This window comes from Vibrio sp. 1069, from assembly GCF_033340555.1.
The window spans coordinates 57,672-114,857 of the sequence record NZ_JAWOWP010000016.1 but is presented as its reverse complement, the minus strand read 5'-3'; the positions used below and the strand labels follow the sequence as shown (position 1 = coordinate 114,857).

The following is a 57,186-nucleotide window of genomic DNA, read 5'->3' as shown; positions in this document are numbered from 1 at the left end:
TAATCAAATGAGGCCTCATACGGCTTTAAAATACAAAACGCCCGATGAAGTACATCGAGCGTTTTAGTTAAAAAGTGCCAACCCATATCAGGACGGGTCATATTACTCAGCTCCTGAAGTGGGGACTGGTGAGGCAGAGATTGCTTGAGAAGGTGGTTGGTAATTGACGTCACTGAAATCAATCTTCGGGAACAAAAACTGCGCTTCAGCTCTAATTTGCTCCGCTTTACTTGAGTCATCTAAGCCTTGGTAGGCCAAAATCAAATTATTATAAAATGCAGGACGAGGCTTATCTTTGATGATTTTTAGCGACCAATCGATATAAGGCTGAATCAAGGTTGCGTCTTGTTGGTACAGCCCAAGGTTTAAAAACGTGCTATAGACATCCCAATCAAACCTGTCTTTCCAAACCACAGGGTTACTGACTTGATTCAGAATATCAGGGTTAGTTGGTCTAGTGGTCTCAAACTTCGTCAATACATAGTTCGTATGTAATGCGCTTACCATGTAAAACGTAAACGCAACGGGAAGTACCAAACTAAAAACACGCAGCAAGCTTTTGGTCACATTACTAAAGCCGACTTGTCGATAACGAGAGACGCGCTGATCGACCCAGTACAGTAGGATAACGAAGATCAACCAATGCACGAGAGAGTGGTAGAAAGGGTATTCCAGTTGTGAGTGCAATACGATAGGTATAAACAAGGCCAGCAACGCAAGACGAGTTCCGCGTTTGGCTTGATAGATTCGATACAGTACCAGTGCCATCGCTAAGAAGATGCCGAGTATTGGCAGTAAGCCACCTTCTACTCCCCAGTAAAGTAGCTCGTTATGCGGATGATCCATGGCTGGCAAACCAGCTGGGTAATTCTCATTTAGGGCATGTTGACGAGCCGTATACAGCATGTACTCAGATTCAAACTTGCCATATCCATAACCAGTAAAAGGCTTTTCAATCACCATGTCTAATGTTTGCGGAAAAGTATACGCTCGAGGAGACTCCATATTTACTTTTTCTGCGGCTAACCCACCTCCATCAGGAAAGGCAAGATGCATGACAACGACTGAGAGTAAGAGCCCACTTACAAGTGACACAACCCAGCGGATAAAGCGCCCTTTGGTTGCAAAGCGGTACATGTATGGAATGACCAACAACACGGCGATGACCGAGGCTAACCAACCAGTGCGTGAAGCCAACGCCACAATTAGTGGTAAAGTTAAAACTGGTACGGCATAGAGAAGGTAAACATCGCTTAACTTACGATCGTATTTGTAGGGCTGACGTGCAAGTAAATAGCTGGCAATCACCAACCCTGTCGCAAGAAAGCTGGCCATTACATTGGGCTGTTGGAAAATACCATAAGGACGATTGGCCACCGTGTCGTAACCAAACGGATTGCCTGGTTTGAGATACAGATATTGTGTCAAACCAAAAATGGCTTCGATAACAACCGCAAGGACAATGAACCATAATAGGCGTTGGCGATGTTTATTACTGAAATGAAATTGTTGTAAGACAATAAAGAACAGGACACCACACCACAGGCCAATGAGCTTATTGGCAGCCAAACTGCTATTCGCATTTGGGTACAGAATGGGCACCGTCATGATAAGAGCACTAATGAACAAGCCGATGGTTAGTTTTGAGTAACGTAGTACTCGATTATTCGCAAGTTGGTAACACCCAATGCCTAATGCAAAGCTAAAAGCAATCCAAGTTGTCGCATTGAACGAAAGCGAAAGCCCCGAACCGCCGGGGTTGGGCATGAAAAAGTGCATTGCCAACACAAATAGTGTTGCCAAGGCAATGAGAAACTTGCGATTGAGGGGAACCTGTACTTTTTCGGGAGAAAGCTTTGTTCCACTTACATGTATAGTAGCCATAGTTATTGCGTTGTTTTGAATGAAAAAAGACCAGCACTTGCTGGTCTCGATACTTTACCTGTTTTTTCTACTTCAACATAGGCTTGAGGAAGTGAGCTGTGTGCGAACCCTCGATTTGCGACACATCTTCCGGAGTGCCTTGAGCGATTATCTCGCCGCCACCCTGACCCCCTTCAGGACCAAGATCGATAATCCAGTCCGCAGTCTTAATGACGTCCAGGTTATGCTCGATCACCACGACAGTATTTCCGTGGTCGCGAAGTCTGTGCAGTACAGTGAGCAACTGCTGGATATCATGGAAGTGAAGGCCGGTTGTTGGTTCATCCAAAATGTACAAGGTTTTTCCTGTATCACGTTTGGATAGCTCTCGCGCCAGTTTCACACGCTGTGCTTCACCACCGGAGAGTGTTGTTGCCGCTTGACCCAATCGTATGTACGACAAACCGACATCCATCAGTGTTTGTAGTTTGCGAGCGATGGCAGGAACTGGATCGAAGAAGGTGCGTGCATCTTCGACCGTCATTTCTAGCACTTCATCAATAGTTTTACCTTTGTAACGTACTTCGAGCGTTTCACGGTTGTAGCGTTTACCTTTACACACATCACATGGCACATAAACATCTGGTAGGAAATGCATTTCTACTTTGATAACACCGTCACCCTGACAGGCCTCACAACGACCACCGCGTACGTTAAAACTAAAACGGCCCGGTTTGTAACCGCGAGAACGCGACTCCTGTGTGCCTGCAAACAGTTCACGGATTGGTGTAAAGATCCCCGTATAGGTTGCAGGGTTAGAGCGAGGTGTACGGCCAATTGGGCTTTGATCGATATCGATGACTTTATCGAAGTGCTCTAGACCTTTAATCGATTTATAAGGTGAAGGCTGAGCCGTTGTCGCTCCGTTAAGTTGGGTATGCGCAATTTTAAAGAAAGTATCATTAATCAGCGTTGATTTACCTGAGCCAGATACTCCTGTAATACAGCTGAATAACCCAACAGGAATTGAAAGATTAACGTTTTTAAGGTTATTACCTGTAGCGCCTAATAGCTCAACCGTTTTTTTCGGATTTCGCGGCGTGCGATCTTTCGGTACTGCGATTTCTTTAACACCACTTAAGTACTGACCTGTCAGAGAATTCGGATTCGCGACTATCTCTTCCATGGTGCCTTCCGCAACAACATTACCACCATGTACGCCAGCACCAGGACCAATATCTATGACATGATCTGCACAGCGAATCGCATCTTCATCGTGTTCTACCACAAGTACGGTATTACCTAAATCGCGCAAATGAGTCAGTGTTTTTAGGAGTCGTTCGTTATCACGCTGGTGGAGGCCAATCGACGGTTCATCTAAGACGTACATGACACCAACAAGACCTGCACCAATTTGGCTTGCTAAACGAATACGTTGAGCTTCACCGCCTGATAAGGTTTCTGCACTGCGTGATAAGTTTAGGTAGTTCAAACCGACGTTAACTAAGAATTGCAGGCGGTCGTTGATTTCCTTCATCACTTTTTCAGCGATTTGGGCGCGTTGACCTTCCAGTTTCAAGGAATGGAAGAATTCCAATGCATCAGCAATGCTGAGTTCAACAATCTCAGGTAGTGTCGTATCAGCAATAAACACGTTACGTGCTTCAAGGCGTAGACGAGTACCGCCACAGCTTGAACAAGATTTAGTGGAGATGTATTTTGCAAGCTCTTCACGGACAGAGTTGGATTCTGTATCACGATAGCGACGTTCTAGGGTATTCAGAATACCTTCGAATGGATGGCGTTTAACGCGAATATCGCCACGATCGTTGATGTATTTAAACTCAATCTCAGTACGACCTGAGCCCTTTAGAATGACATCTTGCGTTTTCTTTGGCAGAGAATTAAAAGGGGCATGGAGGTCAAAACCATAATGATCGGCCAATGAGGTGAGCATTTGGAAGTAGTAGTAGTTCTTTTGATCCCAACCGCGAATCGCACCTTGTGCCAAGCTTAATGAATCATCTTGAATGACTCGGCTTGGATCGAAGTATTGCTGCACACCCAAACCATCACAAGTGCCACATGCACCAGCAGGGTTGTTGAATGAGAAAAGTCGCGGCTCTAACTCTTGCATGCTGTAACCACATTGTGGACAAGCGAAGTTGGCGGAGAAAATAATCTCTTCACCGTCGCCATCCATTGGCGCGACAACTGCAATTCCGCCTGATAATTCGAGTGTTGTCTCGAAAGATTCGGCCAAGCGCTGTTGTAAGTCTGGACGAACTTTAAAGCGGTCTACCACAACTTCAATGGTGTGCTTTTTATGTAGTTCAAGGGTTGGAGGATCGGAAAGATCGCAAGTTTCTCCATCAATACGCGCACGAATAAAGCCTTGAGCCGCTAAGTTCTCAAGCGTTTTAACATGCTCACCTTTACGTTCTTTGACAATAGGCGCCAATAGCATCATTTTGCTGCCTTCCGGCATCTCTAGGACTTTGTCCACCATTTGGCTGATGGTTTGCGCAGCAAGAGGGGCATGGTGCGTTGGACAGCGGGGTTCGCCCACACGAGCATACAATAGACGTAAGTAGTCGTAGACTTCGGTAATTGTACCGACGGTTGAACGCGGGTTATGAGAAGTAGATTTCTGTTCAATAGAAATCGCAGGTGATAACCCTTCAATGTGGTCGACATCGGGTTTTTCCATCAGAGACAAAAACTGACGAGCGTAGGCAGAGAGAGACTCTACGTAGCGTCGTTGGCCTTCTGCATACAATGTATCGAAAGCGAGAGAGGATTTACCGGAGCCACTTAGTCCAGTAATGACAATCAGTTTATCGCGAGGGATTGTAAGATTAATGTCTTTAAGGTTATGGGTTCGGGCACCGCGAACTTCTATTTTATCCATCGTTTTTGCTCTATGTATAACCAAGTGGGGCAAGTATTACATAGTGTGAGAAATGTGCAAAGAAAATTACTGGATAAAAAAACAGTAAAGTAAAAAGCCCAGCGTTGTGCTGGGCTTTCGATACAGTAATTTCGTACTAAGACGATGCTTTATACTGCTTTTTGTGTTGCGTGCTTACCTAGCTCAGAGGTTTTTTCATCTTTTAGATACAGGTTTTCAAAACAATAGTTAGTTGCTTCGATGTAACCTTCAACGCTACCACAGTCAAAGCGTTTGCCCTTGAATTTGTAAGCCAATACACAGCCCGCTTTTGCTTGCTTCAGCAGCGCGTCAGTGATTTGAATTTCACCACCTTTACCTGGTTCGGTGTTTTCGATCAGTTCAAAAATATCGGGAGTCAGGATGTAGCGACCAATGATCGCAAGGTTGCTAGGTGCCGTGCCTTTCTCTGGTTTTTCTACCATGTCGTCTACGCGGTAGATGTCGTCTTTGATCATTTCACCAGAGATAACGCCGTATTTGTGCGTTTCTTCGGCTGGTACTTCTTGCACTGCAACGATAGAACAGCGGAACTGCTTAAATAGTGCCACCATCTGAGCCAGTACGCCCTCTTGCTCGTTCACACAAAGGTCATCAGCAAGAACAACAGCAAATGGCTCATCGCCTACCAATTCTCGTCCAGTTAGAATCGCGTGGCCCAAGCCTTTCATTTCGCGTTGACGTATATAAGTGAAGTTTGCAGATTCAATGATTTCACGGATATCTACCAACAGCTCTTCTTTGTTGGTACCGCTAATCTGATGTTCCAGTTCGTAGTTCTTATCAAAGTGGTCCATGATCGAGTGCTTGCCACGACCTGTCACAATACACATGCCGTTCATACCAGCTTGGATTGCTTCTTCGACACCGTATTCAATAAGCGGTTTGTTCACGACTGGCATCATCTCCTTTGGCATAGATTTCGTTGCCGGTAGGAAGCGTGTGCCATAGCCTGCAGCAGGGAACAGACATTTTTTTATCATTGGGGGAATATCCTATCTCGTTTTTATCAAGAATCTGCGCATAACTTTAACACGAGAGGTATCAATGAATCATGAATAAAGTAGGAAAAAATGTGAGACTCGGTGCGGAAAAAAGATGAGCGACTCGTCATTTCAGTTATCAGAGCCGCTCACATTGCATCATGACATTAAGTTTTGGTCTGCCCAGGCGATTGCCTGTACTCGGTTCTTTACGGATAGCTTTTTGAATATCTGATACAAGTGCGATTTGATGGTGAATTCACTGACGAATAACTCCTCGGCCATCTGACTGTTCGAGGCGCCAGCTTGTAGGCAACGCAGTACTTGTAGCTCACGAATGGTTAGGTCTACCGTAGCTGGTGCGGTATGAGTATTAATGACATTGCGGTAATAGTGTAAAAGTTGACTGGTTACATTACGCGGCAGCCAGTTTTGACCGTTAACAATGCCTTTTAACCCTTCTCCAATTTGCTCTAGCGTATCTTCAGAATAAAACACACCTTTTAATTGACCAAATGAAAGAAGTTCATCTGTGGTTAGTCTTTTAGGCACGTTGAAGACAACGGTTTCAAAGTTTTTCCATACAAGAGGCAAGTTTTTGATCGATTGAACAAGTGATTTATGTTCACTGAAGTCGATCAGTAGAATTTTATTACGGTGTTGTGGCTTGGCTTCCATGAGTGCTGCGGTTGAAATCACCGGGATGCTCATATCAACGTACTTTTCGAGTGCCGCCACTTTTTTTTGCGCATTATCTTCCATACTGATCAGAAATAGCTTTCTTGCGTAAGCCGACTTTCTCACGTGTTCCAATCTCCCTGGGTTCAATAGAAGCCATAAACTGGCATTAAAGAGAGGCCATAACCATCGCTTTACTGAATAAATGCGTTCGAATTCAAAGCTTCACGAAACGATGTCTGCAACGCGAATCAAAAATGCTACACACGTAAGTTGAAATACGATTTGGGTTCTAGAGGATGACTCAATAGATCACAATGGTATTAGACTTTAATCAAAACATTAAAGCGTGCTATTCTAATGCGCTAAAATTTTATATATCCAGAGTGAAACGGAGCACATCATGGCCAGCCGTGGAATTAACAAAGTTATTTTGGTGGGGAATCTAGGTAACGACCCTGAAATTCGTTACATGCCGAATGGCGGTGCAGTAGCAAACATTACTATTGCGACTTCTGATTCATGGCGTGATAAAGCGACTGGCGAACAGCGCGAAAAAACGGAATGGCACCGTGTTGTGTTGTTCGGCAAACTTGCGGAAGTAGCAGGTGAGTATTTGCGTAAAGGCTCTCAAGTTTACATTGAAGGGCAACTGCAAACTCGCAAATGGCAAGATCAAAGTGGTCAAGATCGCTACTCAACTGAAGTCGTTGTTCAAGGCTTCAATGGTGTGATGCAAATGCTTGGCGGTCGTGCTCAAGGTGGCGGCGCACCTATGGGCGGTCAACAGCAGCAGCAAGGTGGATGGGGTCAGCCTCAACAGCCAGCTCAGCAGCAGTACAATGCGCCTCAGCAACAGCAACCACAACAACAGGCTCCGCAGCAATCACAGCAGCAGTACAATGAGCCACCAATGGATTTTGACGACGATATCCCGTTCTAAATTCTGCTTATGCTTGAATCGAAAAGGCCGCGAATATCGCGGCCTTTTTTATTGTCGCAATCTAATGATCTCACAGGCTTATCTTGGCAAGGTTAGGCGTAACAATAAAACTTATCAATGAGTGTGATTTTCTTTATGCTCCAGCCTCTCACTATCAGACTAATCCGATTGTTTGATGAACTCTTATCAAGTATAAATATTTCAATAAGGTATATGATGAATAAAAAAGGAATTTGGTATTCATGAGGTATACCCCAACTCTTAAGTTAAGCACACGGCTGGTGGCCTTTGTCACCATGATCGTTATCTGCGCCATGTTTATCTTGTTTGTCGGTGGCACCCTCTCTTTTAAACGTCTTGGGCAGGAATATCTCACCCATTATTTAGAAGGGATCGTAGAGGTGGTCGACAAGGAGATGGAAGATCCTGACGCTGCTTATTCTATGCAGCGCTGGATGCCGAAGATGCTGCAGGCTTCCAATATTGTCGAAATGACGTTGTCGACCAACAACGCCGTTGTTTATCGCTTCAAAGATACTTCTCATCAAATGGAAGCGTCAGTCTTGTTTGAGGCTGAGTACCAGTTGACTCACAATCAAGATTACACGATTCACTTTAAAGCAATTCCCCCTTACTTAGGTTACAGCTACTCAATGCAGGCGCTTTGGTCGATCACGCTTGCCGTTGTATTGATCATCTTCTGCTTAATGCGCGGCGTGGCATGGCTTAAAGAGCAATTAGAAGGCTCCGAAATGCTCGAAGAGCGAGGCAGAATGATCCTGGCTGGTAGGGTGGAGCAGTATGCCAAAGGTGACAAAAAAGAATGGCCTTACACCGCCAGTGAAGCGCTCGATGTATTAATCGAAGAGTTACAAGATGCGCGTCAAGAGCGAAGCCGATTTGATACCTTTATTCGAACTCAAACCTTCCTTGATAAGCTAACCGGTACCGCTAACCGAGTGTTATTTGATAGCAAGTTGGAATCGGCGTTACTAGAAAGTGGGGCTCGCGGCGCCGTGTTGCTAGTGCGTATTCAAGACTGGAAACTGGTTGAAGAAGAGCAAGATAAGCAAATTACGGATGAGTTTATTGTTGAAGTTGGGAGTTTATTGTCCAATTTAGTTCAACGATACCCAGATGTTGTATTTTCCCGTTATTACGATGCTGATTTTGCGCTTTTTCTACCGCACCAAAGTGCGAAAGATGTGGCTAACCTTGCCTCGCAATGCATTCGCCAGTTAGAAAAGTTAATGCCGCCAGAGCCACTTGATCCAGACAACTGGTGCCATATTGGCATCACCACTTATAAAGAAGGTGAGCGACACAGCCAAATCATTGATGAAGCCGAGACTGCTTTGCGTAGTGCGCAACTACAAAATAACAATAATTGGAGTCGCTTCAAAAAATGGAACCACGATGAAGAAGCTCGCGGAAGTGTGAGGTGGAGAACGTTATTTGACACAGCACTTACACCTGAAAGTGTGATACTCTACGCACAATCTGCACACCCAATAAGTGACGCGACGCATAAAAAATCATTATATGAAGAGTTAACATGTCGGATTCGCGATCCTGAGAATGGGATTGTTAAAGCGTCTCGGTTCATTTCTGCGATCAGACAGGTTGGTTATGAAGCGCAAATGGATAAGTCGGTTATTAATAAATTCTTAAGAGAGTTTAAGGATAATTTTGATAACTCAAGATCGTATGTGCTCAATTTGAATGTAACGCCATTTTCTAACCGAGAGTACTTTAAATGGTTTCGTGATGAACTCTTACAGTTGTCACGTGAGCAGAGAAAGTGTCTCAGTTTTGAGTTTGTTGAAGCACAATTTGTAAGACACTTAGACTTTATGCGACCAGTCGCTAAAATGCTGGCCGGTTTAGGGTGCCACTTAATGGTTGGGCAGGCTGGGCGTACCATTGTCAGCACTCACTATTTAAAAGAAGTGGACATTCGTTACCTTAAACTTCATCGCAGTTTAGTAGCAAAAATCGACCAACGTCATGAAAACCAGCTATTTGTTCGCAGTATGCTAGGTGCGGCGGCAAACAGTAAAACTAAAATTATAGCAGTGGGAATTGAGAATCAGAACGAGCTCAACACATTAATTGAGCTCGGGGTTTATGGTGGGCAAGGGCGTTACTTTTCTGCGGAGCAGCAGTTTCTTCCTCGTCCCCAAGCGTTGCCGAATTCTCAATCAGAATCCCAAGTTAAATTGGGAAGACGAAATCGCTGGCGGAAAAAATAAAGATAATAATCATGGATTTCAAAGCACTATTCGACAAGCTTAAGCGATCATCTAGTGGTGGTCGCTCCTGCTTTTTGGTTATTTAGCCAGACGCCGTTTATTTATCATCTTCAATCAAAAGTAGTCGTCCATACCAATTTGATATTTCTGAGTCCAATTGGGAAAAAGCCGTTGAGCAAGCATTGAGCGTTGCAGCGAGTGCGTATGATTCATTAACGGTTGTTCTTTCTCATAACTATTACCAGATGTACCAAATCGACAAACCGGTCATGCCGCGTCAAGAATGGCCAGCCGCATTACCGTTTTTGTTGAAAGAACTGATCTCTGAGCGTGCTATCGACATTATTGCCGATGCGGTCGAGTTACCGAATTCAACCAAAGTGCAAGCATACGTCTTATCGCGAAAAATATTGGATAAGATTGTGTTACTGGCCAGTCGAGCCCAGTTACCATTAGAGGCCATTCTTCCTGAAGACGATATTTGGGGAGAGACTGCGGGTGAACTAGGAAACTTCCTATTATTACAACGCAGTGTGCGTGGTCATTTCCGTATAAGCGCTTTTGTCGAAAATACTATTGCGTTCCACCGCTCTATTCGCAGTGTGACGCCACCGTTAACGGGGGTTCCGTCTAGCGATTTACAGATGGACAGTCTGTCGTTAGAACTGCAACGTTCGATTGACTATCTTTCATCTCAGTTACGCCACGTGCAATTACATCAATTGAAAGTGTGCTGTGATGAAGAGGATGAGAGCGAGCTTGTTCAGGCTCTGAACTACCGTTTAAGTACTAAGGTTTCACCGTTATTACCACCAGAACATGAGCTATCAGGACATGTTTTGGCTGACACTGCGGCTACTTCAAATACTCGACGCGTCAACTTATATCCCGATTACTTAAAGCCGAAAAAAGAGCTCCTGACGCTAAAAAATATCGCGTTATCTTGGGGCGTTGCGGCGGCTGCAATTCTATTTTCTTACGGTTATGTCACTTGGCAGAGCAGCGGTTTGGAAGATGAGATTGCTATTGTAAAAAGTAAAGGCGATATCATGAAGTCAGAGCTTGAACGTTATCAAGTCAAGCTACGTAAGCATCAACCTGACAATAATAAGCTGGCAGCTAAAGCCCGCTTAGAGCGTGAAGTCAAGGCGAAGCGAGACTCGCTTAAAGCTGTCGGGAAATACGATGACTCGCAACGCACGGGTTACTCTGGCGTGATGCAATCATTAGCGAAGCTAGGAAACCAAGAAATTTCTTTGTCCGAAATTCGAATCAATACCCATACCTTAGACCTGAAGGGACTAGCGAAAAAACCGAGCTCAGTGCCAAATTGGGTCAGCCAATTTAAAAATGAAATTAGCTTGGTTGGCCGAACGTTTGACGACGTCAAAATAGGTCGAAATGATAAGGATATTGTGACGTTTGAACTAAAAACGCGCGAGGATAAAGAGAAATGAACGAATTCTGGCTCTCATTAGAAGGGCGCTTTGGCGAAATGAGTACGCGTGAAAAAGTGCTCACCGCATTGTGCGGTTTAGTTGTCGTAATCATGTTGCTCTTTACGCTGGTATTGGAGCCAAAGCTTAACGAGATCATCAGTAATGAGAGGCAACTAAGTAATTTAAAGCAAGCAAATCAAAAGATTGAAATCGATACGCTACGTATTCAGGCGCAACTTAAGAAAGATCCAAATGCTGAGATTGATCGCGCGATATCTAATCTGTTAGCTGAGAGTCAGCATCTTTCGATGCAATTAGCGGAGATCATCGAGCATCTTATTACACCTTCGCAAATGGCTGAGCTGCTTGAAAATGTGTTGGAGCAGCAAAGTGGCATTCACCTTTTGTCTCTGCAAACCTTGCCATCTGAGCCAATAACGGAAGATAAAGAAGCATCGCAATACTCTGGTTACTACGTGCATCCTGTTCGTATGGAACTGACTGGTGACTATTTTTCTATTGCTAATTATCTGAATAAATTGGAGAGCCTTCCTGCGAGTTATTACTGGCGCAGCTTTAGTTATAAAGTCGAAGAGTACCCGAAAGCGAAGCTTGTGTTAGAAGTCTACACACTAGGATCTAGAGAGGAGTTTATTGGTGGTTAACAAACTCATCATCTCATTGCTTGTTATGGCAGCGGCAGGAACCGCTTGGGCAAACCAGGACCCAACGGCCCCACTTGGTTGGGAAAAGCCAGCGGTTGAAACGTCAGCGAAACCAAAAGTTAAACGGTATCGACTGCCTAAGCTCAACAGTATTGTGTGTAAGCCAAGTACTGATTGTATCGCGATTATGGATAACAAACTTGTCGAAAAAGGCGAGCTATTTAAGGGTTATCGCGTCGCGAGCATTAATAGTGAATTTGTAACTTTAAAGCGTGGTAACCGTCAGTGGGACCTAGAGCTTTTTGATTTAAACGTAAAACAATAATAACCAGAGCCCGATCAGATATGCGCAAATTAGTTGTAGGAATAACGATTGCTTCTTTAATGGGATGTTCAATGGGTCATCGGAATCCAGTGGAAGTTAAAGAAGCGCTCAATGAATCGATCAATCAAGCGAACAGCCGCACATTGGAAGAAATCCCTTCTTCTGTTGAGGCAGACTTGATGCCAAATTTAGACTCGAACGTTGCATCAGAGCAAGGCACCTCGAAGCGTTTTCGTATTCAAGCGAATGCGGTCGATGCAAGAAGCTTTTTCGCCTCGTTGGTGAAAGGCACAGAGTACAGCGTGGCGATTCACCCATCGGTACAAGGTAATATCACCGTCAACTTGTCAGATGTGACATTGGATGAAGTTCTGAATGTCGTACAGAATATGTATGGCTATGACGTGGTGAAGTCTGGCAAAGTTATTCAAATCTACCCAGCAGGTATGCGTACTGTGACCATTCCAGTCGATTACCTACAGTTCAAGCGTTCTGGTCGCTCGTTAACCAGCATTGTTACGGGCTCTGTAACCTCGGCTGGTACGTCTAATTCTGGTGGTAGCTCAGACAGTTCTGACTCGTCAGACTCTAACAATGGAAACAACAACGATAGCTCAACCACATCTACGGGTGGTACACGCATCGAAACCATCACTGAAAGTGACTTCTGGCCTATGCTACAGCAAGCCGTTGCGAATCTAATTGGTTCAGGCAAAGGGCAAAGTGTGGTTGTAACGCCACAAGCGGGAGTTATTACGGTTCGAGCATTTCCAGATGATATTCGCGAAGTACGCGAGTTCTTAGGTGTATCGCAGGAGCGCATGCAGCGCCAGGTCATTCTTGAAGCTAAAATCCTAGAAGTGACGTTGAATGATGGCTACCAACAAGGCATCAACTGGTCAAACTTATCGGCATCAATTGGTAACTCGGGTAGTATCGTAGTCAACCGCCCTGCGTCGACATTACCACCATTGGATGCGATTGGCACGCTATTGGGCGGTCAAACTAACGTGACTATTTCGGATGGTAACTTCAATGCTGTATTGAGCTTCATGTCTACGCAAGGTGACTTGAACGTCCTTTCGAGCCCTCGTATTACCGCTGCCAACAACCAAAAATCTGTTATCAAAGTGGGTACCGATGAGTACTTTGTTACCGAGCTATCGAGCAATGCAGGCAACGGTGAAAACTCAAATGCGGTTCCTGAAGTGGAACTGACGCCATTCTTCTCGGGTATTTCCCTTGATGTGACTCCGCAAATTGATAACAAAGGCAATGTGTTCCTGCATGTTCACCCCGCAGTTATTGAAGTCACGGAAGAAGTGAAGCAATTGAACTTGGGCGGAGATTTCCAAAACATCCAACTGCCATTAGCGAAAAGCTCTATTCGTGAATCAGACTCGGTTATTCGTGCTAAAGATGGCGATGTTGTGGTTATCGGCGGGTTGATGAAACAGCAAAATCGTGAGCTTGTTTCTAAAGTCCCATTTTTGGGCGATGTACCAGCACTGGGGCATTTGTTCCGCAACGTGAATAACGTAACTGAGAAAACAGAATTGGTCATCTTGCTAAAACCGACCGTAGTTGGCGTGAACTCTTGGCAGAAAGAGCTAGAGCGCTCTCGTGATCTGCTGCAAGAGTGGTTCCCAGATGCGCAATAAGCGCTGGGAAAGGTTCTGTTTTTTAATAGGTTTGTGATTCGAGTATGTACTTGTCCCACTTTGGATTCCGAGTTCAGCCTTTTTCGTTAACCCCAAATACAGAAATGTTCTTGGGGTTAGTCCCTCACTATGAGGCGATCCAAACCATCCTAGCTGCCGTGCAAATGGGAGAAGGGGTGATTAAGGTGACGGGAGAAGTCGGCACTGGAAAAACCATGGTATGCCGTAAGCTGATCGAGCAGATTGAATCTGAAGTTGAGCTTATTTACTTACCCAATCCAGTGTTGAATGGGGAACAGTTGCAGTTTGCTGTCGCCAGAGCGTTGGGTATCGAGAACGATGATCCGCTGCGTATCGTTTCCCTCATTCAAGAGCACTTGATTCAAGTACATGCCTTGGGAAAGAAAACCGTCTTGATCGTTGATGAAGCGCAAGCTCTTTCCCCACAAGCTTTAGAAACATTACGTCTATTTGGCAACTTAGAAACGGAACAAGATAAGCTCATTCAATTGGTGTTATTCGGACAACCTGAGTTGGATGACAGATTAGCTAATCATGAGCTAAGGCAATTTCGTCAACGCATTACGTTTAGTTGCCAGTTACGTCCTCTCTCTATCGATGAAGGCGTGGCTTACATCAATAATCGTTTAGATAAAGCAGGCAATGGGGCGCACATTTTTTCTATTGAACAGAAAAAAGCGATTTGGCGTTCATCCATGGGGATTCCGCGCTTGATAAACCAAATTAGTCACAAGTCGTTGCTTGCTGCATTTAATGATCGTTGCACACTATTGAAAAATCATCACGTTTATGCCGCTATGCACGATACGTTTGATGCCCGTAAACCTAAGTTTAAAACACCCGTATTTTGGGGATGGAGTCAACCTTGAGTGCCATCAATAAAGCATTATCAGAACTTGCTGAAAAAACATCGCCGTCAGAGCTTACTCGTGCGGAGATTCCAAGTGTCTCACGCAGTAAACCTTGGCTTTGGCTTGTCGCCGGTTTTTCGTTAAGCCTTGCGGTTGGTAGCTGGGCGGTCTCTCGCGGTCCTGTCCCTTCAGGCGAGCTATCACAATTTCAAACCGACGCTATGCCATTGTCGTCTGTGAATGTCTCACCAATTGTTTCATCGGAGCGCACTCACTCGCCAACGAGTAAAAAGACGCCCGATACAACTCATGTGGTTTACACCAAACCAGCCACGCAGCCGGTAGCGCAACAGCCTCACATGCAAGAGACTGATAGGTTCACGCCAAAATCTGAGATAAATATCGCCTCAGATGATGCAGTTTTACTCGCGCAGTTAGCAACGATGCCGAGCGAGGAACAATCTAATCACGTAACCCGCACGACATCAGAAAACAGCTCAATGCGTATTGAGCAGGTTGAGCTTACACATCGTCAGCTTTCTCTTAAGGCAGTTAGTCGAGCGGAAAAAGCACTCGATGCTAACGATATGCAAACAGCGTTGTCGGCTTATGCCGAGGCGTTGCGTTATGAGCCAATGAATGCAGGCACGCGTCAAAAGCTATCAGCGTTGTACTTTGGTAAAGGTGACACGCGTAAAGCATATGAGATTATTCAAGAAGGTATCAACCTAGATACGAACAACCAAGTACTTCGCTTGGCCTTGTCTAAGTTGTTAGTGAAAGCTAATCAACCTGAAGCGGCGCTGAGCCCGCTTGTTCATTTGCCTCAAGTACCAAGTCGAGATTACTTGGCGATGCGTGCGGCATTGGCACAAAAACACAAGCAAAATGACATTGCGCTTGAGAGCTATCAACTCCTAACTCAGCGTGAGCCGGAAAACGCGCGCTGGTGGTTAGGTTTGGCTATTCAACAAGAGCGCGCCCTGGCTTTTACTGCCGCGATTAACTCTTACAACCAAGCTCTGGGTAAAGTTGGCATTTCGAATCAATCGCAAGCATTTATCCGTGACCGTTTGAGCATCTTGAAAGAGTTGGAGAGCGCACAATGAAAATTCAGTTGAGAAAACGCTTGGGCGATCTTCTGGTTGAGGAAGGTATCGTCTCTGAAGAACAAATCCAGCAAGCACTAAACGCACAACGCAGTACCGGGCAGAAGCTAGGGGATGCGTTAATTGACCTTGGCTTTATTACCGAAAAGCAAATGTTGGACTTCTTGTCTCAGCAGCTTGGTTTGCCACTGATCGATCTTGGTCGTGCGCCTGTGGATGCTGAAGCCGTGCAGATTTTACCTGAGGTACACGCACGTCGCTTACGTGCGATGGTCGTTGCTCGAAATGGGGACACACTGCGCGTTGCTATGAGCGACCCAGCGGACTTGTTCATCCAAGAATCATTGATGAACTTGTTAGGTCAATACAACCTTGAGTTCATTGTGGCTTCAGAGCGTCAGCTTATTTCAAGCTTTGACCGTTATTACCGCCGTACTAAAGAGATCGCCTCCTTTGCTGAGCAGCTGCATGAAGAGCATAAAGATGTACAAAGCTTTGATTACGGTATTGATGAGGCCGACAGTGAAGAGGTTACCGTTGTAAAGCTGGTTAATTCCATGTTTGAGGATGCGGTACAGGTTGGAGCTTCGGATATTCATATTGAGCCAGACGATCAAGTATTGCGTTTGCGCCAGCGTATTGATGGCGTATTGCATGAAACGCTCTTAAATGAAGTGAATATTGCATCGGCTTTGGTTCTTCGACTGAAGTTGATGGCACACCTAGATATTTCTGAAAAGCGCTTGCCGCAAGATGGCCGATTCAATATCAAAGTTCGTGGCCAATCAATTGATATTCGTATGTCGACGTTACCAACGCAGTACGGAGAATCTGTAGTAATGCGCCTGCTTAACCAGTCCGCTGGTTTGCGTCCGTTAGAAGAGTCGGGCTTGCCGCCAGACTTGCTTGCTCGCTTACGTCGACAGTTGGCGCGTCCGCATGGCATGATTTTGGTTACCGGGCCGACAGGTTCCGGTAAAACCACCACGCTTTACGGCGCATTGAGTGAGCTCAACGAACCTGGGAAAAAGATCATTACAGCAGAGGACCCGGTTGAATATCGTCTGCCTCGCATCACTCAGGTACAGGTTAACAGCAAGATCGATCTAACTTTCTCGCGTGTTCTTAGAACCTTTTTACGTCAAGATCCAGACATCATTCTTGTTGGTGAGATGCGTGACCAAGAGACGGTAGAAATTGGTCTGCGAGCTGCACTAACGGGTCACTTAGTATTGAGCACTCTCCACACCAACGATGCTGTCGACAGTGCGTTACGTATGATCGACATGGGTGCGCCGGGTTACTTGGTTGCTAGTGCAGTCAGAGCTGTGGTGGCGCAGCGTCTTGTGCGCCGAGTTTGCCCTGATTGTAAAACAGAAGACCACTTAGATGAGTCTCGCCAGCAGTGGTTAGCTGGGCGTTTCCCAAATCAAGTTAGCACCATTTTTTATAAAGGCGCAGGTTGCCAAAACTGTAATTTGACTGGTTATCGAGGCCGAATCGGTGTGTTTGAAATGCTCGAACTTGAGCAAGAGATGATGGATAAGTTGCGCGCTAATGATGCGGTTGGCTTTGCGCAAGCCGCGCGCCGCTCAGAAAACTATAAGCCACTGCTTGCTTCTGCAATGGAACTGGCGCTACAAGGCACCGTCAGTTTGGACGAAGTGATGACCCTAGGTGAGGGCGATGCTTCTGGTAAGACTGATCCCATTTTCATATAGGTAAGTGAATGCCAACTTTTCGTTATCAAGGCCGCACGCTAGACGGCTCATCCACTAACGGCAAAATCGAAGCAGTGAACTCTGAAGCTGCAGCGGAAGCATTGATGAATAAAGGGGTCATCCCGCTCAATGTACGTTTAGAGAAAGAGTCGGCAAAAAGCCAAGTGAGCTTATCTAAGCTGTTTGTGCCTGCTATTCCGTTGGAAGTAATTATTCTTTTCTCTCGCCAGTTGTTTAGTTTGACTAAAGCTGGCGTACCTTTGCTGCGCTCTATGCGTGGCTTGTTGCAAAATTGCGAAAACAAACAGCTCAAAGAGGCGCTAGAAGATGTCGTTTCTGAACTGAGTAATGGCCGAGGTTTGTCTTCTGCGATGCAGCAACACAGTAAAGTATTCAGCCCTCTGTTCGTTTCTATGATCAACGTCGGTGAGAATACGGGTCGGCTTGACCAAGCGCTATTGCAACTGGCGAATTACTACGAACAGGAACTTGAGACTCGCAAACGCATTAAAGCGGCGATGCGTTATCCGACGTTTGTCATTATCTTTATCACCATTGCCATGTTTGTATTGAATATCTTGGTGATCCCTGAGTTTGCATCGATGTTCACGCGCTTTGGGGTTGAGCTACCACTGCCGACGCGTATTTTGATCGCGACTTCTAATTTCTTTGTTAATTATTGGGTGTTGCTGGTTGTGGCAATGATTGGCGCGTTTACGGTGTTCAGAGCGTGGGTGGCGACGGCTGATGGTCGGGAGAAGTTCGATAAGTTTCGGCTTCGGCTGCCAATTGTAGGCGATATCGTTAATCGTGCGCAGCTTTCTCGTTTTGCCAGAACCTTTTCGTTGATGCTGAAATCAGGGGTGCCACTTAACCAGTCTTTGGCTTTGGCCGGGGAAGCCTTAGGGAACCGTTTTTTAGAAAACCGAATTCTTGAGATGAAGTCCGCAATTGAAGCGGGTAGCACCATTTCAGTGACGGCCATCAACAGTAAAATATTCACCCCATTGGTGATTCAGATGATTGCAGTAGGTGAAGAAACTGGTCGTATTGATGAGTTGCTGCTGGAGGTGTCGGACTTTTACGATCGAGAAGTCGATTACGCTCTAAAAACGCTGACCGCAAGAATAGAACCATTACTTTTGGTGATTGTCGCAGGCATGGTCATGGTGCTGGCATTGGGTATCTTCCTACCAATGTGGGGAATGCTCGACATCATCAAAGACGGCTAATAGTGGTTGAAAATCAAAGCCGAGCAACGCTTATTGTGTTTGGGGTTATTGCTACGATTATGGCGGTGGGTTTGGCGGTCAAATTACGTCCTGTGACCGAGCAAGCACAAGTAACAGGGGCTAAGTTGGCGAGAGTTTGGATGCAAGATAGTGTTCAGCGTTATCGTCAAGCTTGGCTAGTACAAGGCGAGCCAGAGCATATGCTGATGGATGGTTTTAACCTTACTATGACTGAGGACGGGTTAGTGTCTCCCTTTACTCAGCAAGGTGTATTAGATTGTGGTTATTGGCTAGCGGTGCATTACCCCCAACGTAAAATAATGACCAACAAGTTAATAGATATCAGTGGAGCCATCAAAACTGATCGTTATGTCTGTCACTACACTTATGAAAATGGTCAGTCGATTGTAGTTATCTTAACTGCTAATCAACTGAAAATAGACGTCGAAATGTCGGCAGAGTGAATTTTTTGACACCTAATCACTATAATTGGTAATGAAAGTCGGTATAATGCAATCATTACCATAAGTAACAGGCTGTAATAGTGGGTAAACAATAATGTGTTTTTCTCATTGCAGCATGAACTGAATAATGGCGAATCGTCATTCTGCTCAAGCGGTAGATACAGTATCCACTTCACGGTCAGTTTTAGTGAACGTTGCTGCCCCAAACCGTTTTGACAATATCCAAAATGGTCGCGTGACCTAAACAAAACTTTGCAGTTGTACTGCATGCTTACATAGAGAGAGTAAACAATGAAAAGACAAGGTGGTTTCACCCTTATCGAATTGGTAGTGGTAATTGTAATCCTAGGTATTCTAGCGGTCACTGCAGCACCACGTTTCCTTAACCTGCAAGATGATGCTCGTAACTCTGCTCTTGAAGGTCTGAAAGGCGCTATCACTGGTGCTGCTGGTATTACTTACGGTAAAGCAGCAATTGAGGGTGTTGAGTCTAAAAACCCAGGCTCTATCAGTGTTGGTAACAACACTTTGAACCTTGTATACGGTTACCCTGCTGCTACATCACAAGCTCTAGGTTTGGTGGTCGATGGCCTAAGTGAAGATTGGAAAGTTGGTAGCACATCAACAACTGGTACAATCTTCTTTGGTTATGAAGGTTACAAAAACAAGTGTGTTCGCTATGTTGATGCCGCAAATAGCGGTACTTCTGCTGCAGTTGTAACAGTAGTTGATGGTACAACTACAATTTGTAACGAATTCTAAAGTTTCAAAGGCCAGCTAGTCTGGCCTTTATCTCTTTACTTTGATTAATCTCGGAATAGTTCATATGCGTAAATCATCGGGTCTTAGTGCAATAGAGTTTGTGGTTGTGCTAATTATCTTGGGTGTGATTGGTTATGTGGTATTACCAAGATTTATCAGCTTTGAATCAGAAACTTATGAGGCTAAGTGGGAGCAAACTAAGCAGACCGCAGAGCACGTTTCTGAGACGCTAAGCAACAAAGAAACGTATGATCGAATTGAAGAAGAGATTGGTCGTTCAAAAGGGCAAAATAACTAGCTATTGGTTATTTGTTCGTCTGTTCACACTTCGAATCGAAAAATTATAAACCTATCATTAATCTCATAATTTCATCGTATACTTATCTCGCTTGTTCTAAGCCTAAGGTTGGGTTATGAAAATTCGCAGCTCTGCATTAGGGTTCACGTTAATGGAGTTAATCCTCGTGATTGTTCTCCTCTCTATCCTTTCACTTTTTGCAGCCAGCCGTTTTATGGACTCTGGCAGTTTCTCTGCATATGCATTACAAGAACGTGTGATTTCTGTGATTCGCCAAGTGCAGGTGAATCGTATGCAGTCGAATGCTACAAGTCCTGATAACAACTTTCGTTTACAAGTTTCTAGCTCATGTGTTGGTTCGGTTGCTGCCTGTGTACTAGCAGGCAGTGCACGAGATGCTCGTAGTGACGTGGTTATCGATAAGTCCGCAAGGTTTTCCGTTATCAGCGGTGCCGCAAATACAATTAATTTTAACCTTCTCGGCAATCCTGTAAGTGGTGCTGTAAACATCTTAATTGAAGATAAGCACGGTCGAAGCCGCTGCCAAGTTGAAATTAATACTCAAGGTTATGTTTCAAAAGGTACATGCTCATGAAGAAATCTAGTGGCATGACTTTGATAGAAATGATCATCGCGATTGTTTTAATGGGCATTGCGATGGTGGCGTTTACTTCTTTTCTTGTCCCTCAAATTCGAGATTCCGCCATCCCTCATTATCAAACCCGCGCGGCCGCATTAGGCCAAGGTTTCATGTCTCAGATATTGGCGCGAGGCTTTGATGAAAACAGTGATTTTGATGGTGGTTTGGTACGCTGTGGTGAGACTGTCCTTGGTGGTACGGAGTGTTCCACAAGCCTCGGGGCGGATAGTGGTGAATCCAATCCAACTAGTTTTAATGATGTCGATGACTATATCGGTTGCTGGTATACGAAAAGCACAAAGGCTAAATGTAACTCTTCGCCCTTATATGAGCTGAGTAACGTTCTTGGTACGTCTATGGAAAATGATTACAAGAACTTTCGAGTAGAAGTGAAAGTGCAATACGTTGAATCAGACGGTACGGGTGTAAATAATCCTTCACTGGAAGATATCACGGCGTATAAACGAGTCACTATGACTATTTACGCCGGACAAACACAGCCTTTAACACTGTCTGCGATAAGGGGAAACTACTAATGAAAAATCGTGGTTTCACTTTAATAGAAATGGTCATCACTATTGTGGTTGGTAGTTTTATCATGCTTGGAATTGCTGGCTATTTGCAGTTAGGAGCAAAGGGCTATGCCGACACTATCGATAGGCAGAAACTACAAACTCAGGCTCAGTTCGTTATTGAGAAAATGTCTCGAGAAATTCGTCATGCGGTGCCGAATAGTTTTTTTATCAATGAGAAAGAGAAAAACTGTCTGATGTTTATGCCGATAGAGCATTCTGGTTTTTATGCAATTTCTGGAAATGATATACAGTTTGTGGTGGGTTTTTTTGGTACTAATGCTCCCGAATTTGATAGTGGCTTGAAAATGGTGATTAACCCAACACGGCTAAGTGATTTAACCTCATCCACTCATAGTGTTGATGTTGGAGCGCTTTCTCCAGATTCGGATAAAGCATATAAGATTATTGATGGCGCTAGTTTAGTAACCAGTCGCTCCGTTTCTAATCGACACTATCTCTATGATCCATCTAAGTCAGTGAAATATTGCTTTGTAGGCCCACAGATACAGCGTAACGGCGAAATAATTGCCGACAATCTTGTTTATGTTGATGATCAATCTCAGAGTTATTTCAAATATGACGATACATCGCTTCATCGAGGCGGGCTCGTGCATCTGAGGTTCGTGTTTGAACAGTCCGGTGAAAGTAGTGTGTACCAACAAGATGTGCAGGTGTTAAATGTTCCGTAATCGTCAACAAGGCAATGTACTAATCGTGACTCTGTTTGTCATTCTTGTGATGGGCTATTTAGCGGCATCTTTGATGAAGGTGAGTTGGTCGAACCAAAGCGGAGTAACGCGGGAATTTTTGGGGACTAAAGCATGGTTTACCGCTCAGTCGAGTAATGACTGGCTGTTAACGCAGTTTTTCCCTGTTAATCGATCGGCTGCCGTAGTGAGTGTGTGTAACGGTATTAAAGATGGCTCGCGAGCACCGGACAGCGGTTTATTCGACAAGGGATGCCAAATTACTCAGTTGGATTGCCAAAATACTGGGGTATTAACCGATAATGGTAAGAGTGTTGGCCTTTATGTAATCAAAAGCGTGGCCATTTGTGGTTCAGGTTTATCACAAGTTCAACGACAGCAAGAAGTTTGGGTGAGGGAGTAAATTACAATGAAAAAAATAATATCATCGTTACTTGCGGTAGCTCTCTTCCTTTTTTCGTCAATCAGTTTTGCTGCAGTAAATAACAACCCTCAGTTTGAATTTGGCACTGTGCCAGCAGATAAATGTACTGTAGCAGGGCCAAGTGTGACTTGTGACATCGAGTTTCAGAATTCTTACTCACAACCTCCTCTGGTTTTTGTTATGCCGACGATCGATGCGAGTCGCTCTAACTTTGATAGCAAGACCACAGAATACCCTTCAGATTTGAAAATCTGGTCTATCAGTTCATCCAAAGCAACAATAAAGCAGTTATTACCTCCTCACAGAGCCGCTTGCCGCTATCTAAAATACAATCGTAAAAACGATAAATGGCAATGTAAAAATACTGGCGAGAGAATAACTTATGTTGATGCACCTATGAATGATATTGACTACTTGGTAATGGAACCAGGCGTTATTAAGTTTGATAGTGGTGCCATGCTTGTTGCAGGCAAAGTGAGCTCTAAACATACATTTTCTAATAAGCCTGATGGGACAAATAACATCAGCAAGCAGGTTAATTTTATTAACTTTGGTTTGAACACTGCTTTTTCAAAGCCACCAGGTGTTTTGGTTCAAATTCAAACTCGAAACAATATGGTTGGTAGCCAACCACTTTGGCTAAATACGATCGCTCTAGATCCTACTCGTACAGGCTTTTCATTAATCATTGACCGCTCTGAAGTGACAAAAAATGCGGTACTTGATCAACCTGAAGAAGTGGCGTTTGTGGCAGGCTATGGTGAAGGTTTTACTCAAGGGCGAAAATTTTGGCTAGGTAATGGTTCAACCCGTAATACGCTTAGCGCTCTGAATGATAATGTCATTAAACCAGTTACTGAGGGCTGTAAGCAGCTTAGCTACTTCCCGGTTACTGGCTTCAAATCTGCTCCGGTTTTATTGGCGTCTAAGCGTACTCGAAATGGTAATAACGGTGGTTGGCTAAGGCGTTGTTCTGTGACTAAAACCAGCGTTGCTTTGATTAATGAAGAAGATATGGATAGAGATGCTGAACGTGGTCACGTTGTTGAGCCGTTTTCATACTTCTTATTCGATAAGCCTCCTACAAGTGAAATTTGTGAGTTGTTTCCATCTCCAGTTCAAACTTGGACTGGCAATTCTAATGCGCTTCTAAAGATGAAAAATAATGCTCGGATTTCAGGGGCCCCTTATGTGAACGGTAAGCGTTACGTTGGTTTTCCTCAGTCGAAAATTACTTTAGAAAATAATGCATCATGTGACGATGAAGGTTGTTTTGGTAATGAAGGACTGATGATTAAACGGTTGGAATTAGAGAGTTTTAAGACTAGCTCTAAAGAGGTTGTTGTCGATCATCAGGAGAGTAAAACATTTTCTAGTTATGAGGTACTGGAAAAACTAGAAGTGAAAAACAATGCTAAAGTTACATTTAAAACGGGAACTTACTGGATAGAAGAGCTAAAGGTTGATAACAGCGCACAAATAAATATTCCAGACTCACAAAAAGTGCAAATTCATGTGAAAAAGCTGGAGCTGAAAAACAATGCGAAATTTTATACAGTCGGAAAAGCCGAGCTGATAATCATTGGTCATGGTAACGATAAAATTACTCTTGATAACAGTGCTGAATTGACAGGACTGCTCTATACAGAAGCAAGTGTAGAGTTAAAAAACAATGCAGTAGTTTATGGTGCGGTTACTGCTCGAAGTATTTCGATGGATAACTCGGCAAGTATCATTGCTACAGACAACCACTGTTTTACACCTTCAGATGATTATGAAGTAACGCTATCACCAGCAGCACAATATGCGTTGATGTGCGGAACAGAACAACCTAGTTTTGCAATAGAAACCAAGAACAATGGCTATGCGGAAAGCACTGGCGTTACTGTGCAGGTTTACCCTGATGCAGATAATTTTTCTATAGATGTTGTAGAAAGCACTGGTACTGGCTCTTATCCTAGCTTTACGACAAGCAATGTGTCTTCGAAACTTGGTAAGTTGAAACTGCAAGTGAGCGTTAAAGATCAAAGTAGTATTGATCTTGATGAAGAATATACGTTAAAAGTTACAGTGGACAATGACTCATCAAAAACGCAGACATCAACTTTCAAGTTTGTGCCATTTAAATTTTCAGCTGACGACCAGTATGTAATCGCAGGAAAGCTGAAAGAGGTTGAAGTAAAGGCTCAGGCATGCAATGACGATAATGAAGTTGACGATATTGACTATGACGGTAAGCCGGATGTTTTATATCAATGGGTACGCCCTGCATCAGGTGCTGTTGGCTCTTTAACTTACTCCCCATCATTTTCCAGTGGAAAATCTTCTAAAGGTTTAACTCTGGAAGATTCAGGTGAAATGTTAGTTACTCTGACTGATGATAACTTCACTTGTAGTGGTGATGATTGTCCGATTGAAGGTGACGGAAATACGAAGACACTAAAAGGCCAGTTCACCGTCTATTCACGTCCTTGGACATTTGCGATTTGTTCTCCGGATGATACGAATATGGATGGCAGTATTACGGATTCCAGTAGTGCAGCATTTACCGCAGCAGGGAACTCTTTTGAACTCTCTGTCCGTCCATTGCGCTGGGTGTCAGATGGTGATGACAGTGATCCCGAAGATGGAACAACAGAAATAGAAATATCCGGCTATTGTAGTTCACCCGTCACTCAGAATTTCTTTATTGCGGGTAGTGCGATCACATCAACGGTCGGATTGACGCATTCAGTCGCTGAGCCTGATGGTGGAGATGATGGTTCTCTTTCTGGCACTTTGGTCTATAGCAATAGCGCGGGAACCAATAATACCTATCTGTTGTACAGTAGGCTTTCATGGAGCGAAGTAGGGGTATTGAAAGTAACCGCAGATACTCAGGCAAATTATTTGGGTATGAATGTTAACCCCGGCTATCGTGATATCGGACGTTTTTATCCTGCCTGGTTGAGCTTAGTAAGCAATAACTGGGATTATGCGTCTGACCATGATGGCTTCATGTACATGAGTCAGCCTATCAGTTATGACTTTGTGGTCGAAGCACAAAATATGGATGGCGAAGCTACTACCAATTACAGTAGTTTCAGCTCTGATTTAATTGCTGATGTCCAACTGCTGGCTGTGGACACGGATGATAACGAAGACATTAGCGATCGGGTGGAAAATTATTATCTAAACTACTGGGATGGCAGTGACTCATGGTCAGGATCACAGCTGTCAGTATCAAACCAGTCTTTCCAATTTAATAAATCAGAAACCAATAGTTCTCCGTTAACGACTGAAGCAGATGGGCCATTTACAAATGGATTTGGATTACTAGTGGCAGATAAAGTGGATGATGTCGACTTTCTTACTTCAGAAGATACCAACCTCGAATTAAATGACGATATTGGTAAGTCTTTTCCAACTCAACCAGATATTCGCTATGGCCGAATGGCAATGGATGATGTCGGTGGTACTTCTGTCAGTACCATCAATATTCCTCTGCGTACAGAATACTGGAATGGTTCTCGCTTTATCACTAATACTGATGACTCTGCTTCTGATTATTCTTCTGATGAAGACTATGTTTGTTATCAAGAGGTGTGGTCTGAAGCTTCTGGTTCAGACGGTTCGTTGAATGGAGTAACAAAGACAGTTGATTCAGGTGTCAACGACGAACTTTATGCTACTCCATATTCCGAAGATTATAGTAGCTCAATACGCCAACAATTACGCTTCTGGCTGAGAATGGATGATACTAGTACGACATCTCCGCAAACGTTGGAAACTGATTATGTTACTTGTGGAAGTAGCTACATGAGTCAACCTTGGCTCCAATATAACTGGAGAGGGAAAGGAGATGAAGACCCATCATCCGTCGTCACCTTTGGTATTCATCGTGGTAACGATCGCGTGATTTACCGTGGTGAGCCAGGGTTAACCGGACAGTAACAACTTAGGTTTTTGCCCTTAAGTTAGGAAACTGCAAGAAATTGAGGCTTTCTGCTCATGTTTGTGTACCAATACCTTGCTGTGACAGCGAGGCATTGGTACATTTAGAGCAATTTTTGTCTTCTATATTTTTGCAGGATGAGCGAAGAGTATGTTTAAGAAACTTCGTGGCATGTTTTCTAACGATCTATCTATCGATTTAGGTACAGCCAACACTCTAATTTACGTAAAAGGGCAAGGAATTGTCCTTGATGAACCTTCTGTAGTTGCTATTCGTCAAGATCGTGTAGGTTCTGCAAAAAGCGTTGCTGCAGTCGGTCACGCAGCAAAACAGATGCTTGGTCGTACACCTGGCAACATTTCCGCTATTCGCCCAATGAAAGACGGCGTAATTGCTGATTTCTACGTAACCGAAAAAATGCTTCAGCACTTTATCAAGCAAGTGCACGATAACAGCATCCTAAAGCCAAGCCCACGTGTTCTTGTTTGTGTTCCTTGTGGTTCTACCCAAGTTGAGCGTCGCGCAATTCGTGAATCAGCACTTGGTGCTGGTGCGCGTGAAGTTTACCTAATCGACGAGCCAATGGCGGCGGCAATTGGTGCTGGTTTACGTGTATCTGAGCCGACAGGTTCAATGGTGGTCGATATCGGTGGTGGTACAACTGAAGTTGCCGTTATCTCTCTAAACGGTGTGGTTTACTCATCGTCTGTACGTATCGGTGGTGACCGCTTTGATGAAGCTGTGATCAACTACGTACGTCGTAACTACGGCAGCTTGATTGGTGAAGCAACGGCTGAAAAGATCAAACACGAAATCGGTTCTGCTTACCCTGGTGATGAAGTTCAAGAGATTGAAGTTCGCGGTCGTAACCTTGCAGAGGGTGTACCACGCAGCTTTAGCTTGAACTCAAACGAGATCCTAGAAGCGCTTCAAGAGCCGCTATCTGGCATCGTATCAGCAGTCATGGTTGCACTAGAACAGTGTCCTCCAGAGCTTGCTTCAGACATTTCTGAAAACGGTATGGTACTAACCGGTGGTGGTGCACTACTGAAAGATCTCGATCGTCTACTAATGGAAGAAACTGGTATTCCTGTGGTTATCGCGGAAGATCCACTAACGTGTGTTGCGCGTGGTGGCGGTAAAGCACTAGAAATGATCGACATGCACGGTGGCGATCTGTTCTCTGAAGAATAAAGGTTTAGGTGAAGCTCATGTCGGGCTTCACCTTCATTTCTGCTCTCTCTGTAATTCAAACATGCTCCATACCTAAAAGTATTTAGTTAAGTATTTTTAGGTGCCAAGTAAGGCTCAATAATCATGGAAGCAATCAGGTCAAAAACAAGATGAAACCGATTTTCGGCAGAGGTCCGTCTCTGCAATTACGTCTGTTTTTTGCTGTCATCGTGTCGGCGAGCTTAATGCTGGCCGATAGTCGTCTAGATACGTTTTCCAACGTTCGATACCTACTAAACAGTATGGTTGCACCGATTCAGTACGCAGCGAATTTGCCTCGTAGTATGTTCGATGGCGTATTTGAACGTTTTAATTCTCATCAGGCATTAGTTGAAGGCAATCGCAGCTTAAAGCGAGAAGTGTTACGCCTGAAAAGCGAGCTTATCTTGCTCGACCAATATAAAGAAGAAAACCAACGCCTACGTAAGTTGTTGGGATCTTCATTTGTCCGTGATGAAAAGAAAGTCGTGACAGAAGTAATGGCGGTGGATACTTCACCTTATCGTCATCAAGTGGTGATCGATAAAGGCCGTATTGATGGTGTTTACGTTGGTCAGCCTGTTATCAACGAGAAAGGCATCGTTGGTCAGGTTACGTTTGTCGCAGCGCACAACGCACGTGTTCTGCTGCTAACGGACGCGAAAAATGCAATTCCTGTCCAGGTGATCCGCAATGATATCCGAGTGATCGCATCGGGCAATGGTGAAATGGATGAAATCCAACTGGAGCACATTCCAACCAGCACAGATATTCAGGTTGGTGATTTATTGGTGACATCCGGTTTAGGTGGTATTTACCCTGAGGGATACCCAGTCGCGACGGTTACCAATGTGGATCACGATACGCGTCAAGAGTTCGCTTCAATCAAGGCTGGGCCGGTTGTGGAGTTTGATCGCTTACGCTACCTACTGCTGATTTGGCCGAATGAAGACCGTCAACACAAAGTACTGCGGTCCAATGTAGATGAAGGGTTAGAGCAAGAACAAGAGGTAACCGATGGCCAATAATGTATTGAGCAGCCGAATGGTGATTGGCGTCAGTTTCTTCGTTGCGCTGGTACTGCAAACCATTCCATGGCCAGGTGTGTTAGATGTGTTACGTCCGTCATGGTTGTTCCTTGTTACGTGTTATTGGGTGTTGGCACTACCGCACCGAGTGAACGTCGGAACTGCGCTAGTGTTGGGCTTATTGTGGGATATCTTGATCGGCTCAACGCTTGGAATTCGTGGCATGATGATGTCGATCGTTATCTACCTTGTGGCGCTGAATTTCCTATTGATTCGCAACATGGCATTGTGGCAACAGTCGATTTTAATTGCCTTTTTTACTGCGTTGTTGGAAGTTTTGATATTCTGTGGGGAATATTTGAACCAGGACGTAGTATTTAATCCATTATCTCTGTGGACGGCGGCAATAAACTGTATACTTTGGCCATGGATGTTTTTATTAATGCGACGAGTTCGTCGTGCATGGCACGTAAGGTAAAGCGGTGAAGAAAAGCTTATCTCTCGTTCTCGCATCGGGTTCTCCGAGAAGAAAAGAGCTGCTTGCTCAACTGGGTTATGATTTTGAGATCGTATTGCCTGATATTGAGGAAGCCAAACAGGCTCATGAGCAAGCACGAGATTACGTGTTGCGTCTTTCTTTGGAAAAAGCTCAGGCAGGCTTAGCGTTGGCTAAGCCTGATTCCGTTGTATTGGGCTCTGATACGGTCGTAGTATGCGATGACCGTGTGCTAGAAAAACCAAAAAGTTTTGAAGATTCAAAGCGTATGCTTACTGACTTATCGGGTCGTCGTCATCAAGTGATGACTGCGGTGAGCGTTGTATCATCGGAACAACAACATTCAGTGGTCGTTACCACTGACGTGTGGTTCAAACCACTGACTCACGAAGAAATCGAACAATATTGGCAGTCAGGAGAGCCATGCGATAAAGCTGGAAGTTATGGTATTCAGGGACTCGGAGGGCGATTTGTCACCCGAATCGAAGGCAGTTATCACGCTGTAGTAGGCTTACCTTTGTTCGAAACCGATCAGCTAATTCAAGAATTTTTATAATTGTTTTGAGGTGTGCACATGAGTGCAGAATTGCTGCTTAACGTGACCCCGAGTGAAACTCGTGTGGCCATGATTGAAGGTGGAGTACTACAAGAAATACATATCGAGCGCGAATCGCGTCGCGGTATTGTGGGCAATATATACAAAGGCAAAGTAAGCCGAGTGTTACCAGGTATGCAGGCGGCTTTCGTCGACATTGGTTTAGATAAAGCGGCATTTTTACATGCGTCAGATATTGTTCCTCATACCGAATGTGTGGCAGAAAACGAAAAACAGCAGTTTCAAGTCCGTGATATCTCTGAGCTGGTACGCCAGGGACAAGACATTGTTGTGCAAGTGGTCAAAGATCCGCTCGGCACAAAAGGTGCGCGTTTAACGACGGATATCACCTTACCTTCGCGTTATCTTGTTTTTATGCCGGGGGCCAGCCATGTCGGTGTTTCGCAGCGTATTGAAAGTGAAAAAGAGCGCGAGCGTTTGAAAAAGGTGGTGAACCATTACTGCGATGAGCACGGTGGTTTTATCATTCGTACCGCGGCAGAAGGCGCTGATGAAAAAGAGCTATCTCAAGATGCGGCATTTCTAAAGCGTTTGTGGCTAAAAGTCATGGAGCGTCGCTCAAAATACAAAACGCGTTCAACACTTTACGGTGAACTCGGCTTAGCTCAACGCATTCTGCGTGACTTTGTTGGCACAGAGCTCGATAAGATCATGGTCGACTCCCGCCTTGAATACGAGAACCTGAAAGAATTCACTTCTGAGTATGTACCGGAGTTAACAGATAAGCTTGAGCTTTACGAAGGTGACAAGCCAATCTTTGACATGTACGACACCGAAAACGAAATTCAGCGTTCTTTAGAGCGCAAGGTCGAGCTAAAATCGGGCGGCTATTTGATCATCGATCAAACCGAAGCCATGACCACCATCGACATCAACACGGGTGCATTTGTTGGTCGTCGTAATCTCGAAGAGACTATCTTCAATACCAATATAGAGGCAACGCAAGCTATTGCGCGTCAGCTACGTTTACGTAACCTCGGCGGTATCATCATTATTGATTTTATCGATATGGCATCCGAAGAGCATCGTCAGCGAGTACTTACCTCACTGGAAACGGCGCTGGCGAAAGACCGAGTAAAAACCAACATCAACGGTTTTACCCAGCTTGGCTTAGTTGAAATGACGCGTAAGCGCACGCGAGAAAGTATTGAACATATCTTGTGTTCTGGTTGTCCTACTTGTGAAGGCCGTGGCAGCGTGAAAACAGTCGAAACCGTATGCTTTGAGATATTACGCGAGATTACTCGTGTGAACCGTGCTTACGACGCCGATAATTTTGTCGTGTACGCATCGCCGTTTGTTGCTGAAGCGCTATTGGGCGATGAGTCTCATGCGTTGGCTGAGCTCGAAGTATTTATTGGCAAGCAAGTGCGAGTTCAGGCTGAACCCCTGTACATTCAGGAACAGTTTGACGTCGTAATGATGTAATTTGGAACATTTGTGAATTCTGGTGTTAACCGTTTTGGGCGTTTTTGTGCGTGGAGTTTAGTTACTGTATTGGTGTTATTAGCCATATTAGTAACCACGCTTCGCGTCACACTGCCGCAACTTAACCACTTCCAAGATGAGATCAAAACCTGGGTCAAACAAGGCACAGGTTTTGACGTTTCTATTGCCAATGTCGCAGGGACGTGGCGCAATAATCATCCCTCAATCGCGTTACTGGGTTTAGAGGCAAATCTACCAAACGTGCAAGATGCACGCTTCGCTGTTGAAGAAGTCCAAATTGAGTTCGACCTTGTTCAATCTCTTTTTCAACTTAAACCTGTAGTTGCAGACCTTACCATTCATAACCTCGCTTTAGACATTCACACGGTAGACATTCTGCCGACTTCTCATCGTCAAGATCCGAAGCCTGAAGTGGATAAGAGCGAAGTGAAACTCATTGACCAACTCGACTCACTTCTTTTACGTCAGTTCGAAGACTTCACTATTAGCGATTCACGGATTTGGTATAAGTCGGTGTCTGGTGAAACTCGCCGTTTAGATATTGAGCAGCTTCGTTGGAGCAATCAAGGGAAACGTCACGTAGCCGAAGGCACGGTTAGCATTGCCGATGTTCGCATGAACTCATTGTTAGTAAGCGCTAACTTTAAAGATCATGGCTCGTTGCGCGATGTATCTGGTGAGTTTTACGTGAGTGCTCAAGATGTCTCGGTCACACCTTGGCTGACCACTTACATGCAAGAAGAGTCAGGAGCAGAGTCGGGTAAAGTCAGCTTAAATACTTGGCTAACGCTCAAACATAGCCAACCGCATGATGCTTATGTTGAATTGCTGCCTTCCGAGTTGGTGTGGAATGAAGATGGACATCATGAGTTGTTTATTGAGTCTGGAATTTTCAATCTTCGACCAGATAAACAAGGCTGGAAAGTAAATGGCCACTCACTTCAGATCAGAACCGATAATACCCCTTGGCCAGAGCTAGACGTCGCGTTTGATTGGCAACCAAACGGCTGGATGCTTAATCTCTCTCAACTCGACATTGAAGCACTCATTCCGCTCATTAAGCTGGCTCCAGAGTCAGAGTCGACCAGTGACCTTATTAACAAACTAACACCGAAAGGCCGGGTCGAAGATGTCCGATTGTCAATGAACGGTGGTTTAGACACCTTACGCTACTCGGCTGAACTGGATGAACTCGCCATGACACAATGGGAGCTCCTACCCGGGTTTCATCACGTACAGGGCAGCGTATCGGGGGATGTGAATCAAGCTAAAGCAAAAGTCACCGTCATTGATGATGTCTTTCCGTACGGCGATGTATTCCAAGCTCCGCTGAATATCAAACAAGGTGAAGTCGATATTATCTGGCAGCAAGATGATGCGGGCTGGCGTTTGTGGTCGGATAAAGTGACGGCAGCAACGCCTGATCTTCAAGTTTTGGGGGCATTTCGTCTTGATTTTCCAAAAGAACAAAGCCCATTTTTATCGTTCTATGCCGAAGCGGATCTCTACAACGCGGGTGAAACATGGCGCTATCTACCGACTCTGGCACTTGGACAAGACTTGACCGACTATCTTTCGACCGCGATTCAGGGCGGAAAAGTGAATACAGCGAAATTGTTGTGGTATGGCGAGTTAGGTGATTTTCCTTACAAAGAACATAATGGCATGTTCCAAGCTTGGGTTGGATTAAAAGACGCGAAATTTAGCTTTGATACGGCATGGCCAACCATCATGGATTTGCAGCTAGACTTGCTGTTTGAAAATGATGCCATGTATTTGGATTCAAAATCAGCCACACTAAATGGCGTTCATGCTAAGCGTATCACTGGGCGAATCCCTGAGTTGGCAGAAGGTGGACACATCGAGATTGAAGCGAAAGCAAGCGCGCCGGGTAATGAAGTCCGTGACTACATGATGGCGACGCCATTAGTGGATTCAGTCGGTGCCGCATTGACAGCGCTGCAAGTGAGTGGTCCCGTTTACTCTGAGTTTCAACTCAATATACCGTTTGATTTTGAGAAAGAGTCTCGCGCTTGGGGTTATGCAGATTTAACAGAAAATCGTGTTGATATTGAAGCGCCGCCAATGACGCTTGAAAACGCCACAGGGCGTATCACCTTCGACAATGATGTGGTTACCACATCGGGTTTGTCGGCCGAATTATTACAACAGCCTATCTCTCTTGATTTCCATGGAGAGATTGCGGAGCAAGGCTACAACGTGACAATTAATACATTAGGAGATTGGGATGTCGAGCCTCTCAAACCCTATGTCGGTGAGCGTTGGTTAAACCTTGTTTCGGGCCATGCGCCGTGGCAAATGGACATTGACTTGCAACTCAATGATGTTGGTTTCACTTATCAGCTTGAAGTGCTGGCGCAGCTAAATCGTCTGGCTAGTCAATATCCTTATCCTTTAGCTAAACAAATTGGCGAGTCTGGACAAGCGAAACTGCAAGCATCCGGCAACCAAGAGAGTATTTCAGCAAGACTACAGATCCCAAATGTGAAGTATCAAACTGAGATAGATATCGCTGGCGATGTCCCGGTTCTGACTGCGACTCATTTAATGGTTGGCAAAGGTGGCTTCCGGATTAGTCCTATTGTCGGGCACGATGCTTCGGTGCGTGTCGAAGAACTGAATTTAGACCAATGGGCTGAGCTTGCGCAGGTCTCTGAGAGCAAGCCTTCATCGTCTGTTTTGGCAAGCATGAAAACGCCGACCATTCCATTGCCGACACGCATTGAAGTTGAAACGCCAAACTTACAGCTCGGTGGGATTGAGTTTCATGATGTGGATTTTTCAGCAAGCAAGAAAAATTTGAGTTGGCAACTCGAGGTGGACAGTCAAGAGGTTAAAGGGAAAGCTAACTATCTGAAACCCTATGATCTATCGGTCTCTCTAGAGCACTTGCATCTGTACATCCCAGGGTTTGAAGAGATGACCAAAGAGCGCAGTTCAATCTTTGCGAGTGAAGATCAAAACGCACCTTTGATTACCAATTTTGACCGCAAGTTTCACGCAGAGATGCCAAACTTAACTTTGAACATCGATGATTTTTGGCTGCAAGGTTACAAAGTGGGCAAAGTTAATGTTGATTTGCAGCGTCGCGAGAACCGCTTGGAGTGGAAAAATATCACCTTTAGTAGCGGCAAAAACCGCATTGATATGAGTGGTTGGTGGGACCTGACGAAAGAGAGTAGTCATTCCAACTTAACCATGAAAATGAAAGGTGATAACAACACCGATCTTATGGAGCGCTTTGGTATTACATCAGGCATTCAACAAGCACCATTTGAGATCAATGCCAATATGGAATGGGACGGCGCACCTTGGTCAATGAAGACACAAACCTTGCAAGGAAACGTCTCAACGGAATTTGGTAAAGGCGTGATCAGTGAAGTTAGTGGTGCGGCACGCTTGTTAGGCTTGTTTAGCTTGGATTCTATCATCCGTAAGATGCAGCTCGACTTTACCGACGTATTCGATAAAGGCATGGCATTCAACTCGATCACGGGAACGGGCAAAATCCAAGACGGTGTGTTTATCACCAATGATATCGTAATGGATGCGTTAGCAGGGGAAATGCAAATCCGCGGCATCGCTAATATGAACAGCAGAATGGTTGATGCGGAAGTGAAATTCACACCAGACATCACATCAGGCCTACCAATGCTGACCGCGTTTGCCGTTGCGCCTCAAACTGCTTTGTATGTCTTGGCCATCTCTACGGTGATATCTCCGGTGGTTGAGGTCTTCACTCAAGTCAATTATGAAGTGAAAGGCCCACTAGATTCACCAACGGTGAAAGAAATTTCGCGAAGTAAAGGTGAATACAAGCTGCCAGAAAAACTGCGTGAACAGGCCAAATAACTCACCGAATATAATGGAATAGGGAGGAAACACATGGAGCGTGTTGGCATTATTCAAATGACTTCGGGTCCGGATATTAACGCGAATTTGGACTTCATTGAAAAACAGTGTGCTTTAGCGAGCAAGCAAGGTGCCAAACTTGTTCTTACTCCTGAAAATACAGTGCTATTTTCCAGTCGCGAAGCTTATCATCAACATGCAGAGCCACTTGGCAGTGGCATGATTCAACAGCGGCTCTGTGAAATCGCTAGAAAGAACCAGTTAACGCTGATTGTCGGAAGCATGCCCATTCAAACCGCAAAAGGTGTCACCACCACAACACTGGTATTTCCGCCGCACGGTAAATGCATTGCTCACTATGACAAACTGCATATGTTTGATGTCGACGTAGCCGATGGTTATGGTAGTTATCGTGAGTCGGATACGTTTATGGCGGGTAATCAAATAGTCGTTGCGGAAACTGATATCGGCAGTGTTGGATTGAGTATTTGTTATGATTTACGTTTCCCAGAACTTTATAAAGTATTGCGTCAAGAAGGGGCGGATATCATTGTGGTGCCCGCTGCGTTTACCGCTGTGACGGGGCAAGCTCACTGGGAAGTATTATTGCGATCTAGAGCGATTGAGACACAATGTTGGATTTTGGCAAGCGGACAAACTGGAACGCATCCATGTGGACGAAAAACATGGGGACACTCAATGGTCGTTGACCCTTGGGGACGTATCCATAAACAGCTTCAGGATGAAGTAGGCTTATTGGTGACAGAGATAGATTTGTCACAAAGCCAACAAGTAAGGCAGAATATGCCGCTGACTCAACACAGTCGCTTTCAAAATGAATTGAGACGGAAATAAAAGAGCTAACTATGAGCACAAACCAAATAGAACAGGCACTCCTTGCCCCAAATGGTCTGACAGAACAAGACATTGCTGACACGCTTGCCAGCATTGCGACGCGCCAGATCGATTATGCGGACATTTACTTTCAGTCCAGCTGGCATGAGTCTCTGGTTCTAGAAGATAGCATCATCAAAGATGGCTCTTTTAACATTGATTGTGGTGTTGGTGTCCGTGCAGTAACTGGCGAGAAAACCGGCTTTGCCTACTCTGATCAAATCCAGCCTGAAGGCCTGAAGCAGAGTGCAATCGCGGCGCGCGGTATTGCTCAGCAAGGGCAGAATGGTAAAGTCCAAGCGTTTAAACGCACCGAAAACCAAGCGTACTACGCCGCTGTGAATCCACTAGCTGAATGGGAAAAGCAGCAAAAAACAGAATTGCTCAAATCTCTAGATGCTTACATCCGCACTAAAGAACCATTGATTAAAGAAGTCTCGATCAGCATCAGCGGTGTGCATGAGCAGATGCTTGTTGCGGCAACAGACGGTACTTATGCAGGCGATATTCGTCCTTTGGTGCGTTTGTCTATTAGTGTGCTTGCACAAAAAGGTGAACGACGTGAACGCGGTAGCGCTGGTGGCGGCGGCCGTTTCGGTTACGATTTCTTTTTAACGGAAAGCAATGGTGTGAAACAAGCTTTTCATTACGCAGACGAAGCGATTCGCATGGCGTTAATCAACCTTGAAGCAGAAGCAGCACCAGCTGGCATGATGCCAGTGGTATTGGGTTCTGGCTGGCCTGGCGTGTTGCTACACGAAGCGGTAGGTCATGGCCTAGAAGGTGATTTTAACCGGAAGGAATCTTCGGTTTTCTCTGGCAAAATGGGTCAACAAGTGACGTCTTCACTATGTACCATCGTCGATGATGGCACGTTAAAAGACCTTCGTGGTTCATTGAATGTGGATGATGAAGGGGTAAACGGCCAGTACAACACGCTTATCGAAAATGGTGTGCTGAAAGGTTACATGCAAGACAAGCTAAACGCGCGGTTAATGGGTGTGAACCCAACAGGTAATGGTCGTCGTGAATCGTATGCACACTTGCCAATGCCTCGTATGACCAACACCTACATGCTTCCAGGTGAACATACGCCAGAAGAAATTATCTCGACGGTCGAGAAAGGGTTGTATGCGCCAAACTTTGGTGGCGGCCAGGTGGACATTACTTCGGGTAAGTTTGTGTTCTCTGCATCGGAAGCGTACTTGATTGAAAACGGTAAAATTACGCGCCCTGTTAAAGGTGCGACGTTGATTGGCTCAGGTATCGAAGCAATGCAGCAAGTGTCTATGGTCGGTAACGACTTAAGTATCGACAAGGGCGTTGGCGTATGTGGTAAAGCAGGTCAAAGTGTGCCGGTTGGTGTTGGTCAGCCGACCTTGAAGCTGGACTCACTGACAGTGGGTGGCACTGAGTAACTCAGTCGAATCGTTATAAAAAGAGCGCTCATTAGAGCGCTCTTTTGCTTTGTGAGTCGGTGTCAATTACAGGTTTTCTTCAGCAAATTCCGCCAAGCGGCTACGAACCACGCCGTTGAGGTGAATATTTGCGCTGCCTTCAAAGTTCTTGAAGCGCTCAACCATGTACGTCAATCCTGATGTCACTGGGGTGAGGTAATGAGAGTCAATCTGCGCCAAGTTACCGGAGCAGACGATTTTGGTTCCTTCGCCACAGCGGGTAATGATGGTTTTGATTTGTGATGCAGTGAGGTTTTGACACTCATCAAGCAGTACAAACGCATTTTGAATCGAACGGCCACGCATAAAGTTGATCGATTTAAATTGAATGTTGGCTTTATCGCAGATGTACTTCAATGAGCCTTCAGTGCAGTGATCGTGTTTATGTAGTGCTTCCAAGGTATCGGTCACCGCCGCTAACCACGGCATCATTTTCTCCTCTTCGGAGCCGGGTAAGAAGCCGATGGATTCACCGATATCTGGCGTGTTACGTGTTACGATAATTTTATCGAACATGCTTTTTTCAATGGTTTGCTCCAATGCTGCTGCCATTGCCAGTAATGTCTTACCACTACCCGCCGCACCCGTTAGAATCACCAAGTCAATTTCTGGATCGAGTAAGGCATCTAACGCCATTCCCTGGTAGATATTTTTAGGTGTGATGTCCCAAGCCTTACGATGCATTAGACGTTCGCGGCTCAGGTCGAGAAGCGTTAGCTTGTCTTCATTGATGGTTTCTACGCGACCAGCAAAGTCACTGTCTTCATCAATAACGTATTGGTTGATAAAGGTTGGGTCGAAGGGTTCGCGACTGAGTTTGTGGTAAGTTTTTCCGCCCAGAGCATAGCTTTCTACTTCCTCAATACCGCTCCAGAAATCACCTTCACGCAATTGAAAGCCTTTGGTTAGGTATTGAATGTCGTCAATCAGTTGGTCGGTTCTATAGTCCTCAACAAAGCGTACACCAGCCCCTTTGGCTCGCAGACGCATGTTGATGTCTTTCGTGATCAGTACCACTTCACGTGGTGCACGTTTATTTTGCAGATAAAGCACCGCGTTGAGAATACGGTTGTCACCGGCTTTGTCGGCGAAGGCTTTGACAGTTTCCTGCAGTTCAAAATCCGCCAAAATGGAAATAGTACCTTGGTCGGGGTTGTCTTTAGAAACAGGAATGCCTTCAGAGATTTCATCTGGCGTTGCTTCTTTAAACAAATCTTCCAAGGTGCGAATAGCCACGCGCGCATCTCTTGCAACGTCGCGCTTACTGTCTTTGATTCGGTCGAGTTCTTCCAACACGGTCATGGGGATAACGACATCGTGTTCTTGGAAAGAGAAGATGGCAAAGGGTTCATGAAGAAGAATGTTGGTATCGAGTACAAACAGTTTCCGATCGGTATCGCCCATAGCGTCTCCTTGCCGTAGTACGGCTCTGCATGCGAGTTGTTAGGTCGTTTCCAAATAGGTGTGAAGTGACCTAACTCTGATTGCTTGCAATAGAGGTTGTCGGGCTGATGTCGGCTAGTGTGCAACCGAGTAGCAAGACAACTTACTGCAAACCCGTGTTGATCCTAATCGTGTACTAACGCGCTTAAATCATATGCAATGGTTTTAAACGCCCCTCATTAGAAGTATACGTAATATTTACGTTCTACAACTTAATAATTGGCATGAGTATTTTACAATTTGATTGCATTTAGAGTTTGGGAAAAAAAGTTTCTGCTTGGTGCGGTTTCGGCGTGACCTAAATCACAGCTTCAAGTAAGATTAGCGACCTTTTTCTGCGTATAGGCTACGTCCGATTTATCATGTTGAGCTGGCTTAAAAAATACTCAGTTCATACTGGAATGACGAATGCTATCGGCATAGCAGAAGCCAGAATCAGATCTAAACTATTATCCGTGCCTACGGGCATGAGTAGACCAACAAGAAATACGAATCAAGAACTAATAACGAGGTAGTCAATTCATGACATTTGCTTTGGGGCAGCGCTGGATTAGCGATACGGAAAGCGATTTAGGTTTAGGTACCGTTGTAGCAATGGATGCTCGTACTGTGACATTGATGTTTGCAGCGTCAGAGGAAAACCGAGTTTACGCACGTAACGATGCACCTGTTACCCGAGTCACCTTTAATGTTGGGGATGTCATCGATTGCCAAGAAGGTTGGTCTCTAAAAGTAGAAGAAGTACTGGAAGATGAAGGTCTTTACACCTATTTCGGTACTCGTGAAGACACGCAAGAAACCGCTGTTGTTCTGCGTGAGATTTTCCTTAGCAACCAAATTCGTTTTAACAAACCTCAAGATAAGTTGTACGCCGGTCAAATCGACCGTATGGACAACTTTGTTCTGCGTTACCGTGCGCTAACCAACCAGTTTGAGCAGCATAAGAGCCCAATGCGTGGCCTATGCGGTATGCGTGCAGGTTTGATCCCTCATCAGCTTTACATCGCGCACGAAGTTGGCCGTCGTCACGCGCCACGCGTCTTGTTGGCGGATGAGGTAGGTTTGGGTAAAACCATTGAAGCGGGTATGATCATCCACCAACAAGTTCTGTCTGGTCGTGCCGAACGCATTTTGATTGTGGTGCCTGAAACACTGCAGCATCAATGGCTGGTTGAGATGATGCGTCGTTTCAATCTGCATTTCTCTATCTTTGACGAAGAGCGCTGTATCGAAGCGTTTGCGGATGCAGAAAACCCATTTGATACTCAGCAATATGTGCTGTGTTCTTTGGATTTCCTACGCAAGAGCCGCAAGCGTTTTGAACAAGCACTGGAAGGTGAATGGGACCTACTGGTTGTCGATGAAGCGCATCACCTTGAATGGAGCCAAGATAAACCGAGCCGTGAATACCAAGTGGTAGAAGGCTTGGCTGAACGTACTCCAGGTGTGTTGCTACTGACTGCAACGCCAGAGCAGCTTGGTCGTGAGAGTCACTTTGCTCGTCTGCGTTTGTTGGATCCAGACCGCTTCTATGATTACGAAGCATTCGTTGAGGAAGAAGAGCAATACGCGCCCGTAGCAGATGCGATTACTTCACTCTTTTCCGGTGAAAAGCTACCTAATGAAGCAAAAAACCAGATCACTGAGTTGTTGTCTGAACAAGACGTAGAACCACTTTTCCGTATTATTGAAAGTGAAGCGGACGAAGAAGCTAAAGCGTCGGCACGCCAAGAGCTGATCGATAACTTGATGGATCGTCATGGTACAGGGCGTGTTTTGTTCCGTAACACGCGCGCGGCCATCAAAGGCTTCCCTACGCGTAACGTGCATCTGATGCCAATGGATATTCCACCGCAATACACTACATCAATGCGTGTTGCTGGAATGATTGGCGGTAAGATGAGTTCTGAAGCACGTGCGATGAAGAACCTTTACCCGGAAGAAATTTTCCAAGAATTTGAAGGCGATGACGCGAGCTGGTGGCAGTTTGACTCGCGTGTGAATTGGTTGCTTGAAAAAGTAAAAGAGAAGCGCAGCGAGAAAATCCTCGTGATTGCTTCTCGTGCGAGTACCGCACTGCAATTGGAGCAAGCACTGCGTGAGCGTGAAGGTATCCGCGCCACCGTTTTCCACGAAGGTATGTCGATTCTTGAACGTGACAAAGCGGCGGCTTACTTTGCGCAAGAAGAAGGTGGAGCACAAGTTCTTATCTGTAGCGAAATCGGCTCTGAAGGTCGTAACTTCCAGTTTGCCAACCAACTTGTCATGTTCGACTTGCCATTTAACCCAGACTTGCTTGAGCAACGTATTGGTCGTTTGGACCGTATCGGTCAAAATCGCGATATCGACATTCATGTTCCTTACCTGAAAGGCACATCGCAAGCGATCCTAGCACGTTGGTTCGATGAAGGCCTGAACGCTTTTGCGGAAACCTGCCCAACAGGCCGTGCTGTTTACGATAAGTACTCCGATGATCTGATTGAAATTCTTGCCTCTGGTGATACCAGCACGCTAGATGAGATCATTGAAGCGTCAGCAAAAATGAATAAAGAGCTGAAATCCCAATTGGAGCAAGGCCGTGATCGCCTATTAGAAATGCATTCAAATGGCGGGGAAAAAGCACAACAAATCGTTGAGAAAATTGAATCAACTGACGGCGATACCAATCTGGTCACCTTCGCACTTTCTCTTTTTGACACGATTGGCTTGAATCAAGACGATAAAGGTGAAAACGCCCTGATTGTGACCCCATCTGAGCACATGATGGTGCCAAGCTACCCAGGTCTGCCATACGAAGGAGCGACGATCACGTTTGATCGTGATACGGCTTTATCTCGTGAAGATATGCACTTTATCAGTTGGGAACACCCAATGATCCAGGGTGGTATCGATCTTCTTATGAGTGAAGGGGTGGGGACGTCTGCGGTATCTCTATTGAAAAACAAAGCGTTACCAGTCGGGACTATTCTTCTTGAGTTGATTTACGCGGTAGATGCGCAAGCGCCAAAACGCAGTGGTATCGCGCGCTTCTTACCGAAAACGCCAATCCGTTTAATGATGGACTCGCGTGGTAATGATTTGTCTGCTCAAGTGGAGTTTGAAAGCTTTAACCGCCAGCTCAGCCCTGTAAACCGTCACTTAGGTAGCAAGTTGGTTACGTCGGTACAGAAAGACGTACACCGCTTAATTGAAGCCGGTGATGTTCTTATTGAAGAGAAGGTCGAAGAAGTACGCAAACAAGCTCATCAAGATATGCAGCACAGTTTGAATGCAGAGCTTGAGCGTTTGCAAGCACTGAAAGCGGTGAACCCAAATATTCGTGACGAAGAAATTGAAGCTATCGACGCACAAATTAAAGAGCTCACTGGTTACATCAACCAAGCTCAGGTTCAGCTCGACTCGCTGCGTTTGATTGTGGTGAGCCACAACTAAGTAAGTATTTATTGCTCATTAAAAAAGGTCTTCAGTTGAAGACCTTTTTCTTTATTTACGGTTTAGTTTCTTTAAGCGGAATGCATTAATCACTGATAGCTATCTCATTTACATCAACCACTTCCACCAGATAAATACAGCCAAGAAGCCAAACAAGTAAATCAGGCCTGCAATCGATAACCACTTTAGTTTAGGTCCAACAGCCAAAGGCTCAGGTAACTCAGTTTTGCTCACTAATGTGTAATTTAGCAGAGCAAAGAATGGCGTGGTCATAAAGGCGAGGATCATCGCAAAGTTCAGCATAGGCAATAACGCAGAAGCCCAGAAAACCACAATACCCAATGCAAGTAAGGAGACTACCAGCATGATCGCTGAAGTGGTTTTAGGGTTAGTGTCTGGTTGCGAGCGCAGTAAGCGTTGAGAATCCGAAATAACGCGCGAATAGCCATCAATAACGGTAATCGTGCTGCCAAAGATACAGAAAAACGCAATTACCGCGATCAAGTAACGAGACCATTCGCCAATCGTTGCCGCATATAAGCCAACCAATTGGTGGGAGAAGCCAACGCCAGAGCTTTCAAGCGCAACGCCAGAACCATAAAGCATCAAAGAGCCTAGCGATACAAAGATAATGGCAAGAAACGCCGTGCCAATATAACCGACATTAAAGTCAAATAGAGCAGAGCGGTATGTTACTTCTTGCTGGCTTGATTGGCGTTTTAGCCACGCTGAGGTTAAACAGGAGATCTCTATCGGTGCAGGCATCCACCCCATTGTCACGACGATAAAACCAATAGCCGCAATAGACCAAGGTGACGGCGGCTCGAAGTTGGCTACTTGCTCAACAGGGTTACCAAAGGCGATAGAAACAGCGAGTAAAGTCGCGATGGTTAACACCGACATGATCACCTTAGATAGCGTATCGAGCGCTTTGTAATGGCCAGCAAATAATATGATCAGGCAGGTGACAATCACAATGATGCTGAGTGATGCCATTGATAGTGAAAACGGAATGAAGTAGCCCAGCAAGCTAGCGCTAAACATCAACAAAGCGGCGGTATTGATGACGGCCGATACCACGCTAAGAAATAGAAATAGCCATAGATAAGGCCGACCTAATTTCGCGTAGCCCTCAACCAAGGTGAGCCCTGTCCCCATGGTGTACTGTACGCCCGCTCGGAAAAAAGGGTATTTAAACAGGTTTACGAGCAGAATCAGTGCAGCCAATTGCCAACCATAAATCGCACCAGCCTTGGTTGATGCCACGAGGTGAGAGCCACCGACCGCAGCAGATGCCATTAATATGCCGGGGCCTAGCGAACGAAAAAATAAGGAAAGTTTGGATTGGGGTTTATCTATAACGGCGGAGTCCATTGCTTATTGTCCTTTTTATCTTATGTATCTTTCTAAAGAGATACATACCGCAGTACATGACAAGCTGAGCGATCGCCCTATACTGCGCAACGGTAATGTCTTTTAAATGCTGTGTTTTGATGTATTTATTTTAAGTATTCTTTGCGAATATCATGCTGTGTGCATCTAGCACTCTATTCAGTTATGCGTCTTGTTGTCAAACTAAATTTACAACGTGCTATTTTTAGTTTTTATGCTAAAGGATTGACTTTGTTTTATTGGGTTGAACTTTTCTTCAGAATCCTGCATCGGGTGCTATTTGGGTATATAATCGCGGCGTTTTTATTTTGTAGAGATCTCCCATGGCAATGCTTGAATATACCCCTCCCACCGACCCTTGGGTTGATATCGTTTTTGAGGATGACGACATTCTGGCAGTGAATAAGCCATCAGGGCTGCTGTCTGTCCCTGGTCGCCTTGCAGAGCATTACGACAGCATGTGGAGCCGCCTCAAAGAGTTGTATCCAGAAATTCAAGTTGTGCATCGCTTGGATATGTCGACATCAGGGTTGATGTTGCTGGCGAAAAACAAACCCGCGGAGCGAGCATTAAAAAAGCAGTTCCAATATCGCCTCACTCACAAGGTGTATTACGCACGTGTTTGGGGGCATGTTGAGCCGCAAGAAGGGAATATTGATCTTCCATTAATTTGTGATTGGCCAAATCGTCCACGACAAAAAGTATGTTTTGACGACGGCAAACCATCTCAAACTTTATTCCAAGTAGTGAAGCGTGAAGTGCACCCTGATGGCACTCATACGACCGTTGTGCGACTACTGCCCATTACTGGTCGATCGCATCAGTTACGCGTGCATTTGATGGCGATTGGTCATGCGATTATTGGTGATGAGTTTTATGCAACTGAACAGGCGTATCAGTTTTCAGAGCGTTTAGAGTTGCACGCTGCGGAGCTAAGTTTTTATCACCCAGCTACGGATCAGTTGAGAAGTATTTTTGTACCCTGTGACTTTTATCCTGAAGCCGAGGCGATGATCTTTAACTATTTTTCGCCAGAGCGTACATTGCCTGATTATAAAACGTTGCCACACCCTTAATGCCAATTGCACTCAACAGCGGTTCTTTCTAGTTCGCTATTTTTGGCTATTTCGTTACTGTGGTTGATGTATCCTGTCTTTCAGCCGTGAACAAGGAGTTGTTATGTCTTTGCCAAGCATCGTATTTTTAGACCGAGCGACCATCCCAGAACATATTGAGGTCCCACGACCTGGCTTTCCGCACCACTGGCGTGAGTACGACCTAACTGCGCCTGAGCAGGTAATAGAAAGGTTAGCAGATGCCGATATCGTGATTAGCAATAAAGTCCTGCTTGACCAACATGTATTAGAGCAACTACCAAAATTACGGATGATCGCCGTTGCCGCAACTGGTTTTAACAACGTCGATGTGAACTACTGTGCTAATCATGATATTGCGGTTGCTAATGTACGTGGTTACGCGACGCGTTCGGTGCCCGAGCACGTGATGGCAATGTTATTCGCTTTAAGACGGAATTTATTTGGGTACCACCAAGATATTGCCGCAGGTGAGTGGCAGCGTAACCAGCAGTTTTGTTTTTTTACGCACCCAATCGGGGATATTGGTGGTAGCACGTTAGGTGTTGTTGGTAGTGGGGCTCTAGGGCAAGCGACGGCGAATCTGGCTCAAGCGTTAGGAATGACCGTGTTGTTTTCTGAGCGTAAAGGGGCGGCAGAATGTAGACCAGGTTATGTGCCGTTTGAGGAAGTATTAAAACGCTCCGATGCGCTGACTTTGCATTGCCCGCTCAACGATCATACTCAGAATTTAATTGGTCAAGCAGAGTTGCAACAAATGAAGTCCAACGCCATTTTGATTAATACAGGGCGTGGAGGTTTGGTGGATGAGAGCGCGCTGGTGGATGCCTTAAAACAGCAAGAAATTGCAGCGGCTGGTTTTGATGTTTTTACACAAGAACCGGCTGATGAGAGCAATCCGCTGATTGCCAATATGAGTTTACCTAATTTGTTACTGACACCGCATGTTGCATGGGGCAGCGACTCATCTATCCAACGTTTAGCGGAAATCCTGATTGAGAACATTAACGCTTTCGAGCGCGGAGACCGCGTTAATCGCTTAGTGTAACGCTGACTGTAAAACCAAAGATAAAAAAGCAGACATTGACGTCTGCTTTTTGCGTTTAAATCGAATGCTCATTGCGTGAGCCCTCGAATTAAAACTCTTCTTCGTTTAGACCTTTAAGGATCTGAAAGATTTCGCGGTACGCTTTTGCTGGTTTCCCAGCTTTTTTCTCTTTCGCTGCTTGGCGAGCAAGTTGGCGTAGACGCTGACGATCCGCTTCTGGGTACATTTCCATTACGTCATCAATGGCTTTGTCACCTTCTTCCACTACGCGATCACGCAACGCTTCAAGTTTGTGGAATACCGCCGTTAATTGAGAGTGCTTATTACGAATTTTATCCAGTGCGGCTTGGATTGGCTCTGGATCTTCGTAACGCATCAATTTACCGATACGTTGTAATTGGCGACGACGCGCTTCATTTTTAAAGCGTTGCGCGTCAGCAATTGCTTCTCGCAAATCTTCGCTCAATGGAAACTTTTCTAGAACTGAAGGTTTGAGGCCGACAAGCTCCTCACCTAGCTTTTGCAGTTCTTCCATGTCTCGCTTCATCTCGGATTTACTTACCCAGATGATCTCTTCTTCTGGTTCCCATGGCGCTTTTTGATTCTTACGTGCCATTTCAGTTGCCTGTGTTTTGATTAATATTATGACTATTTTAACAAGAATCATGGGGAGAAAGCGAAATTCTTGTTATCCTATTGTTCATCAAAGACAAGATGTGAAAGACAATGGATATTAAACAGCAGGTTGCTGAGCAACGTACCGAGCTAGAGCAAGCCGTCGCAAGAGCCTTAAAGCTTGCATCGGCAAAATCTGACGCCGCCGAAGTCGCAATTACTAAAAGCACTGGTTTAAGTGTTTCAACTCGTATGGGTGAAGTAGAAAATGTCGAGTTCAACAGCGATGGTGCGCTGGGCATTACCGTTTACCGAGGTCAACGCAAAGGCAGTGCTTCCACGTCTGATTTAAGTGAAGCTGCAATCGAGCAAACCGTTATAGCGGCGCTAGATATTGCACATTACACATCTGAAGACCCATTTGCAGGCCCTGCAGCGAAAGAATACATGGTGCAAGAGATCCCTGAGCTTGATCTTTTCCACCCTGACGCACCCGATCCAGACTATGCTGCCAATGTGGCGATTGCAGCAGAAAAAGAGGCGATAAATTATAATAGTGCAATCAAACAAAGTGATGGCGCGAGTTATGATAGTCATTACGGCGTGAAAGTGTATGGCAATAGCCATGGCTTATTAGCTAGTTATGCGTCTAGCCGACATAGTACTAGCTGTTGTGTAATTGGCGTTGGTCAAAACGGCGAGATGGAACGTGATTACAGCTACACCGTGGCACGTCATCGTGATGACTTATGGACCCCAGAAACGGTGGGTCGTAAGGCGGCAGAGAATACGGTTAACCGCCTAGATGCGCAGCGTCTAAAAACAGGTCAATACCCAATCATGTTTGCGGCTGATGTTGCGACAGGCTTGATTGGCCATCTCGTTATGGCGATCAGCGGTGGTAACCTGTACCGAAAATCTTCTTTCTTACTTGACCATCTAGGCAAACAAGTGCTTCCTGAATGGTTCAATATCTCAGAACGTCCGCATGTATTGCGTGGTTTGGCATCAAGTCCATTCGATAGTGAAGGTGTGTACACTCAAGACCGTGAGATCATTACCGACGGTGTGCTAGCAACTTATCTGTTAACCAGTTATGCCGCACGTAAAATGAAGATGACGCCGACAGGTCACGCTGGTGGGATTCATAACTGGTACGTGAAGTCGACAGGCCAAAACTTCGAACAAATGCTTAAAGAGCTCGGTACTGGTCTTCTAGTGACAGAAGTCATGGGACAAGGTGTGAACGTGGTAACGGGGGATTACTCTCGCGGTGCCGCAGGCTTCTGGGTTGAGAATGGTGAAATCCAATACCCAGTATCAGAAATTACCATCGCAGGTAATCTAAAAGACATGTTCACCAAGATTGTGGCGGTTGGTAGTGATATTGAAACGCGCTCACAAATCCAAACGGGCTCTATCCTACTGGATACCATGAAAGTGGCGGGTGAATAAGCTTTTCTAGCAATTCAGAATCAAAAAAGCCTGATGTGTTCATCAGGCTTTTTCGTTTTTTCTGTTAGGTAATCAGTATTGTGGCAAGCCCTAAGAAGACAGATAAACCAATCACATCCGTCACCGTCGTTAATGCCATACCACCAGCTAAAGCAGGATCGATGTTCATTTTTTTCAATAGGATTGGAATCGTTACTCCTGCAATACCTGCGACCAATAAGTTGGTCAGCATGGCGGCGGAAATGATTCCTCCGAGCATCCAGTTACCTTTCCAAGCAACAACAATACCACCAATAATCAGCGCCCACATGATACCGTTGAGTAAGCCGATCGAAGCTTCTTTCATTAACAGTTCGCGTTTGTTTGAGTCACCGATATGACCAAGAGCAAGACCACGAATCACTAGTGCGACGGTTTGGTTACCAGCGACACCACCCATGGACGGAACAATCGTCATCAATACTGCAATGGCCGCCATTTGATCTAATGTGGCCTCAAACATATTAGAAACGGAAGCAGCAGCAAGGGCGGCTAATACGTTAGCGCCAAGCCAGATACTGCGTTTGCGAGCTGATTTTACAACAGGCGCGAAAGTATCTTCGTCATCGTCCATACCCGCCATACTCATCATCGAGTGTTCCGCGTCTTCACGAATAACGTCAACCACGTCATCGATGGTGATACGACCGACCAAATGCAAGTTTTCATCAACAACAGGTGCAGATACCCAATTACGGCGCTCGAACAGACTCGCAACATCTGAGTCGCTAGTATCGACGGTGATGGCCTCGTCCGCGTCTTCCATTACATCAATGATTTTTACGTCTGGCTGAGTGGTAATAAGCGTCGTGATCGGCAGTTCACCGATGAGCTTACTCTCTTCATCGATCACATACAGGGCATCCGTAGCTTCTGGAAGCTCGCCTTTCATACGTAGATAACGCAAAACTACGTCCACATCGACGTCACCACGAATTGTGATGACGTCGGTGTTCATCAGTCCACCCGCAGTGTCTTCTGGGTAGGATAGGGCGGTTTCGACCCGTAGACGGTCAGAGGAGTCCATTTGCGACAGGACTTCGCGTGACAGGTTGTCAGGCAAGCTACGCAGTACGTAAGCCACGTCATCGGTATCCATGCCTTCTGTCGCTTCTGCAAGCGCTTCTGGTGCCATTTTGGATACGAGGCTGTCTTTGACGTCTTCGTTCAGCTCGTCAAGGATTTCACCATAATCTTCAGGGTCGGTGAGTTGCCAAAGAACTTCACGGCTCTTACGTGGGGAGGCTTCTAAAAGGTGAGCGATATCCTCAGGTTCCATGTCCTGCAATTGACGACGAACATGGACGAAGCGGCCATTTTCTAGCGCTTCTGTGACTTCTTGGAGGGCTTGGTGAGCTTGGTCGAATTCAATTTGCTCTGCCATTCATTCCTCCCAATTCCTGATATTTACAATGCGTTGAATAATAACTTAATTCTAGGCGCCTTTTAATAACAACTTATGATACTAAGCAAATTTATTTATTAGGTCAGGGAAGAGAAAGATAATGGGAGGTAAGAAAAAAGCGAGTAAACTACTCGCCTTCATCAAATTTATCTTCGATCAAATGGCAAATGGCATCCAGTGCTTCTTCCGCTTGCCCACCCGTTGCGTGGATCGTGACGTATTGTCCTTGAGCGGACTCTAGCATTAACAGGCCCATTACGCTGTCTGCTGTGGCGGTTTTGTCTTCTTCATTGTCGATGGTGATGACCGCTTCAAAGCTCTGTGCCAGTTCGACCAGTTTGACTGCTGCACGAGCATGTAAGCCAAGGCGGTTTTGAATCAATACTTTACGACTTAACTCCACGGCTACTCCTTAGCGTTTTTCTCTAGTGAGGTATGGCGAATTTGTACTTGGTGTCCTTTGTTGGAGAAGTATTCACCGATTTGCTGAGTTAAGTACACCGAGCGGTGCTTACCACCAGTACAACCGATTGCAACGGTCAGGTAGCTGCGGTTGTTTTTCTCAAGCAGAGGTAACCAATTCTCTATAAAGCTTTCAATTTGATATTTCAAACTTAACACCGATTGGTGTTGCTCTAAAAATGCGGCGATAGGAGCATCCAGACCTGTAAGCGGGCGTAGTGCTGGTTCCCAATGTGGGTTAGGTAAGAAGCGAACGTCGAATACGTAATCGGCATCGGAAGGCAGGCCGTATTTAAAACCAAAAGACTCAAATACCATAACGAGCCCTTTGCGATCTCTGCCTTCAACGCGCATACGCACGGTTTCACTCAATTCATGCAAAGACTGCCCACTACTATTTAGGACCAGATCTGCATGCGCTTTGAGTGGCGTCAAAATTTGCTTCTCACGCTCGATGGCTTGATCGAGCGAGAGGGAGGTGCCACCTAAAGATAACGGGTGAATTCGGCGTGTTTCGCTGTAGCGTTTGAGTAGCGTTTCTTTATTAGCGTCCAAGAAAAGCACGGTCACATCAAGCTCAGTTTTTAACTGTTCTAGTGTACTCGTCAGTTCTTTTAGCTTTTTAGGAATATTACGAATATCAATGCTGACTGCAACATTCTGTTTGCTGTCAGCAACAGAATGAACAAATGCGTCCAGCAAGTTAACTGGCAGGTTATCAACACAGTAGTAACCTAAGTCTTCCAGTACACGAAGCGCAATACTTTTACCGGCACCTGAGTGCCCGCTAACAACGATTAGTCTCATGGAGTTAGTCCTGCTTATTGGTGAATCATGATGTCGTAAAGTTCTTCATCACTCTGAGCATTACGCAGTAGTTTTAATACTTGCTTATCGCTCAGACGTTCTGCCATAGAGGATAGAGTCTTGAGGTGCTCTTTGCACTGTTCTTCTGGTACAAGGAGCGCAAAAAGAAGATCGACAGGTCGATTGTCAATCGCATCAAATTCGATTGCTTCATCACATTGCAGTAAGACAGCAATGGCCTTGTCGCTTGATTGCATTCTCGCGTGAGGGATCGCAATACCGTTTCCGATACCGGTACTGCCCATTTTTTCTCTATTGAGCATGCATTCGAACAGCTCGGTAGAATCTTGGCCCGTTTGATCAGCCACGATACGGCTGATCATTTCAAGGGCGCGTTTTTTACTCGTGCAGTGGACCGCACTTTTGGTGCAGTCCAATGACAGTATTTCGCTCAGTTGCATGATTAATGACTGTTTAGTTTTTCTTTGTGCTTATTAAGTTGGCGAACCAATTTATCTACCAGCGAATCGATCGCGGCATACATATTTTCGTCATCGGCTGATGCGTGGATTTCGCCTTGATTTATGTGAAGCGTAGCTTCCGCGATTTGAGTAATTTTTTCAACTTTTAGTACAACATGCACTTGATTGATATGGTCGAAGAACCTTTCGAGCTTCTGAAACTTAGAATTTACATAGTCTTGCATTGAATCGGTAAGATCAACGTGATGGCCTTGAATATTGATTTGCATAGACTTTCCTTTTCAGTTAGTGCCTTATAATAGGCGTTTACGCTGACTTGAAGGGGCAATTCCCAAGGATTCGCGATATTTGGCTATCGTACGTCTTGCGACCTGAATCCCTTGGTCAGCCAGAAGAGCAGCAATCTTGCTATCACTCAGTGGTTTGGCAGTATTCTCTGCTGCGACCAGTTTTTTAATGAGTGCACGAATTGCTGTTGACGAACATTCTCCGCCGTTGTCAGTACTAACATGGCTAGAGAAGAAGTACTTCAATTCAAAAATACCACGTGGTGTATGCATAAACTTTTGCGTTGTTACACGAGAAATCGTGGATTCATGCATGTCCACAGCCAAAGCGACATCATTGAGTACCATTGGCTTCATGGCTTCCTCACCATACTCGAAGAAATCTTGTTGATGTTCAACAATACATCTTGCAACTTTGAGTAGCGTCTCGTTTCTACTCTCTAAGCTCTTAATTAACCATTTTGCCTCTTGCAAATTGCTGCGGATGTACTGGCTATCCGCGCTATTACCTTTGCCTAATTGAGCATATTGTTGATTTACTTTTAATTTTGGCACGCTATCCGGGTTTATAGAAACGGTCCATTTGCCATTGTCTTTAAAAACGGATACGTCTGGAATTACGTACTCGGTATCATCAGGAGTGATGCGACTACCTGGACGAGGATCTAACTGTTGGATAAGCTTTAAGACTTCACGAAGATCGGCTTCTTTCAGCTTAGTCTCTTTGATGACGAGCTTGTAGTCTCGGTTGCCTAGGTGATCAATATGATCCGCAAGTATCATTTTGGCTTCAGCAAGCCACGGCGTGTCTTCTGGGAAGGTCGTCAGTTGCAGTAACAAACATTCTTGTAAGTTACGTGATGCAACTCCAAGAGGATCGAATTGTTGAATGCGTTTACGAACGGCTTCTACTTCGTCTAACTCTATCTCTTCATTATCGAAGCTCTCATGAATCTCTTCAGGCGACAAAGTTAAATAGCCGTAGTCGTCAACAGCGTCAATAATCGCTAATGCAATCGTGCGGTCGGTTTCACTGAATGGTGTTAGGTCAAGCTGCCACATGAGGTAATCATGTAACGATTCAGTGGTTTCGCCTTGGTAGACGGGCATATCATCATCAAGAGCTAAGCCAGTGCTACCAGTATTAGCGCTGTAGACGTCATCCCAAGTCGTGTCGATTTCAAGTTCAGAGCTAATTTCTGATTTCTCTATCACATCGGAGCTATCTGGAACGTCAATTTCTGTTGGTTCGCTAGCACTGTTGCTATCAGCAGCCTCGACCGCTGACTTATCTTCACCGTTTGCTAGAGGCTCGTCTTGGCCTTCTTCAACTTCCAATAATGGGTTTGAGTCCAACGCTTCTTGGATTTCTTGTTGAAGATCGAGTGTCGACAATTGCAATAAGCGAATCGCTTGCTGCAACTGTGGCGTCATGGCTAACTGCTGACCTAGCTTGAGTTGTAATGAAGGTTTCATTCAGTGTTACTTACCTTGTAATGCTCAGAATCTTACCGTTCCTAATATAATCATAGACGGAATTGTTCGCCGAGATAAACTTGTTTCACCTGTTCATTATTGAGAACTTCTGCCGGAGTTCCCGATGCAATTAGGTGCCCTTGGCTCACGATATAGGCTTTTTCACATACGTCCAGTGTTTCACGTACATTATGGTCAGTGATTAACACTCCGAGACCACGATCGCGCAGATGCTCAATGATTTTCTTGATGTCATTAACCGAAATTGGGTCAACACCAGCGAAAGGTTCATCCAATAAAATGAACTGAGGGTTGGCCGCTAAAGCTCGAGCGATTTCCACCCTGCGTCGCTCACCCCCTGATAGTGCCATACCAGCACTGGTTCTGATGTGCTGGATGTGGAATTCTTCCAACAAATCTTCCAGTTTATCTTGGCGCTCTTCCCTCGTCATTTCTTGACGAGTTTCAAGTACGGCCATGATGTTATCTTCTACTGAAAGCTTACGGAAAATCGACGCTTCTTGCGGAAGATAGCCAATGCCAAGGCGTGAACGGCTATGCATCGGTAAAATACTGATGTCATTGTCGTCAATGGTAATGGTGCCCTCATCACGAGGTACTAAGCCGACAATCATGTAAAACGAGGTGGTTTTACCCGCGCCGTTTGGACCGAGTAGCCCAACAATCTGACCAGATTCAACTTCTAAGCTAACATCAGTGACGACTTTGCGTTTTTTGTAGCTTTTCGCCAAGTTTTTCGCACTCAGTACTGCCATATTAGTTCTCTATCTGATTGGGTTGCAAAATGGTCGTAACGCGCTCTTCCTTAGAGCTATCTGCGACTAGCTTTTGTTTACCAATTTGGTAACGAATCGAAGAACCTTTGATGGTGTTGTTGTCTTGCGCCAGCTGCGCTTGACCTTTCATGGTCAGTTCGTCTGTAGAAATACGGTAATCCAGCTCCGTAGCTTGACCACTAAGTGTTTTACCATCGTCCATCAGCTGAGAAAACTTCGCAGGTTTACCAAATGCTTGAATCTGTTTAATTGCTTCGGTTTTAGGATCGCGAGTTACCACGATTCTATCAGCATCGATATTGATGCTCCCTTGCTTAAGAGATACATCGCCTTCAAAAACAACCTGGTTACTCTTCATATCCACCTGTTGGGTGTCAGAGTTTATGTAAACCGGCTGTTGAGTATCCGACTTGAGTGCCAGCGCTTGAGGCGCCGCCAATACCAGTGCCAGTAGGCTAAGGTGTAACGGTTTCATATCGACCTTGAACTTCATCTGTCAGAGTCGCAGTATGCTGTTTTAAGTTACCTTGCATTGCGCCTCCAGTAGTTTCAAATTGTGGTCCAACCAACATTACTTGTTGGTCAGCTTTAAAATCACGATTGGTTAGATTAATGACCAATTTGTCTGTTGCCATGGTATCAAAACTTGCACCAGGCAGAAGGTTTTGCATTAAGACTTTGTCATATAAAGTCAAAACTTGGTCTTCATCTAACACTGCTCTTGTGGCAGTCACCTTCCATTCAATGACGCTACCTTCACGGTAAACCATCAAAGTCGGGTTATTAAAAATAGTATCTCCACTCTTAGCATAATGGTCTAAGTTAGTGGAGCGAATGATGTAACTGCGGACACCATCTTCACCGTAGGTGATATTTTCTAATCCAGAACCACTGAACATGGGCAGTTCAGAATCTGGTGCTACTTGAATTGCGTCGTTGCCTTTAGGGGTTAGTAGGTAATAACCGCACCACGCTACAACGAAGATCAAGAGCAAATAAATAAGGCGAGTAAAACTCATATAATGAAGGCCTATCGTTTAGCTCAGTACTTCCCTGACCATTGCCTTTATTCGTCTAATAAATGATTTAAATGTTTGTGCTGATATTACATCACGCCAGCTTTTAGTAAATCGTGCATGTTCAGTGCACCCACAATTTTTTCGTCTTTACATAAAATCAGAGCGTTAATGTTTTTATTCTGCATCAAGTTCAAACCTTCAACCGCCAGCATATCAGGGTGTGCTGTGGTTGGGTTTGTCGTCATGACCTCGCCAATTGCCGTCGTATGAATATCGATACGCTTGTCTAAGGTACGACGTAAATCACCATCGGTGAATATACCAAGCATAGCATCGTGCTCATCGACGATGGCTGTCATGCCTAACCCCTTTTCTGAAATTTCAAGCAGGGCATCGCGAATTAATGCGTCAGGAGAAACTTTAGGTAACGCTTCTCCAAAGTGCATAATATCAGACAACTTAAGTAGCAGTTTTCTCCCCAGTGCACCACCTGGGTGAGATAGGGCAAAATCTTCGGCAGAAAAACCACGAGCTTGAAGCAGAGCTACGGCTAATGCATCTCCCATCACTAATGTGGCAGTCGTACTGCTAGTTGGCGCCAGGCCTAACGGACAAGCTTCTTGAGGTACCGTAATTTGCAGGTGTAAGTCAGACAGCTTGGCCATATTTGATTCTGGCTTACCTGTCATGCTGATGATCTTAATATTTAGGCGCTTTAATACTGGAAATAGAGACAGAATTTCGTTTGATTCACCAGAGTTAGAAATTGCCAGCACGATGTCACCAGGGCTGATCATACCCAAGTCACCATGTGCGGCTTCGCCTGGATGAACGAAAAACGCCGAAGTCCCAGTGCTTGCCAGAGTGGCGGCAATCTTGTTACCAATATGGCCTGACTTGCCAATACCCATAACGACAACTTTGCCGTTGTTGGAAAGGATAAGTTCACACGCTTTTTCAAATTGATCATCAAAGTAGGTATCTAGCTCTTGCAGAGCAGCAACTTCGATATCAAGAACTTGTTTAGCAGCAGCGCGAAAATCAAATTGATTGGACATATCAGATCTCTACTTATTGATCGTGGTAATTAAGCGGTCATGTTTGCGAATAAGTACACTTGGTAACCTAAGAAGCACACAAACAAGATGGCACCTTCAATACGGTTAATACTGCGTGATTTACCCAAACACATCGCGACAAGTAACAATGAAACGCCTAACATGACCCAGAAGTCACGTCCCATCGCGTACTCACTGAGCACCGATGGATTAATGATGCCAGGAATCCCCATTACCGCCAGAATGTTAAACACATTCGAACCGATAATGTTACCGACAGCCATGTCGTCTTCACCCTTTAAAACTCCCGCAAGTGATGCGGCTAGTTCTGGCAGGCTAGTGCCAATGGCGATAATAGTTAGACCGATAACAAGGTCGCTCATACCAAAGTGTTTAGCAATAATTACCGCGTTATCAACCAGCATGCTGGCTGCCAAAGGAAGCAGTATCAAGCCAATAACCACCCACATGATTGCTTTAGGGTTACTGACGCCTTCTGGGATCTCTGACTCTTGGTCATCAAGAAAAACATCACCTGATTTTTGCTCTTTGCGGCTGATTTGCAACATAGCAAATAAAAATGCCCCAAAGAGTACAAACAATAAGACACCCTCATAAAAACCGAGATGGCTATTCCAAAGCAGAATACCAGCGAGTACGGTTACGGCTATCATGAGTGGAAGTTCTCGGCGGATGACGGCGGAGCTAATCGACAAAGGCTTGATCAGCGCTGTAATACCTAGGATTAACGCAATGTTCGCTATGTTGGAGCCTAATACGTTACCCACCGCTGTATCTGTTTTGCCATCCCAAGCAGCGGTTGCAGATACCATCATCTCAGGGGCGGATGAGCCCATCGCAAGGATTGTCATGCCGATGACAAGCGGGGAAATACCGACGTTGCGGGCTATCGCTGCAGAGCCAAAAACAAGTTTATCTGCACTCCAAACAAGCAAAACAAGACCGACTATAAGCAACGCAACGGCTTCGAGCATGAGAATTCCTAAGTATTAAATAAGTAAAATGAATAACCGCTAATTTTGACCTTTTGCGGCCTAAAATGGAAGATAAACGAAGAATAAATTAAAGGTTAGTAACGAAAATGTATGTAAATCTCACTCATTTAAATGAGCAATTCTGGTCTAGGATTTAAACACTTCGTGCTAATTAGGTCATAAACCATGAGAAATTGCAGGGATATACTCGACTTTATTTAATTGAACAGTGCTTTAAATTCAACGCCAATGTGCTTATGATTGCAGCCTAATAAATGTACCGACGTTACTTTATTAAACGTAGAATTCAACTCCGATGAGTATCTGCTTGATGATTCCGTGAGTTGCAACGCTCCTA

Annotated in this window: 47 protein-coding genes and 1 pseudogene; 30 read left to right on the top strand and 18 right to left on the bottom strand. The window is 45.1% G+C overall.

The window, feature by feature from the left end; genetic code table 11:
• Window positions 1–102: 102 nt before the first annotated feature.
• The 4 genes from R7040_RS20080 to R7040_RS20065 form a co-directional block, all read right to left on the bottom strand.
• Window positions 103–1,884, bottom strand: coding sequence for a PglL family O-oligosaccharyltransferase (locus R7040_RS20080; protein ID WP_021707781.1), 1,782 nt, complete (start codon window positions 1,882–1,884; stop codon window positions 103–105).
• 67 nt (window positions 1,885–1,951) lie between these two features.
• Complete coding sequence (uvrA, locus tag R7040_RS20075) at window positions 1,952–4,774, bottom strand: excinuclease ABC subunit UvrA (protein ID WP_064354333.1); 2,823 nt, start codon at window positions 4,772–4,774, stop codon at window positions 1,952–1,954.
• 149 nt (window positions 4,775–4,923) lie between these two features.
• Window positions 4,924–5,796, bottom strand: coding sequence for a UTP--glucose-1-phosphate uridylyltransferase GalU (galU, locus tag R7040_RS20070; protein WP_005381239.1), 873 nt, complete (start codon window positions 5,794–5,796; stop codon window positions 4,924–4,926).
• Between the two features lie 159 nt (window positions 5,797–5,955).
• Window positions 5,956–6,600, bottom strand: a complete 645-nt coding sequence (locus R7040_RS20065; RefSeq protein ID WP_005381237.1) for a LuxR C-terminal-related transcriptional regulator — start codon at window positions 6,598–6,600, stop codon at window positions 5,956–5,958.
• Window positions 6,601–6,877: 277 nt separating this feature from the next.
• Between R7040_RS20065 and R7040_RS20060 the strand changes: the two genes are divergently transcribed.
• The 26 genes and pseudogenes from R7040_RS20060 to tldD all read left to right on the top strand — a co-directional run bounded on the left by R7040_RS20060 (window position 6,878) and on the right by tldD (window position 37,483).
• Window positions 6,878–7,417: a single-stranded DNA-binding protein gene (locus R7040_RS20060; RefSeq protein ID WP_005381235.1), complete on the top strand. Its 540-nt coding sequence runs from the start codon at window positions 6,878–6,880 to the stop codon at window positions 7,415–7,417.
• 242 nt (window positions 7,418–7,659) lie between these two features.
• Window positions 7,660–9,669: an RNase E specificity factor CsrD gene (gene csrD, locus R7040_RS20055; protein WP_262600349.1), complete on the top strand. Its 2,010-nt coding sequence runs from the start codon at window positions 7,660–7,662 to the stop codon at window positions 9,667–9,669.
• An 11-nt stretch (window positions 9,670–9,680) separates the two neighbouring features.
• Window positions 9,681–11,126: pseudogene (locus R7040_RS20050) on the top strand (MSHA biogenesis protein MshI).
• Complete coding sequence (gene gspM, locus R7040_RS20045) at window positions 11,123–11,773, top strand: type II secretion system protein GspM (protein WP_005381197.1); 651 nt, start codon at window positions 11,123–11,125, stop codon at window positions 11,771–11,773. Before R7040_RS20050 ends, gspM begins: the two are co-directional and overlap by 4 nt.
• Window positions 11,766–12,098 (top strand): hypothetical protein, encoded by a 333-nt coding sequence (locus R7040_RS20040; RefSeq protein ID WP_005381196.1) that lies wholly within the window; start codon window positions 11,766–11,768, stop codon window positions 12,096–12,098. Before gspM ends, R7040_RS20040 begins: the two co-directional genes overlap by 8 nt.
• Before the next feature lie 20 nt (window positions 12,099–12,118).
• Entirely contained in the window at window positions 12,119–13,759 is a 1,641-nt protein-coding gene (mshL, locus tag R7040_RS20035) for a pilus (MSHA type) biogenesis protein MshL (protein ID WP_005388471.1), read from the top strand.
• Between the two features lie 44 nt (window positions 13,760–13,803).
• Window positions 13,804–14,649 (top strand): ExeA family protein, encoded by an 846-nt coding sequence (locus R7040_RS20030; protein WP_318081487.1) that lies wholly within the window; start codon window positions 13,804–13,806, stop codon window positions 14,647–14,649.
• Window positions 14,646–15,740: a tetratricopeptide repeat protein gene (locus tag R7040_RS20025; protein ID WP_262600347.1), complete on the top strand. Its 1,095-nt coding sequence runs from the start codon at window positions 14,646–14,648 to the stop codon at window positions 15,738–15,740. Before R7040_RS20030 ends, R7040_RS20025 begins: the two co-directional genes overlap by 4 nt.
• Window positions 15,737–17,461, top strand: coding sequence for a GspE/PulE family protein (locus tag R7040_RS20020; RefSeq protein ID WP_005381188.1), 1,725 nt, complete (start codon window positions 15,737–15,739; stop codon window positions 17,459–17,461). Before R7040_RS20025 ends, R7040_RS20020 begins: the two co-directional genes overlap by 4 nt.
• An 8-nt stretch (window positions 17,462–17,469) precedes the next feature.
• Window positions 17,470–18,693 carry a type II secretion system F family protein gene (locus tag R7040_RS20015; protein WP_318096939.1) on the top strand — a complete coding sequence of 408 codons (1,224 nt, stop codon included), beginning with the start codon at window positions 17,470–17,472 and terminating at the stop codon, window positions 18,691–18,693.
• Between the two features lie 2 nt (window positions 18,694–18,695).
• Window positions 18,696–19,157, top strand: coding sequence for a hypothetical protein (locus R7040_RS20010; RefSeq protein ID WP_017821318.1), 462 nt, complete (start codon window positions 18,696–18,698; stop codon window positions 19,155–19,157).
• 291 nt (window positions 19,158–19,448) lie between these two features.
• Window positions 19,449–19,919, top strand: a complete 471-nt coding sequence (locus tag R7040_RS20005; protein ID WP_054579425.1) for a prepilin-type N-terminal cleavage/methylation domain-containing protein — start codon at window positions 19,449–19,451, stop codon at window positions 19,917–19,919.
• 64 nt (window positions 19,920–19,983) lie between these two features.
• Window positions 19,984–20,217, top strand: a complete 234-nt coding sequence (locus R7040_RS20000; protein WP_025589594.1) for a type II secretion system protein — start codon at window positions 19,984–19,986, stop codon at window positions 20,215–20,217.
• Between the two features lie 115 nt (window positions 20,218–20,332).
• Window positions 20,333–20,812, top strand: a complete 480-nt coding sequence (locus tag R7040_RS19995; protein WP_064354328.1) for a type II secretion system protein — start codon at window positions 20,333–20,335, stop codon at window positions 20,810–20,812.
• Window positions 20,809–21,393 carry a prepilin-type N-terminal cleavage/methylation domain-containing protein gene (locus tag R7040_RS19990; RefSeq protein WP_064354327.1) on the top strand — a complete coding sequence of 195 codons (585 nt, stop codon included), beginning with the start codon at window positions 20,809–20,811 and terminating at the stop codon, window positions 21,391–21,393. Before R7040_RS19995 ends, R7040_RS19990 begins: the two co-directional genes overlap by 4 nt.
• Window positions 21,393–22,121 (top strand): PilW family protein, encoded by a 729-nt coding sequence (locus R7040_RS19985; RefSeq protein WP_053303456.1) that lies wholly within the window; start codon window positions 21,393–21,395, stop codon window positions 22,119–22,121. Before R7040_RS19990 ends, R7040_RS19985 begins: the two co-directional genes overlap by 1 nt.
• Window positions 22,111–22,542 (top strand): MSHA biogenesis protein MshP, encoded by a 432-nt coding sequence (locus tag R7040_RS19980; RefSeq protein WP_047706161.1) that lies wholly within the window; start codon window positions 22,111–22,113, stop codon window positions 22,540–22,542. Before R7040_RS19985 ends, R7040_RS19980 begins: the two co-directional genes overlap by 11 nt.
• Window positions 22,543–22,548: 6 nt before the next feature.
• Entirely contained in the window at window positions 22,549–26,496 is a 3,948-nt protein-coding gene (locus R7040_RS19975) for a DUF6701 domain-containing protein (RefSeq protein WP_064354325.1), read from the top strand.
• 151 nt (window positions 26,497–26,647) lie between these two features.
• On the top strand, window positions 26,648–27,691 hold the full coding sequence (locus R7040_RS19970) for a rod shape-determining protein (RefSeq protein WP_005381144.1): 1,044 nt from the start codon (window positions 26,648–26,650) through the stop codon (window positions 27,689–27,691).
• Between the two features lie 149 nt (window positions 27,692–27,840).
• Window positions 27,841–28,737 carry a rod shape-determining protein MreC gene (gene mreC, locus R7040_RS19965; protein WP_064354324.1) on the top strand — a complete coding sequence of 299 codons (897 nt, stop codon included), beginning with the start codon at window positions 27,841–27,843 and terminating at the stop codon, window positions 28,735–28,737.
• Window positions 28,727–29,215 (top strand): rod shape-determining protein MreD, encoded by a 489-nt coding sequence (gene mreD / locus R7040_RS19960; RefSeq protein ID WP_005381141.1) that lies wholly within the window; start codon window positions 28,727–28,729, stop codon window positions 29,213–29,215. The genes mreC and mreD overlap by 11 nt, the downstream gene beginning before the upstream one ends.
• Before the next feature lie 4 nt (window positions 29,216–29,219).
• Window positions 29,220–29,789 (top strand): Maf family protein, encoded by a 570-nt coding sequence (locus R7040_RS19955; protein WP_005381139.1) that lies wholly within the window; start codon window positions 29,220–29,222, stop codon window positions 29,787–29,789.
• An 18-nt stretch (window positions 29,790–29,807) separates the two neighbouring features.
• Window positions 29,808–31,277, top strand: a complete 1,470-nt coding sequence (rng, locus tag R7040_RS19950) for a ribonuclease G (RefSeq protein ID WP_005381138.1) — start codon at window positions 29,808–29,810, stop codon at window positions 31,275–31,277.
• 12 nt (window positions 31,278–31,289) lie between these two features.
• Window positions 31,290–35,171, top strand: coding sequence for a YhdP family protein (locus R7040_RS19945; RefSeq protein WP_318096938.1), 3,882 nt, complete (start codon window positions 31,290–31,292; stop codon window positions 35,169–35,171).
• A 33-nt stretch (window positions 35,172–35,204) separates the two neighbouring features.
• Window positions 35,205–36,026 (top strand): carbon-nitrogen hydrolase family protein, encoded by an 822-nt coding sequence (locus R7040_RS19940; protein WP_171346115.1) that lies wholly within the window; start codon window positions 35,205–35,207, stop codon window positions 36,024–36,026.
• Window positions 36,027–36,037: 11 nt separating this feature from the next.
• Window positions 36,038–37,483, top strand: coding sequence for a metalloprotease TldD (gene tldD, locus R7040_RS19935; protein ID WP_025767609.1), 1,446 nt, complete (start codon window positions 36,038–36,040; stop codon window positions 37,481–37,483).
• A gap of 66 nt (window positions 37,484–37,549) precedes the next feature.
• Here tldD and R7040_RS19930 read toward each other — a convergent pair whose 3' ends face one another.
• Entirely contained in the window at window positions 37,550–38,926 is a 1,377-nt protein-coding gene (locus R7040_RS19930; RefSeq protein ID WP_005381133.1) for a PhoH family protein, read from the bottom strand.
• 561 nt (window positions 38,927–39,487) lie between these two features.
• Here R7040_RS19930 and rapA point away from each other — a divergent pair.
• Complete coding sequence (rapA, locus tag R7040_RS19925) at window positions 39,488–42,397, top strand: RNA polymerase-associated protein RapA (RefSeq protein WP_005388434.1); 2,910 nt, start codon at window positions 39,488–39,490, stop codon at window positions 42,395–42,397.
• A 108-nt stretch (window positions 42,398–42,505) separates the two neighbouring features.
• On the opposite strand, the gene R7040_RS19920 is transcribed toward rapA, so the two are convergent.
• Window positions 42,506–43,771 (bottom strand): NRAMP family divalent metal transporter, encoded by a 1,266-nt coding sequence (locus R7040_RS19920; RefSeq protein ID WP_005381130.1) that lies wholly within the window; start codon window positions 43,769–43,771, stop codon window positions 42,506–42,508.
• A gap of 341 nt (window positions 43,772–44,112) precedes the next feature.
• Between R7040_RS19920 and rluA the strand changes: the two genes are divergently transcribed.
• Window positions 44,113–44,865 carry a bifunctional tRNA pseudouridine(32) synthase/23S rRNA pseudouridine(746) synthase RluA gene (rluA, locus tag R7040_RS19915; protein ID WP_047103628.1) on the top strand — a complete coding sequence of 251 codons (753 nt, stop codon included), beginning with the start codon at window positions 44,113–44,115 and terminating at the stop codon, window positions 44,863–44,865.
• Between the two features lie 103 nt (window positions 44,866–44,968).
• Complete coding sequence (locus R7040_RS19910) at window positions 44,969–45,931, top strand: D-2-hydroxyacid dehydrogenase (RefSeq protein ID WP_047103625.1); 963 nt, start codon at window positions 44,969–44,971, stop codon at window positions 45,929–45,931.
• Between the two features lie 88 nt (window positions 45,932–46,019).
• Here R7040_RS19910 and yjgA read toward each other — a convergent pair whose 3' ends face one another.
• Window positions 46,020–46,547: a ribosome biogenesis factor YjgA gene (gene yjgA, locus R7040_RS19905; protein WP_005381124.1), complete on the bottom strand. Its 528-nt coding sequence runs from the start codon at window positions 46,545–46,547 to the stop codon at window positions 46,020–46,022.
• 110 nt (window positions 46,548–46,657) lie between these two features.
• On the opposite strand from yjgA, the gene pmbA reads away from it, so the two are divergent.
• Entirely contained in the window at window positions 46,658–48,001 is a 1,344-nt protein-coding gene (pmbA, locus tag R7040_RS19900; protein ID WP_115386307.1) for a metalloprotease PmbA, read from the top strand.
• A 64-nt stretch (window positions 48,002–48,065) separates the two neighbouring features.
• Here pmbA and mgtE read toward each other — a convergent pair whose 3' ends face one another.
• The 11 genes from mgtE to R7040_RS19845 form a co-directional block, all read right to left on the bottom strand.
• Complete coding sequence (gene mgtE, locus R7040_RS19895) at window positions 48,066–49,424, bottom strand: magnesium transporter (RefSeq protein ID WP_005381121.1); 1,359 nt, start codon at window positions 49,422–49,424, stop codon at window positions 48,066–48,068.
• Window positions 49,425–49,572: 148 nt separating this feature from the next.
• A complete protein-coding gene (locus tag R7040_RS19890) occupies window positions 49,573–49,848 on the bottom strand; it encodes an HPr family phosphocarrier protein (protein WP_064354320.1) in 276 nt (91 codons plus the stop codon).
• 2 nt (window positions 49,849–49,850) lie between these two features.
• Window positions 49,851–50,714, bottom strand: coding sequence for an RNase adapter RapZ (rapZ, locus tag R7040_RS19885; RefSeq protein ID WP_054577138.1), 864 nt, complete (start codon window positions 50,712–50,714; stop codon window positions 49,851–49,853).
• A 14-nt stretch (window positions 50,715–50,728) separates the two neighbouring features.
• Entirely contained in the window at window positions 50,729–51,175 is a 447-nt protein-coding gene (ptsN, locus tag R7040_RS19880) for a PTS IIA-like nitrogen regulatory protein PtsN (RefSeq protein ID WP_005381116.1), read from the bottom strand.
• A gap of 2 nt (window positions 51,176–51,177) precedes the next feature.
• Window positions 51,178–51,465: a ribosome hibernation promoting factor gene (hpf, locus tag R7040_RS19875; RefSeq protein ID WP_005381114.1), complete on the bottom strand. Its 288-nt coding sequence runs from the start codon at window positions 51,463–51,465 to the stop codon at window positions 51,178–51,180.
• 24 nt (window positions 51,466–51,489) lie between these two features.
• Window positions 51,490–52,959: an RNA polymerase factor sigma-54 gene (locus R7040_RS19870; protein WP_005381112.1), complete on the bottom strand. Its 1,470-nt coding sequence runs from the start codon at window positions 52,957–52,959 to the stop codon at window positions 51,490–51,492.
• A 50-nt stretch (window positions 52,960–53,009) separates the two neighbouring features.
• Window positions 53,010–53,735, bottom strand: coding sequence for an LPS export ABC transporter ATP-binding protein (gene lptB / locus R7040_RS19865; RefSeq protein ID WP_005381111.1), 726 nt, complete (start codon window positions 53,733–53,735; stop codon window positions 53,010–53,012).
• A gap of 1 nt (window position 53,736) precedes the next feature.
• On the bottom strand, window positions 53,737–54,231 hold the full coding sequence (gene lptA, locus R7040_RS19860; RefSeq protein ID WP_005381109.1) for a lipopolysaccharide transport periplasmic protein LptA: 495 nt from the start codon (window positions 54,229–54,231) through the stop codon (window positions 53,737–53,739).
• The gene (gene lptC / locus R7040_RS19855) at window positions 54,212–54,775 is read right to left on the bottom strand and encodes an LPS export ABC transporter periplasmic protein LptC (protein WP_005381106.1); all 564 of its coding nucleotides are present in this window, start codon (window positions 54,773–54,775) and stop codon (window positions 54,212–54,214) included. The genes lptA and lptC overlap by 20 nt, the downstream gene beginning before the upstream one ends.
• 86 nt (window positions 54,776–54,861) lie before the next feature.
• The gene (kdsD, locus tag R7040_RS19850) at window positions 54,862–55,833 is read right to left on the bottom strand and encodes an arabinose-5-phosphate isomerase KdsD (protein ID WP_005381104.1); all 972 of its coding nucleotides are present in this window, start codon (window positions 55,831–55,833) and stop codon (window positions 54,862–54,864) included.
• Window positions 55,834–55,862: 29 nt separating this feature from the next.
• On the bottom strand, window positions 55,863–56,828 hold the full coding sequence (locus tag R7040_RS19845) for a calcium/sodium antiporter (RefSeq protein WP_005381102.1): 966 nt from the start codon (window positions 56,826–56,828) through the stop codon (window positions 55,863–55,865).
• Between the last annotated feature and the right edge of the window lie 358 nt (window positions 56,829–57,186).

What these genes read in the sequence shown, in the direction of transcription:
- ptsN (WP_005381116.1), bottom strand. Translation starts at nt 51,175, where the DNA reads ATGCAACTGAGCGAAATACTGTCATTGGACTGCACCAAAAGTGCGGTC.
- rapZ (WP_054577138.1), bottom strand. Translation starts at nt 50,714, where the DNA reads ATGAGACTAATCGTTGTTAGCGGGCACTCAGGTGCCGGTAAAAGTATT.
- mreD (WP_005381141.1), top strand. Translation starts at nt 28,727, where the DNA reads ATGGCCAATAATGTATTGAGCAGCCGAATGGTGATTGGCGTCAGTTTC.
- R7040_RS19970 (WP_005381144.1), top strand. Translation starts at nt 26,648, where the DNA reads ATGTTTAAGAAACTTCGTGGCATGTTTTCTAACGATCTATCTATCGAT.
- mreC (WP_064354324.1), top strand. Translation starts at nt 27,841, where the DNA reads ATGAAACCGATTTTCGGCAGAGGTCCGTCTCTGCAATTACGTCTGTTT.
- lptC (WP_005381106.1), bottom strand. Translation starts at nt 54,775, where the DNA reads ATGAGTTTTACTCGCCTTATTTATTTGCTCTTGATCTTCGTTGTAGCG.
- R7040_RS20080 (WP_021707781.1), bottom strand. Translation starts at nt 1,884, where the DNA reads ATGGCTACTATACATGTAAGTGGAACAAAGCTTTCTCCCGAAAAAGTA.
- yjgA (WP_005381124.1), bottom strand. Translation starts at nt 46,547, where the DNA reads ATGGCACGTAAGAATCAAAAAGCGCCATGGGAACCAGAAGAAGAGATC.
- R7040_RS20000 (WP_025589594.1), top strand. Translation starts at nt 19,984, where the DNA reads ATGCGTAAATCATCGGGTCTTAGTGCAATAGAGTTTGTGGTTGTGCTA.
- R7040_RS19910 (WP_047103625.1), top strand. Translation starts at nt 44,969, where the DNA reads ATGTCTTTGCCAAGCATCGTATTTTTAGACCGAGCGACCATCCCAGAA.
- R7040_RS19940 (WP_171346115.1), top strand. Translation starts at nt 35,205, where the DNA reads ATGGAGCGTGTTGGCATTATTCAAATGACTTCGGGTCCGGATATTAAC.
- rng (WP_005381138.1), top strand. Translation starts at nt 29,808, where the DNA reads ATGAGTGCAGAATTGCTGCTTAACGTGACCCCGAGTGAAACTCGTGTG.
- R7040_RS19930 (WP_005381133.1), bottom strand. Translation starts at nt 38,926, where the DNA reads ATGGGCGATACCGATCGGAAACTGTTTGTACTCGATACCAACATTCTT.
- tldD (WP_025767609.1), top strand. Translation starts at nt 36,038, where the DNA reads ATGAGCACAAACCAAATAGAACAGGCACTCCTTGCCCCAAATGGTCTG.
- mgtE (WP_005381121.1), bottom strand. Translation starts at nt 49,424, where the DNA reads ATGGCAGAGCAAATTGAATTCGACCAAGCTCACCAAGCCCTCCAAGAA.
- R7040_RS19995 (WP_064354328.1), top strand. Translation starts at nt 20,333, where the DNA reads ATGAAAATTCGCAGCTCTGCATTAGGGTTCACGTTAATGGAGTTAATC.
- R7040_RS20005 (WP_054579425.1), top strand. Translation starts at nt 19,449, where the DNA reads ATGAAAAGACAAGGTGGTTTCACCCTTATCGAATTGGTAGTGGTAATT.
- gspM (WP_005381197.1), top strand. Translation starts at nt 11,123, where the DNA reads ATGAACGAATTCTGGCTCTCATTAGAAGGGCGCTTTGGCGAAATGAGT.
- R7040_RS20030 (WP_318081487.1), top strand. Translation starts at nt 13,804, where the DNA reads ATGTACTTGTCCCACTTTGGATTCCGAGTTCAGCCTTTTTCGTTAACC.
- R7040_RS20020 (WP_005381188.1), top strand. Translation starts at nt 15,737, where the DNA reads ATGAAAATTCAGTTGAGAAAACGCTTGGGCGATCTTCTGGTTGAGGAA.
- galU (WP_005381239.1), bottom strand. Translation starts at nt 5,796, where the DNA reads ATGATAAAAAAATGTCTGTTCCCTGCTGCAGGCTATGGCACACGCTTC.
- R7040_RS19980 (WP_047706161.1), top strand. Translation starts at nt 22,111, where the DNA reads ATGTTCCGTAATCGTCAACAAGGCAATGTACTAATCGTGACTCTGTTT.
- lptB (WP_005381111.1), bottom strand. Translation starts at nt 53,735, where the DNA reads ATGGCAGTACTGAGTGCGAAAAACTTGGCGAAAAGCTACAAAAAACGC.
- lptA (WP_005381109.1), bottom strand. Translation starts at nt 54,231, where the DNA reads ATGAAACCGTTACACCTTAGCCTACTGGCACTGGTATTGGCGGCGCCT.
- R7040_RS19990 (WP_064354327.1), top strand. Translation starts at nt 20,809, where the DNA reads ATGAAGAAATCTAGTGGCATGACTTTGATAGAAATGATCATCGCGATT.
- R7040_RS19975 (WP_064354325.1), top strand. Translation starts at nt 22,549, where the DNA reads ATGAAAAAAATAATATCATCGTTACTTGCGGTAGCTCTCTTCCTTTTT.
- kdsD (WP_005381104.1), bottom strand. Translation starts at nt 55,833, where the DNA reads ATGTCCAATCAATTTGATTTTCGCGCTGCTGCTAAACAAGTTCTTGAT.
- R7040_RS19920 (WP_005381130.1), bottom strand. Translation starts at nt 43,771, where the DNA reads ATGGACTCCGCCGTTATAGATAAACCCCAATCCAAACTTTCCTTATTT.
- R7040_RS19845 (WP_005381102.1), bottom strand. Translation starts at nt 56,828, where the DNA reads ATGCTCGAAGCCGTTGCGTTGCTTATAGTCGGTCTTGTTTTGCTTGTT.
- uvrA (WP_064354333.1), bottom strand. Translation starts at nt 4,774, where the DNA reads ATGGATAAAATAGAAGTTCGCGGTGCCCGAACCCATAACCTTAAAGAC.
- rapA (WP_005388434.1), top strand. Translation starts at nt 39,488, where the DNA reads ATGACATTTGCTTTGGGGCAGCGCTGGATTAGCGATACGGAAAGCGAT.
- mshL (WP_005388471.1), top strand. Translation starts at nt 12,119, where the DNA reads ATGCGCAAATTAGTTGTAGGAATAACGATTGCTTCTTTAATGGGATGT.
- R7040_RS20015 (WP_318096939.1), top strand. Translation starts at nt 17,470, where the DNA reads ATGCCAACTTTTCGTTATCAAGGCCGCACGCTAGACGGCTCATCCACT.
- pmbA (WP_115386307.1), top strand. Translation starts at nt 46,658, where the DNA reads ATGGATATTAAACAGCAGGTTGCTGAGCAACGTACCGAGCTAGAGCAA.
- rluA (WP_047103628.1), top strand. Translation starts at nt 44,113, where the DNA reads ATGGCAATGCTTGAATATACCCCTCCCACCGACCCTTGGGTTGATATC.
- csrD (WP_262600349.1), top strand. Translation starts at nt 7,660, where the DNA reads ATGAGGTATACCCCAACTCTTAAGTTAAGCACACGGCTGGTGGCCTTT.
- R7040_RS20060 (WP_005381235.1), top strand. Translation starts at nt 6,878, where the DNA reads ATGGCCAGCCGTGGAATTAACAAAGTTATTTTGGTGGGGAATCTAGGT.
- R7040_RS19870 (WP_005381112.1), bottom strand. Translation starts at nt 52,959, where the DNA reads ATGAAACCTTCATTACAACTCAAGCTAGGTCAGCAGTTAGCCATGACG.
- hpf (WP_005381114.1), bottom strand. Translation starts at nt 51,465, where the DNA reads ATGCAAATCAATATTCAAGGCCATCACGTTGATCTTACCGATTCAATG.
- R7040_RS19985 (WP_053303456.1), top strand. Translation starts at nt 21,393, where the DNA reads ATGAAAAATCGTGGTTTCACTTTAATAGAAATGGTCATCACTATTGTG.